Source organism: Duganella sp. FT27W (assembly GCF_009295655.1).
Taxonomy (GTDB): Bacteria; Pseudomonadota; Gammaproteobacteria; order Burkholderiales; family Burkholderiaceae_D; genus Rugamonas; species Rugamonas zoogloeoides.
Map to the genome: position 1 here is coordinate 506474 of NZ_WHIV01000002.1, position 57671 is coordinate 564144.

A 57671-nucleotide genomic window follows, 5' to 3' on the forward strand; every position below is an offset into this window, starting at 1 on the left:
CGAGATGGGCGCGCTGGCGCCAGGCCACGCCGCCGGTCTCCGAGCTGCCATACACTTCCACCGGCACCTTGCCCAGCAAGGCGCCAGTGGCCAGCGCGGTGTCCGGCGCCAGCGGACCGCCGGACGAGAACACGGCGCGCAGGTTGCGCGCGGCGCCCGACCAGTCCAGGTGTTCGGGCAGACGCTTCAGGTGCGCCGGGCTGGCCACCAGCACGCAGGCGCCAAACGCCAGCGCCGGCGCCAGCTCTTCGTGGAAACCCAGGCTCAGCGCATGCACCATGCGGCCCGTGGTCAACGGCCAGAGCACCTTGAACAGCAGGCCGTAGATATGCTGGTGCGACACCGTCGCCACGACCGCCGCGTCGCCGGCGGTGGCGCCGAACAGCTCGTCGAGCGTGGCCACTTCGCTGGCAATCTGCGACAGTTTTTTGGGGATGGCCTGCGGTTCGCCGGTGCTGCCCGAGGTGAACACCACCAGCGCCGGCGCATCCACATCGAGCGCGCCGGCTGGCAGCGCGCCCTCGTGTGCGTGGTTAGACTGATCCGGCTGCAACGGCGCCAGCGCCGCCGGATACTGACCCAGGAAGCCATCGACGGAACCCCGCAACGCCGCGCACGTGGCGTCGAGCGTATCGGCGCCGAGCCAGATGGTTTTGCCGGCATGCCAGGCGCCCAGCAGCGCCGCGCCGAAATCGATGCTGTCTTCGAGGTACAAGGCAAAGTTGGCGCCCGCTTGCGCGCGCAGCAGCGCATGCCAGGCGCCGGCACGGGCCAGAAAATCGGCAGTGGTCACCAGCGCGCCGGCGCGCCAGCCCACCGAAGCGGCAGCGGGCCGCGCCGCCAGGGCTGCGGCCAGGTTGTCGAGCGGCGTAGAAAACAGGTCAGACATGGTGCAAGCGCTTGAACCTCAGGCGCACCAGGTATTCGGCGCCGAACAGGACCGCCATCAGCGCGTACGACACCACGCCCGTGTACAGCGACCACACAGCCTCGCTGGCCCACAGCGCGGTACCGAGCGCGATGGCGCCGTTAATGATGAAAAAGCCGCACCATACCTTGGTGACGGTGCGCATATACGCTTGCGCCGGCGGCGGGAAATCTTCGCCGCGCAGGCGCGCCATGCGCTCGACCGCCGACATCGGCGTGGTGAGGCTGTAGGCAAAGCCGCCCAGCATGGCGGCGCTTACCAGCACCGGGTAGAGTTTGAGCGGCAGCAGCAGGTTGCTCCAGATGGCGCAGGCCACCAGCGCCAGCGCGCCGGCCACCGACCAGCGCGCGGCGCCCGACAGCCGCAGCGACGGCAGGCGCGTGACGGCGGCGGCCAGCAGCAGCATGGCCAGCCAGCGCGGCTCCACCTTGCCATGTCCGAGCCAGATCGCCAGCGGATACAGCAGCGTCAACGCCACTGTCAGTGCAGTCATCAACATCGGGTTACGCAGGCTCCGTCATCCCGGCCAGCGCATCGACGACGTCGCCGATGGTGCGGATGGTCTTGAAGACTTCGGGTTGCAGGCGCTTGCCGGTCAGCTGCTTGAGCTTGACGGCCAGGTCCACCGCGTCGATGCTGTCGATATCGAGATCGGAATACAGGTTGGAATCGGCGGTAAGCTGCGCCTTGTCCAACTCGAACATCTCGGCCAGCAGATCGATGACCCACTGCTGCAACTGCTCTTTGCTCATCGCGTTCAAATCAATCATGTCGTGCTCCCTTATTTCTTGCGGTGGGTCGCGATCATCGCCGCCAGCGCCTGCACCGAGGCGAAGTGGCGGCGGGTGTCCTCCGAATCGGCGGACAGGGAAATGCCGTACTGCTTTTGCAGCGCCACGCCCAGTTCCAGCGCGTCGATCGAATCGAGGCCGAGGCCTTCGACGAACAGCGGCGCAGCGCTGTCGATGTCGTCGGGGGTGATGTCTTCCAGTTGCAGGACATCGATGATCAGTTGTTTCACTTCCAGTTCAAGCATGGCTTCGGTACTTCCCCGTAAAATAATTTTGTAAAAATTCTGTCACCTGGCGCGCCGCCAGCACTTCGCTCGCGCCCTCGCCGATAAAGCCGGCAATCGCCACATCATCCTGCACGTCGATGCGCAGCAGTACCCGGCGCGGCGGCACTTGCCACCATTTTTCGCCTTTGCCCAGCGTGGGCGGATCGCAGCGGATCAGCACCGGCGTGATATCGCGCGCACCGCGCACGGCGATATTGGCGGCGCCGCGCTTCAAGGCGATCACGCCATCGGCGCCGGTGCGCGTCCCCTCGGGGAACACGATCAGGTTGTTGCCACGCCTGAGCGAGGCGATACAATCGTCCACCAGTTCGGCGCCGCCGGCATTGCTGATGTAACCGGCCGCCCGCACCGGCCCGCCCGTAAACGGGTTGTTCCACAACGCGCCCTTGACGATGCAGTCGGCGTTTTTCACGAACGCCATCAGGAACACCGTGTCGATCAAAGTCGGATGGTTGGCCAGGATCAGCAAACCGCCCCGCTCCAGCTTTTCCAGCCCGGTGATCTCGTAGCGCAGCACACCGAGCGCGCGCATCATGTCCACGTAAGCGCGGAAAGCGCGCCGGATGATTTCGCGCGCCGCGCGCACCCGCCGCTCCGGTTGACGCACCAGCACATTCAACAGCGGGAACACCAGCACCCGCATCAGCACCCCGCCGATGCCGAACACCGCGAAGCTCAATCCGGTCGCCAGCACCCGCCAGCAGCGCGACAAGCCGGCCAGCATCGCCTCAGGCTCCGGCTGCGTGGACACCGGCGTCGCCATTACCGCGCGCCCAGTGCCAGCGCAGGCGGCCGTCGCAGCGTTCCATGGCCGCCGCGCCACCGAGGTGGAAGCGCGCCACCGCCAGCCCGCCCGGCAAATCGACGTTCGCCGCATCGGCACTGGCGGACCAGCGCAGCGTGACGGAAACGCAGGCCGCCGGTGCGCAAGCTACCGAAGCATCGGCCGCCGATGCGCCGGCCGCCGGGTCGCCGGCCGCAGGATCGCCTGCCGCAGGCTCCACCACCGGCGCGGTCAGCAACCACGCCCACGCGTGCGCCTGCTCGACACCGTCGCGAAACGGCATGAACAGTTCCGGCAGCGGCGCGTCGCACGCGACCAGCAGCACCGAGGCGGCGCCGTCGGCCAGCAAGCCGCACGCCTCGATCACCGCGTGTTCGATGGTGGCGCCGCCGGCCGCCAGCGCAATATGGTTGGCGCGGTCCTTGCGGGCGATCGTCAGCAGGCCGACATGGGCGTTATGGACCGACATGCTGAACGCAGTGGGCGACAGCGGTTCGCCGCGCGCCAGGTCGGACAGCAATTCCACCGCCCGGGCCACCTCGCCATGGCGCGAACAAAACACGACGGGAACATCGGTGCGGCCATCCAGGCATTCGTATGCCACTTCCAGCGCCATCTTGCCGAAGAAGCCGGCGCGGCGGCGCAACATGGGCGGCATCGCTTTTACTCCCGGCTCTTCGCCGAGGATGATCGGCGCGGCCACCGGCGCCTGTGCCCATTGCGTCCACGCAGCCAGCGTGGTCAGTCCCGGCGCCCAGTAAGCGTGGCGGGCAATGGAAAAAGTGACGCCATCGTTGCGCATGTTGACAATAAATCCAGAGCGTTGAGATTGGGGAGGGTACGAACTCGCGCTCACATGCCTGCAAAAATGCCCGCCGAGGTACGGGTGAAATTATAAACGACTGCCCTCTGCCCATAGTATAGTAAATATCTACGAGGCAACTTAATTGGGGTTTTCTTGTTCTTTTTTGTGCAACCTCAAGCGCAAATTCTCACCGAATGTCACAAATCAAGGAAAAATGACGAAAAAAAATGGCGGTTCGCGCAATTGCGGCACCGCCAGTTAAGCCAGGAATAAGAAACCCTGTATCAATTCGACATCAGAATACCCACAGCTTGTCGGCCGGCATTTGCAACCAGTAACGCCCCGGTTCGAGCTTGTATTTCGAGTAGGCGCGCAGTCCCGCCGCGCTGCTGTCGGGCGACTTGAACAGGCACTCGAAGCGGTCGCCCAGGTACATGCAGGTCAGCAGCGGCATTTCGATGGCGTTGTCTACCGCCGTGGCGCTGATTTTCACCTCTTCCACGCGGATGATGGTGGTGGGCTCCGCGCCAGCCTGGCCGGCGCCGCGCGCGGTGCCCGTCAACCGGGAACCGTTCACGTCGAGCTGCACGTGGCTGCCGTCGCGCCCCACCACTTTGGCCGGCAGCTTGTTGTTACTGCCCATGAACTCGGCGGTGAACAGCGTTTCCGGCGTTTCGTACATGCTTTGCGGCGTGCCTTGCTGCTCGATCTTGCCGTTATTGAGCAGCAGGATGCGGTCCGAGATCGCCATCGCCTCGGCCTGGTCGTGGGTGACCATCAGCGCCGAGAGCCCCAGGCGCACGATCAGTTCGCGCAGGAAAGCGCGCGCCTCTTCGCGCAGCTTGGCGTCGAGGTTGGACAGCGGCTCGTCGAGCAGGATCACCGGTGGGTTGTACACCAGCGCGCGGGCGATCGCCACACGCTGCTGCTGGCCGCCCGACAGCTGGTGCGGATAGCGTTCGGCCAGGTGGCCCAGGCCCAGGTTCTTCAGCACATCGGCCACCTTGTCCTTGATCTCGGCCGCGCCCATCTTGCGCAACTTGAGGCCATAGGCGACGTTGTCGAACACGGTCTTGTGCGGCCACAGCGCATAGGACTGGAACACCAGGCCCAGGTTGCGGTGCTCGGCCGCCAGCTCGAAGTTCCTGGCGCCGTCGTACACGGCGCGGTCGCCGATGGCGATGGTGCCCTGCTTGGGGCTTTCCAGCCCCGCCACCGCGCGCAGCAAGGTGGTCTTGCCGCTGCCCGAAGGGCCGAGCAGCGCCACCACTTCGCCTTTTTGCAGGTGCATCGATACGCCCTTCAGGATCGGGTTGGCGGTGGCGCCGGTGCCGTAGTCGAGGTGCAGGTCGTTGACAGTGAGTTCATTCATGGTCAGGTCTCGTTTCATGTTGGTGTAGTCCTACGTTAGTTGTGCAGCTCAGTTATGTAACTTCACGCCGAAGCGCAGCGCCACACCGAGGCCGATGGCCACCAGCGAAATATTGATGAACGATAGCGCCGCCACCAGGTCGGTGGAACCGGACGCCCACAGCGACACCAGCATCGCGCCGATCACTTCCGTGCCCGGCGACAGCAGGTACACGCCAGTCGAATATTCGCGCTCGAAGATCAGGAACACCATCAGCCACGCGCCCAGCAGGCCGTACTTGATCAGCGGCAGGGTGACGTCGCGCGAGACCTGGCCACGGCTGGCGCCCACCGCGCGTGCCGCCTCTTCCAGCTCCGGGCCCACTTGCAGCAGCGCGGTGGAAATCAGGCGCATGCCGTAGGCCAGCCACACCACCGAATACGCCAGCCACAGGGCGAAAATGGTCGAACGCAGGGAACGCAGCACGGGAATCGCGTTTTCGCTCAGCCACACGGCCACGCCGTTGTCCATGCCCTGCAGGATGCCATCGAGCCAGTTCGGCACGAACAGGAACACCCACAGGAACGACAGGCCGGCCAGCAGGCCCGGCACGGCGCGCGGCACCAGCACGCTGTAATCGAGGAAGCGGCTGATCATGTCCGGCTTGCGGTGCATGGCCAGCGCGATGGCGCAGTAGCAGATCACGGCCAGCGCGCCGCCGACCACGCCGATCAGGATGGTGTTGACGATGCCGCGCACCAGCGACGGCTGGTCGAGGATTTCGCGGAAGTGCTGCAAGGTCAATACGTCGACCAGGCGCACGCCCTCGCCCCAGTACTCGACGAACGAGCGCAGCACGATGCCCGACAGCGGCATGATGATGGTAAACATCAGCCAGCCGAAGATCAGCGCAAACGCCAGCCATTTCCACTGACCCAGCGGCATGACCTTCGAGCGGGCGCCCTTGCCCTTGATCGAGACGAACTTGTTGGCCGACTTGAGCAGGTAGCGCTGCACCATCACCAGCGGGAACGTCACCATCACCAGGCACACGGCCACTGCCGCCATCAGGTGGTACGACGGGATGCCCAGCTTGTTGGTCAGCTTGTACAGGTAGGTGGCCAGCACCATGTGGCCTTCCGGGTCGCCCAGCACCAGCACCAGGCCGAATACTTCGAAGCCGAGGAACATCACCAGCACGCCGGCATAGGCCAGCGCCGGGGTAATCATCGGCAGCGACACGCCGAACATCACCTGCAACGGCGAGGCGCCGGCCACGCGGGCCGCTTCCTCGACGTCCGAGCCCAGACTCTTGAGCGCGGACGAGGCGTACAGGTACACGTGCGGCACGTGGGTCAGGCCGGCGATGATGACGATGCTGGTAAACGAATAGATATTCCACGGGATGAAGCCCAATAAATCCTTGGCCCATACCGAATAGAAGCCCACCGGCCCCATCGCCACCACGTAGCCGAAGCCCATCACCATCGGCGACACGAAAATCGGCACCAGCAGCGCCGGCGCGATAAAGCCCTTGCCTGGCAGGTCGGTGCGGATCATCAGGAAGGCCAGCATGCCGCCCAGCGGCACGGCAATTGCCGTCAGGCCCAGCGCCAGGTACAGCGCATTTTTGGCGGCGGACGAAAAATCGGGATCATCGAAAATGAAACGGTAAGCGTCGAGCCCGAACTGCTTGGCCGGCATGAAGAACGGCGCGGTCAAAAAGCTTTGATAAAAGATCAGGAACAGCGGCAAGAAGATGGCGGTGGCAGCCAGCACCACCACCAGGCCGCGCAGCCAGTTGATGCCCGGGCCGCGCCGGCCGCTGCCGGGGAGAGTGAGAGTTTGCATAGGATTTCCGTTTGTGGACAAACGAGGCGAAAAGGGGCCCTCGCCCGCGCCATGGTGGACGCGGGTTCGGACGCTTGCTTAAGGGACTAAGGGGCTAAGGAACTACAGCCAGACGCTTACTTCTTGCCGGCGGTTTCCTTCCACTGCTTGAGGAAGGCCATGCGCTTGGCCGGGGCCAGGTATTCCATCAGGCTCGGATGCACGGGCACCGGCTTGACGTTGTCCTTGCCGACCTGCTTGATCAATTCGGCGGACGTGGCCTCGCCGGTCACATCTTCGCGAATGGCAAACAGTTTCGATTCGTTGGCGATGATGTTCTGGGCGCGGTGCGACAGCATGTAGTCGAGCCACAGCTTGGCGGCGTTGGGGTTCTTGGCGCCCTTGTTGATGAACAGCACGCGCGAGAGCACCAGCGTGTAATCCTTCGGCATCACCACGCCGATCGACGGATCGGTCTTGGCGCGCACCAGCGCGTACGAACCCACCACGTTGTAGCCGATCAGGTTTTCACCGGACGAAATCCGCTCCATCATGGTGCCGGTGGACGACTGCACCCGCACCTTGGCCGCACCGAAAGCGCCGAGGAGATCGGTGAATTTCGGATTGACGCGCGCATCCTGCGCCATCAGCATGAAGCCCACGCCCGATTTTTCGATGTCGTAGGTGGTGACCTTGTCCTTGAACTTCGGCTGCTGGATCAGCTTGACGAAGTCGGCGTGCGTTTGCGGCACTTCCTTCGGATCGAGCAGGCGCTTGTTGTAGACGATGGCAGCCGGCTCGAACGTGGTGCCATAGGCCTGGTCTTCCCAGATCGACCATGCCGGCAGCTTGGCGCTTTCCACCGACTTGTACTTGAGCGCATAACCTTCCGACGCCAGGCGCATTTGCAGGTCCATGGCCGACGACCAGACGGCGTCTGCGGTGGTGCCGCCGGCGGCCACTTCGGAGATGAAGCGGTTATACACCTCGGTGGAATTCATGTCGTTGTATTCGACCGAGATGCCCGGATACAGCGCGCTGAAGTCCTTGACCAGCGGCTGGGTGGCCTTGCTGTCGGTGGCGCCGTACACCACCAGCTTCTTCTCCTTTTTGGCGCCGTCGATGATCTTCTGGTAGTCGGCAGGATAGCCGGCCGGCACCTGCGCCAGCGCGCCGGTGGCGATCAGCAAGGTGGCGCAGGCAGCGATGGTGGTCTTGAGTTTCATGGTTTTAGTCTCCGTTATTTATATATATGTAATTTTTAGCGCACCAGGCCGAACTCGGTGGCGCGTTTGCCGTATTCGTCCACGGCCTTGCTGACGTACTCTTTCAATGCATCCCCGGTCAGCGCGAACGGGTACAGCCCTGCGTCGGATCGCAATTGCGCAAACTGCGGGCTGGCCAGCATGCGGTCGAACGCGGCCACCCACTTGCGGTACTCGGCGTCGGGCACCTGGGGGCCCATCCACACGCCGCGTATCAGCGGCCACACCACGTCCACGCCCTGCTCGCGCGCGGTGGGCGAGGACGCCAGCACGCCGGGCAAGCGCTGCGGCGAAAGCACCGCCAGCACCCGGGTATTGCCGCCGGCGGCGTACAGCACCGCCTCGCTGGCGTCGCCCGATACCACCTGCACGTGGTTGGCATGCATGGCGGTAAACGCTTCGCCGCCGCCTTCCAGCGCCACGAACCGCAGCACCTTGGGATCGATGCCTGCGCTCCTGACCAGCAGCGCCATCTTGAACCAGTCCTGGCTGCCGGCGGTGCCGGACAGCCCGATCAGCACACTCCTGGGATTGCGCTTGATCGCCGCCAGCAGGTCGCCCAGGTTCTTGTACGGCGAATCGGCGCGCACCGCGATCATGCCGTAGTCGGTACCCAGCGCCGCCACCCAGCGCACATCGCCCACCTTGGCCTTGCCGAATTTTCCTTCGGCCAGGTAGAGCAGCGAACCGCCCGAGAAAGCCACCAGCGTATTGGGCTTGGCGCGCGGCTGCGCCACCAGCGAGTTCCACGCCACCGCGCCGATGCCGCCCGGCAGATACCGGATGGTCATGTCGGACAGGGTCGGGGTGGTGTCGCCGGCTTCGTCGAGTCCCTTCAAACCTTTTTTGGCCAGCTTGCAAGTCAGGTCCATGGCGCCACCCGGCTTGGACGGCACGATGCATTCCAGGTTGGCGGCGTGGACCGCGCTACCGAACAGCAGTGCCGTACAAAGCGTGGCACACAGCGCCAGCATGGCATGGATGGACTTGGAGGTTTTCATGGGTAGTGCTTTCCGGGTGCGGTCACCAGGTACTAGAAGCGGTGCTGCATGCCGACGGTGACGCCGCGCTGGGTGCTGGCATAGCCGGCGTCGTCGCGCGAAAGTCCGGTCAACTGGCCGTTCTTCGCCTTGGCGTAGGCGGCCGATACATGTAGGTCGGTGCGCTTGGACAGCGCATAACGGTACCGCGCCACGTACATGGTGGGGTCGGCGTCGCGGCCGGCGGCCACGTTCTTGACGTCGATATGGTACACGGCGCCGGTAATGGTGGTCACCTCGTTCGGCTTGTACGCCACGCCGCCCCAGGTGGTGGTCGCTTCCACGTCGGCGGTCAGGGCGCGGCCGGCGCGCAGGTTGTAGTCGCGGCGTACGGCCCAGAACTTGAGCGGACCGGTTTCGTAGTTGGCGCCCACGTGCCAGACCGTGTTTTCATCGCGGTTGCCGGTGGCGACCACGGTGTTGCCGTTGTTGCGCTCCCAGGTGGCCATGAAGTTGGCGGTACCGGAACCGATGGCCAGCTTGTAGGCGCCGGTCACGCCGGCCTTGGCGCTGTCCTCGGTATTGCCGGCCTGCTCGCCGAAAGCGTAGTTGGCGCCGAAGCGGAAATTGCCGAACGTGCCCGCATACTTGATCAGGTTGTCGTAGCCGGTGGTGAACCCGTATTTGCTCGGCCCTGTGGCTGGCCCCGAGGTGGCCCACGAGTAGAACGGCGCAAAGCCCATCGGATCGTAGGCGATCACGGTGTCGTACACGCTGGTAAACGAGCGGCCGATGATCACGCGGCCGAAAGCGCCGTCCAGGCCCACGTAAGCCTGGCGGCGGAACAGCGCGCCGTCCTGGCCGCCGCTGTCCATCAGGATGCCGCCTTCGAGGTTGAACACGGCCTTCAGGCCGTTGCCCAGGTCTTCGCTGCCGCGAAAGCCCCAGCGCGACGTGTTCATGCCGCCGGAAATGGTCTTGGCGACGCTGCCGCCGTTGGCGTCGGCATGGTTCAGGCTTTCGACGCCGACATCGAGCAGGCCGTAGAATTGCACGTTCGACTGGGCATGGGCGGAACCGGTGGCAGCAGCGGCTGCGATCAGGGCGGAAATGGCAAGGCGTATCGCGGCGCGCGATGAGGCGTGGTGCATGGTTTGTCTCCGTGGATATAATTATTAGTGATGTCTGTTATAAACATCTGGCATCCACTATAAGATTTGCTTCCTTTCAAATAGCTTTCATAGCGGTAGCGCGTTCACAAATAGCAACAGCCCTATCTTTTTGCCACGCGCCCGACGATGATGTCGGCCACAACATCAGTCATAACCTCAGTCACAACACATCATGCGCATACTGTTAGTGGAAGACCATACCGAACTGTCGCACTGGCTGGCCAAGGCCCTGCGCGACGCCAACCTCACCGTGGAATGCGCAGACAACGGCGCCGATGCCGACGCCCTGCTCCATACCCAGGACTACGCGCTGGTTATCCTCGACCTGACTCTGCCGCGCATGGACGGCCTGGATGTGCTGCGGCGCCTGCGCGCGCGGCCGGCGCCGCGCGGCCAGACGCCGGTGATGATCCTCACCGCGCGCGGCGGCCTGGACGACAAGGTGCAGGGCCTGAACCTGGGCGCCGACGACTACCTGCCCAAGCCGTTCGAACTGGCCGAACTGGAAGCGCGCGTGAAAGCGCTGCTGCGCCGCCGGATCGGCAGCGAGGCGCTGGTGTATTCGTGCGGCGCGCTGGCGTTCGACACCGTCACCCGCCTGTTCAGCTACGGCGGCGCGCCGCTGGCGCTCACCCCGCGCGAGCACGCGGTGCTCGAAACCCTGATCACCCGCACCGGCCGCGCCGTCTCGAAAGAAAAACTGTTCGACGAAGTGTTCGCGCTGGCCGACGACGCCAATATCGACGCTATCGAACTGTATATCCACCGGGTGCGCAAGAAGCTCGACATCGCCGTGCCCGACGCCGCCGTCATCACCACGCTGCGCGGCATCGGCTACCTGCTGCAACCCAAGCCGGCAGCCTGATCCCCCATGCCAGCGAGCGCCCCCGCCCCGTCGAAAACGCCCGGCAGCCTGCGCGGCCAGTTGCTGCGCTGGCTGCTGGGGCCCTTGCTGGCGCTGGTGGCGCTCAACACCGTCTTCGTGTATCGCAACGCCCTCGATGCCGCCGACGTGGCCTACGACCGCTCGCTGCTGGCTTCCACCCGGGCGCTGGCCGAGCGGGTGTCCATCGTCGGCGGCAAGGTGGTGGCGGACGTGCCGTACGTGGCGCTCGACAGCTTCGAGACCGACACCATGGGCCGCATCTATTACAAGGTGTCGGGCATCCGTGGCGAGACCGTGTCCGGCTACGGCGACCTGCCGCCGGTGCCGGCCAACGTGCCGCGCTCGGAGACCTATCCGGCGCTGGTGCGCTTCTACCACGCCAACTACAACGGCCAGCCGGTGCGCATCGCCGCGCTGCTGCAACCGGTGTACGACGATTCGATGCGCGGCATCGCCCTAATCCAGGTGGGCGAAACGCTGGAAGCGCGGCGCCTGCTGTCGAACCAGATCCTGTTCGACACCCTCACCTGGCAAGCCTTGCTGCTGCTGGCGCTGGCGCTGCTGGTGTGGTTTGCCGTGCGGCTGGTGCTGCAACCGCTGATGCGTCTGAAAAGTGCGGTGGAAGCGGGATCGATCAACGACAGCACCGACGTCGATCCGGCGCTGGTGCACAAGGAGGTGCGTCCGCTGGTGGCGGCGATGAACCATTCGCGCGCGCGGCTGCAGCACTTGATCGCGAGCCAGCGCCGCTTCATCGCCGATGCTTCGCACCAGTTGCGCACCCCGCTCACGGTGCTCAAGACCCAGGCCGAACTGGCCCTGCGCGAGTGCGACCGCGCCGGCAGCGATCCCGAACAGACCCGCGCGGCCCTGCGCCAGATCGTGCAAAGCATGGCCGCCACCACCGACTCCACGGTCAACCTGGCCAACCGCCTGCTCACGCTGGCGCGCATCGAACATGGCGGCGACGCCGAAGGCGCGGCAACGCTGGCCGCGCCGGTATCGCTGCGCGACATCGCGCGCCAGGTGGGGCTGGAGCTGGCCATGGCGGCCGTGGCCAAGCAGATCGACATGTCGCTCGATGCCAATGGTCCGGGCATGGTCGAGGGCCAGGCCCTGCTGCTGCACGAGATGATCGCCAACCTGGCCGACAACGCCCTGCGCTATACGCCGCTGGGCGGCAGCCTGGCGCTGACGGTGCACGAGGATGACAGCGGCGTGGTGCTGGAGGTGTCCGACAGCGGCCCCGGCATTGCGGCGGCCGAGCGCGAACGGGTGTTCGCGCCGTTTTACCGCGCGGCTGCCACGCTCGAACGCAATCCCGGCGGCGCCGGTTTGGGCCTGGCCATCGTACAGGACATCGCCACCCTGCACGGCGCCACCATCACCCTGGGCGACACGCCGGGGGGCGGCTTGCTGGTGGCGGTACGCTTCGCCCCCGGCACTGCGGTTAAAATGCCGGATTAACCTTAGGAGCTGTACATGATCACCAAACAGGATATGGTCGACCTTTTCGCCGACATGAAACAAAACGCCCCGTGGGACAGCAACAAGCCACTGCTGTGGGGCTATTTCTTCTCCGACCAGGACCAGGCCAAGCTCGAACGCGCAGCGCCGCTGCTGCAAGCGAAGGGCTACCAGGTGGTGGGCATCTTCGACTCCAAGCCCGAGTCCGACACCCCGGCGCTGTGGTGGCTGCACGTGGAAAAAGTGGAAAAGCACACGGTCGAGTCGCTGGACGTGCGCAACCAGGAATTCTACAAATTTGCCGACGAACAGCAGATCGAAACCTACGACGGCATGGACGTGGCGCCCGCGCCCTGAATCGGTCAAGGCAACATTGGCAATCAAACAGGCCCCCGGACCGGTTTCGCCCTATGATGCGGGGTTGACCGTTCCATAACCGACCACCATGCTCTCGAAACTGTCGTTTCGCCAGCTGCTGTTGGGCGTTTTCCTGTTGATCGCTGTGTTGCTCAGCGCAGCGTCCCTGCATGCGCTGTGGACGCTCGACCGCCTGACCGCCCACAGCCGCGACAGCGGACACCACGCGCTGGCGCTCACCCGCCATACCCAGCAACTTGCCGAGCGCAGCGTTGCCATGACGCGCAGCGCGCGCCAGTTCCTTGTTTTGGACGACCCCGCCTTCCGCGAACGCTATGCCGATGCCTGGCGTGAAGCACGCGCGTCGCTCGATTCCTTGCAGCAAGGCTTGCCGCGCGCATCCACCCAGCAGTTTCAGCGCTGGCGCGAAGCGGGCGAACAAGCGTGGGACTTGCTGCAAGCCCCGGCCCGGCCGCGCAGCACCGCCCGCCAGCAGGACCTGGAACGGGCGCTGGCGCCGCTGCCGGAAGTCGATGACTATCTTGCTGCAGAAGTAAAACAGGAAGTGGATCGCCGCAATGCCGCCCTGCTCGACGAGCTCGACCAACGGCGCGCGGTGCTTGGCGCGCAAGTGGTCGCGTCCATCGTGCTGGCCGCGCTGCTGGCTGGCGGCTTCGGCCTGTGGCTGTCGCGCCCGCTGGCGCAGATCGAAGCCAGTATCGACTTGCTGGGCGAAAACCGGCTCGACAAACCAATCACCGTGCGCGGCCCCGCCGACCTGCAACGGGTGGGCCAGCAACTGGACTGGCTGCGCCAGCACCTGGCCCAGCTGGAAGAAGACAAGGCGCGCTTCATGCGCCATATCTCGCATGAACTCAAAACGCCGCTGGCAGCGCTGCGCGAAGGCGTGGCCCTGCTGGAAGACGGCGTGGCGGGCGAGCTCACCGCCAACCAGCGCGAGATCGCCGGCATCCTCAACCAGAACACGGCAGCGCTGCAAAACCAGATCGAAGCGCTGCTGCGCTACAACGAAGCCAGTTTTGACGCCGACCACCTGCATCGCGCACCAACCGACATGGCGGTGCTGGTGGCATGCGTGATCGACAGCCAGCGCCTGCAATGGCAGGCGGCGGGCCTGACGGTGAACTGCCAGGGGTTGGCGCGGCCCATCGCGGTGGACGCTGATAAAATGGCGGTTGCCGTCAGCAACCTGCTGTCCAATGCGGTACGCTTCAGTCCGCATGGCGGCCTGGTGTATTTCCGTCTTGGCGAGCGCGACGGCAAGCTGCTGCTCGACTGTAACGACCAGGGGCCGGGCGTGGCGCCGGACGACGCCGCCCGCATCTTCGAGCCGTTTTACCAGGGCGAGCGCCAGCCGCCGGGCGCACGACACGGCAACGGCATCGGCCTGTCCATCGTCCACGAATATATCGCCGCCCACGGCGGCAAGCTGCAACTGCTGCCCACGCGGCGCGGCGCGCTGTTCCGTATTGAACTACCTTATCCAACCTGATGACTTCCGGAAGACTCGCTCAAAAAATGCCAGCCTCGACCATGTCCGATGTTTCCGTCCACCACCGCGCCGTGCGCTGGCAGCCCTTGTTGTGCCTGTTGCTATGCGCGGGCCTGGCCGCCTGCACCACCCGCCCCCGGGTACCGGCGCTGTCGGTCACACCCGCGCCCGCGCTGGAGGCGCCGCAGCCGCTCGACGACATCGGCCCGCTGCTCAATTATCACCAGGCGCTGCGACGCATGAGCCAGGGCGAGCTGTTGAAGGAACTGAGCGGACTGATGCAACAAAAACGCACGCCGCGCGTGGCGCTGCAAACCGGCATGGTGCTGATGCTCACGCGCGGCAGCGGCGACTTGAACCGCGCCCAGGGCCTGCTTGACAACGTCGCCAATTCCACCGAGGCCGCCGCTGCGCCGTACAAGCCGCTGGCGCTGATGCTGGCCAGCTATTGCGGCGAAGCACGGCGCCTGGCCGAACACGTGGACAAGCTCACTGCTCAACTTAGCGCGCAGCAAAAGGACAGCCAGCGCCGCATCGACCAGCTCAATGACATGGTCGAGGGGCTGAAAAATATCGAACGCACGCTGCCGCTGCGGCCGTCCGCCAGCACGGCGCCGGGAGTGGTCAAATGAATGGTGAAGTGAAAAACGCTCCGGGCCACGGCGCCCACCTGCTGGTGGTCGATGACGACGCAGACCTGCTGCGCCTGCTGTCGATGCGGCTGACCGCCAACGGCTACCGGGTGACCGGCGTGGGCAGCGCCGAGGCGGCGCTGGCGCGGCTGTCGATCGAACTGCCACGCCTGGTCATCAGCGACATCCGCCTGCCCGACCGCGACGGCATGTCGCTGTTCCAGGAAATCCGCAGCAGCCACCCGGCGCTGCCGGTGATCCTGCTCACCGCCCACGGCACCATTCCGGACGCGGTGGAAGCGACTACGCTGGGCGCGTACGCCTACCTGACCAAGCCGTTCGACGCCAAGCTGTTATTGGAACGCATTGCCCAGGCACTGAGCCTGTCCGCGCCGGCTGCCAACGTTGCCGACAGCGACAACGCCTGGCGCGCCGGCCTGATCAGCCGCAGCCAATGCATGGACGAGCTGCTGGCCGAAGCGCGGCTGGTGGCCGCGTCCGACGCCAGCATCCTGATCCGGGGAGAGAGCGGCACTGGCAAGGAATTGCTGGCCAACGCCATCCACCACGCCAGCCGCCGCGCCAAGGCGCCGTTTATCGCTGTCAACTGCGGCGCGATCCCCGAGGCGCTGCTCGAGTCCGAACTGTTCGGCCACGTGAAAGGCGCCTACACGGGCGCCATCGGCAGCCGCGAAGGCCTGGTGCAGGCAGCCGACGGCGGCACCCTGTTTTTGGACGAGATCGGCGACATGCCGCTTTTATTACAGGTAAAGCTGCTGCGGGTATTGCAGGAGCGCGTGGTGCGCCAGCTGGGTTCGGACGTCGGCCGGCCGGTCGATGTACGCATCCTGTCCGCCACCCACCGCGACCTCGACGCGGCCATGGCCGAGGGCCAGTTCCGCGAAGACCTGTATTACCGCCTGAATGTAATCACGCTCACCCTGCCGCCGCTGGCGCAGCGGCGCGAGGATGTCACGCCGATGGCCACCGAGTTCCTGCACAGCCTGGCAGCCAAATACGGCAAGACCGTGCACGGCTTCGCCCCGGATGCGCTCGAAGCGCTGACCACGGCCTCCTGGCCCGGCAATGTGCGCCAGCTCTATAACGTGGTCGAACACGTGTGCGCACTGGCCACGGCGCCGCTGATCCCTTTGTCGCTGGTGCAGCGCGCGCTGCGGGTGCCATCGCTGGAAGTGCTCAGCTACACGGAAGCGAAGCAGCGCTTCGAGCGCAACTACCTTGTCCAGTTGCTGAAACTGACCGACGGCAACGTCGCCGACGCCGCCCGCCTTGCCGAACGCAACCGCACGGAGTTTTACCGGCTGCTGCAAAAATACGACCTCGACGCCGCCACTTTCCGGTCCGGCGCAAGCCTTGTCGCTCCCGAACGACAAGATTAAATCCTTACAAATCAATTACTTGAGAAATGGCGGCCGATAGTTGTCGCCATTTCCCGACAAAATCCCCGCCTTCTGGCTGCAAAATCCGCCGCCCAGTCGTTTCCACACAGAATTTTCTCGTCAACTCTTTGATTTTAAATCACTTTATCGAGCTGGCACGGCGCTTGCTAAGTGTTGGATAACGTCACAGACGTCTTATCCCCAAACTCGATAAAGGAAGATCATCATGATGACCAATAAACTGCTCGCCCGCCTGATGGTAGCCGCTACCCTGACCGCCGCTGCTGCGACCGGTACCGCTTTCGCCGCAGGCCAACAGGAAGGTGCACTGGCTGGCGCCGCCAAGTCCGGCACCGCAGCCACTGATGAAGCCATCACCAGCAAGATCAAATCTTCGCTGGCCGATCAGAAAGAAGTTGGCGTGACCACCACCGACGGTGTGGTCGTGCTGAGCGGCGCGGTGCAAAGCACCGAAGCCGGCACCAAGGCCATCCAGGTCGCCTCGGCCGTGCCAGGCGTGAAGGAAGTCAAGAGCGAACTGACCGTGGCCACCAAGTAAGCGCCACGCTCACCGAATCCGGGGATAGCGATATCCCCGCCCGTCATTACCCCGTAATGGCAATGCAGTACCCTGTAAGTCGTTTATGACCCTGTTGTAGTACCCCTTTGTATCACCCTAGTAACTGACCCTTTGCCGGATAGCGTGCGTAGCGCTATCTGGCTTTTTTTTTGCAGGATGTGTTCTTCACCACGGAAGGCATGTTGTTAAGCTATTTTAATACCATTCCCAGACTGTCAAGTGCTTCCTTTACCGGGATGAACATACCGATGCCAGATGCGCCAGATATCCCTGATTGCGCCACCGCGATCACTTCACCATTTGCATCGAGCAAGGGGCCACCGCTATTGCCCTGATTAATGGCGGCGTCGCTCTGAATATAGTTTTTTTCGTTGATGACGCGTTCGGCGCTGACGATGCCTCGGGTCACTGTGCCGCTCAATTGCTCGCCAAACGGCGAACCAATTGCAAATACAACTTCGCCGACCTTGACTGGTGTTTTACGGATCGATAATTGCACCGCCGTAGCGGAAGCAGTTTTGATGAGAGCGACGTCGCGCATGGGGTCGGTGCGCACGACTTCGCCACTGATGGAGAACCCGCCAGGAAACTTGATACGTACTGATTTAGCTTCGCCGACGACGTGCTGGTTGGTTACTATATAGCCATCAAACCCGACATAAAAGCCAGAACCGGAGCCAAGCGGCCCCTCGACGGTGACAACTGAGCCCAGTAAAGCTTTGGAATTCTTGTCTATGCTTTCGCTCAAGCGTTTTCCATTGACGATATCAATTTTTTCCGTTGCCTCAACGGTTCGGACGATGTCCCGATACTGATCTATATATGCCTTATCCGAGAACGCGACATCGAGTGCGGAGTTGAACAGCGCATCGTCAAAATCTTGAGATTTGATTTTCTCTTTGGACGAAAATTTACCTTCCAAGTTATTCGTATAGACGATGCGTTTGAGTTTGTTCGAATATAACTCCAGGCGCAGTTTTACGCTGGCGGTGCCCGAGAACTCTTTGGCATTAGGTGTGCCGCAAATATCGTAGTGCAGCGCCAATAAGGTAAAGCCCACCTTGAAGTCCGCTTCCACGCCCAGCTTTTCTGCGAAAGCCGATTCTTCACCTTCAAACTTTGGATAGCCCAGCGCCACGCTACGATCCAGGAAATTTTTCCCTACGCGGATCACGTTATATTCGTCGAGGCCTTTCGTATAGATTATGTCCTGGCCATCGGAGCAAAATATTCCCAGGCCTACCTGGCCAACTGGCTGAGTCTTGTCCAGAGCACTTTTCCATAACTTGAATTCAGCCGTTTTGCGCAAATTTTCTGAGCTGACATTGATGGCTTTAGACGTTGGCGCAGCAGCAGGAACTGCCTGGACAGTGGCGCTAACCAGTAAGGCAGCACAGAGGGATAACACACGCAATTAATTACTCCTTGGAAATATTCAATAAATTGGAATTGTGCCGCATGATCGTTTCTAGCCAATCAACTGCGAATAAAAATGGCAGAAATTTCCAGGCAATTTCATCGTGCGTCAGGCTAGTTTGGTGTGAAGTGGATCTCGCAACCAAGCATAGCAAGTTTTCCCATTGGAAATCTCACGAATTATCACACTCAGCCGCCTATCCGCAGATTTGCGGCTATGTCAAAATTTTCCCATCCTGAAAAATCGACAGGATCGAGGGCACAACCTGCTCAAGTTGCTCGACCAGATCCGCATCCATGTACTTGTAGTCGTCAGGAATATCAAGCACATGCACCGGCTTGAATTCCAGCAGCCGCGTATATTCAGCTCTGAGCCGTGACTTGTGTTTTTCTTCCATGACCAGAATGACGTCGGCCCAGCGGATGTCGTCTTCGGAGACGTGGTGCCTGGCGTTGGGGCTGGTGCCGCCGGAGCGCACGTTCAAGGCCGGATGGCGGCGCCACAGGGTTTCTGCTGTCGGGCTGCGCCACTGGTTTTTGCTGCAGACGAACAGGACGTTGGTTTTTTTGTCCTGCTGGTGTTGTGGTTTCATACGGTTCCCAAATGAACAAGGGCGGCCCCCGCGTGGAGGCCGCCCCTTGGCGGTCAAACAGCAACGCTGCGAATCAGCGTCAGCTCAGGTTTTCCAGGCGAATCTTGGTGACCGTGCCATGCACCGTGGTCAGCGCCTCCATCTTGGCGATTGCCGCCGTTACATTCTTTTCCTGGGTCTGGTGCGTGAGGAAAATGATGTCGGTGCGGGTTTCGCCTTCGGCCGGTTCCTTCTGCATCATGGCGTCGATCGAGATGGTGCCGTCGGCCAGGATGCGGGTCAGGTCGGCCAGCACGCCCGGCTGGTCTTCCACGTTCATGCGCAGGTAGTAGCTGGTGGTCACTTCCGACATCGGCAGGATTTCGATGTTGGTCATGGCGTTGGGCTGGAACGCCAGGTGCGGCACGCGGTGTTCGGGATCGGCCGTGGCCAGGCGGGTGATATCGACCAGGTCGGCGATGACGGCCGAGGCGGTCGGCTCGGAGCCGGCGCCCTTGCCCGAGTACAGCGTGGCGCCGACGGCGTCGCCCTGTACCAGCACGGCGTTCATTGCGCCTTCCACGTTCGCGATCAAACGCTTGTTCGGGATCAGGGTGGGATGGACGCGCAGCTCCACGCCTTCTTTGCCATTGACGGTCGCTCGCTTGGCGATGCCCAGCAACTTGATGCGGTAGCCGAGTTGTTCGGCGTAGCGGATATCGACGGCGTTCAGTTTAGAAATGCCTTCCACGTGGGCCTTGTCGAACTGCACCGGGATGCCGAAGGCAATCGCCGACATGATGGTGGCCTTGTGGGCGGCATCGACGCCTTCGATGTCGAAGGTCGGGTCGGCTTCGGCGTAGCCCAGTTCCTGCGCTTGCTTGAGCACGGTGGCGAAGTCGAGGCCCTTGTCACGCATCTCGGACAGGATGAAATTGGTGGTGCCGTTGATGATGCCGGCCAGCCACTCGATGCGGTTGGCGGTGAGACCCTCGCGCAGCGCCTTGATGATCGGGATGCCACCGGCCACGGCCGCTTCGAACGCGACCATCACGCCCTTGGCTTGCGCAGCAGCGAAAATTTCATTGCCATGCACGGCCAGCAGCGCCTTGTTGGCGGTGACCACGTGCTTGCCATTGGCGATCGCTTGCAGCACCAAGGCCTTGGCTTCGTCGTAACCGCCGATCAGCTCGACGACGATATCGATCTCGGGATCGTTGACGATATCGAACGGGTCGGCCACGACCAAGACTCGCCCGCCGGTGCGCTCCTTGGCGCGCTCGAGGTTGCGGGCCGAAACGGCCACCACTTCGATACCACGGCCGGCGCGGCGGCGGATTTCTTCCTGATTGCGTTCAAGCACATTGAACGTACCGGAGCCGACATTGCCGACGCCTAATAAACCTACTTTGATCGGTTTCATATAAATCGTTTCTATTGATTGCGAGGTTATACGGAGGCGCCGTGGCGTTTTCTGTAGCTTTCCATGAATTTCGCCATGCGGCCAAACGCTTCCGTCATATCGTCCGAGTTGGGCAGGAACACGACGCGGAAATGGTCCGGCGCGATCCAGTTGAAGCCCGAGCCCTGGACGATCAGCACTTTTGTTTCAGCCAGCAACTCGTAAGCGAATTGCTGGTCGTCCGCAATCGGATAGATTTTCGGATCGAGTCGCGGGAACATGTACAGCGCGGCTTTCGGCTTGACACAAGTGACGCCCGGAATATCGGTCAGCAGCTTGTGGGCCAGGTCGCGTTGCTTCAACAGGCGCCCGCCCGGTCCTACCAGGTCCTGGATCGACTGGTAGCCGCCGAGCGCAGTCTGGATCGCAAACTGCCCCGGTGCGTTCGCGCACAAGCGCATCGAGGCCAGCATATTGAGGCCCTCGATGTAGTCCTTGGCATGGGATTTTTCGCCCGACACCACCATCCAGCCCGCGCGGTAGCCGCAGGCGCGGTAGTTCTTCGACAAGCCGTTGAAGGTGACGAACAGCACGTCGTCCGCCAGCGAGGCGATCGAAACGTGCTCGGCGCCGTCATATAACACCTTGTCGTAGATTTCGTCGGCGTAGATGATCAACTGGTGCTGGCGCGCCAGTTCGATAATCTCCAGCAGCAGCGACACCGGGTACAGCGCGCCGGTGGGATTATTCGGGTTGATGACGACGATGGCGCGCGTATTGGACGTGATCTTGCGGCGCATGTCTTCGATGTCCGGGTACCACTCCTGCTGCTCGTCGCACACGTAGTGCACCGGCTTGCCGCCGGACAGGCTCACAGCCGCGGTCCACAGCGGGTAGTCGGGCGCCGGCACCAGCACTTCGTCGCCGTTGTTGAGCAGCGCGTTCATCGACATCACGATCAGCTCGGACGCGCCGTTGCCCAGGTAAATGTCGTCGATGGTGACGCCGGCGATATTCTTGCCCTGGGTGTAGTGCATGATCGCCTTGCGCGGCGCAAACATGCCCTTGGAATCGGTGTAGCCGGCCGCGTTGGACAGGTTGATCTTCATGTCCTGCACGATTTCATCGGGCGGGTCGAAGCCGAACACGGCCAGGTTGCCGATGTTGAGTTTGACGATCTTGTGACCTTCCTCCTCCATCTGGCGCGCTTTTTCCGGCACCGGGCCGCGGATCTCGTAGCAGACTTCCGCCAGTTTGTTCGATTTTTGAATCGGTCGCAAAATAAAATCCTGTTCAGGTGAGGCAAAAACGCTGCGGCCTGCCAAATCGGCGCTACCGCCTTGCTGCAATGCGAAAATAACGATTGTGCCGAAAGCATCCCATTTAATCAACCTTTGAGGGGTGTCAAAGAGGTGAAAGACGGTAGAATGGCAGTCTTCCGCAGCATTCTTGCAGACATCACCATGAAGCTTCATCAAAGCGATACCCAAAAGTACCAAACCATCACCGGCTACGACCAGACCGGCGTGGAAATCAACGCCGAGCGTTATAACTACAGCCTGGTGGTGTTGCCCGAGATGGCGCCGCGCGCCTGGGACGCGCCCACCTTCGAATCTCTTACCGTAGAGCATTTCGATGTGATCGGCGCCGACGATCCCGACGTGGTCATCCTCGGCACCGGTGCGCGCCAGCGTTTCATCCACCCGCGCCTGACGGCCGCGCTCACCTTGCGCCGGATCGGCGTCGAGTGCATGGACAGCCAGGCCGCCTGCCGCACCTACAATATCCTGATGGGCGAAGGCCGCAAGGTGGCGCTGGCGCTGATCATCGACACCGCCGAGCAAGGCAACGGTTGATCTTGCTCTTGCAATTGCACCGCCCGGCCCCACATTACAGCAACATTCCAGCGCGCCGCCTTGGCGCCACGCTTACCCCAGGAGAACGTCTTTGGCTGATAGCCCATCCCCCGTGACCGATTTTTCCGCCGCCATGACGGGCGCGCAGACCTTCCAGCTGGCAGGCCGTCCGGCGCGCCACACGGTACTGTTTTTCTATCCCAAGGACAACACGCCTGGCTGCACCACCGAGAACATCGCCTTCCGCGACCTGCACGAGCAATTCCAGGCGGCCGGCACCGAAATCTACGGCGTCAGCCGCGATTCGCTGCGCTCGCACGAAAGCTTCAAAACCAAGCTGGGTCTGCCTTTCGAGCTGATCTCCGATCCCGAAGAAGCGCTGTGCGAACAGTTCGGTGTCATGAAGATGAAGCAAATGTATGGCAAGACCGTGCGCGGTATTGAGCGCAGTACGTTTGTGATTGACGCTAACGGCCAATTGGTGAAAGAATGGAGAGGCGTGAAGGTTGCAGGTCACGTTGATGAAGTGCTGGAATTCGTCGCGCGCCAGGCTTGATGCTGTAGTTGCCCAGGCCAGTGCGCAGCGGTCCGGAATTGCCTAACCGTTGCAGTACCATGCGTATTCACCAATCTTGAGTTCACACTGTCAATCAACCACCCCTCACTGGTGGCCAACCGGCCACCATGCAGTCCTACCACCGGGCGAGATGTATGCCCATCGGCAGTCTTGTTACCTGCTTTACCCAGCATCCACCCCATCCGGTCCCAACGCTTCCCGATTACGCACGGGCAAGCGCGCTGCGCCTATGGGCGGATTCCTCCAGATATTTTTCGATTGAGATCCTGATGCCACTGCCAAAATTACCTAGTAAGCCTGCGACTATACTGCCGGCAAAAGATTATCCCCAAGCCACTGCTCAGCGCCCTGTTTCCGCCATCGCGGCGGCAGCGGCTGCGGTCGTGGAAGATGTACCCGTAGCCGTTGCCGCGCGCGCGCCGAAGAAAGCGGCGCCTGTCGTCAAAGCTGTTCCAACACCCAAAGTGGCGCCGGTCGCGCCCGTTGCTGCACCGGTGGCCAAGGCGCCGGCCAAAACCACCAAGTCGAAAGCGGTGGCTGCCGTGCTGAAGGCGGCACCGGCCGTGCTGAAAGCTGCCGCCGAAGCAGTGCCCACACCAGCTCCGGTCGCCAAACTGGCGCCGGTGCCAACGCCGGCTGCAGCACCAGCGGTGGCCAAGCCGGTTGCCAAGACCAAGTCTGCGCCATCGCGCTCCAAGGTCACGCCGATTACCGCCGAAGCGCCGCATCCAACCAAGCACAAGGCCAACGAATCGGGCATCAAGTCGTCTACCAGCCGCAATGCGGACCAGGCCGGCACCACCAAGCTGTTCGTGCTCGACACCAACGTGCTGATGCACGATCCGTCGTCGCTGTTCCGCTTCGAGGAGCACGACGTCTACCTGCCGATGATGACGCTGGAAGAACTGGACAACCACAAGAAGGGCATGACGGAAGTGGCGCGCAATGCCCGCCAGGTCTCGCGCACGCTCGACGCGCTGGTCTCCAACACCGACGACGACGCCATCGAAAACGGCATCGAATTGTCCAAGCTGGGCAACAAGGACGCCAAGGGCCGCCTGTACTTCCAGACCCGCATGCAAACCGCCGACCTGCCGCTGGGTCTGCCGGTGGGCAAGGCCGACAACCAGATCCTGGCCGTGGTGCGCTCGCTCGAAGCCGATCAGCCGGGCCGCGCCATCGTGCTGGTGTCGAAAGACATCAACATGCGCATCAAGGCGCGTGCGCTGGGCTTGCCGGCCGAGGATTATTTCAACGACCACGTGATGGAAGATACCGACCTGCTGTACTCGGGCATCGTCCAGCTGCCGGACGATTTCTGGAACAAGCACGGCAAGGACCTCGAATCGTGGCAGGAGAACAAGAGCGGCCAGAGCGCCACGTTCTACCGCGTGACCGGCCCGTTCATCCCGTCGCTGCTGGTCAACCAGTTCGTGTTCCTGGAACCGAAAAACGGCGAAGCGCCGTTCTATGGTCAGGTCAAGCAACTCAATGGCAAGACTGCCGTGCTGCAAACCTTGCGCGACTTCAGCCACAACAAGAACAATGTGTGGGGCGTGACCGCGCGTAACCGCGAGCAGAACTTCGCCTTGAACTTGCTGATGAACCCGGAGTGCGACTTCGTCACCCTGCTGGGTCAGGCCGGTACCGGCAAGACCCTGCTGGCCCTGGCCGCCGGCCTGGCGCAAGTGCTGGAAACCAAGCTCTACAACGAAATCATCGTCACCCGCGTGACGGTGCCGGTCGGTGAAGACATCGGTTTCCTGCCGGGTACCGAAGAAGAAAAAATGTCGCCATGGATGGGCGCTTTCGACGACAACCTCGAAGTGCTCAACAAGTCCGATTCGGATGGCGGCGAGTGGGGCCGTGCGGCAACGCAAGACCTGATCCGTTCGCGCATCAAGATCAAGTCGCTCAACTTCATGCGCGGCCGCACCTTCGTCAACAAGTTCCTCATCATCGACGAAGCGCAGAACTTGACGCCCAAGCAGATGAAAACCCTGGTCACGCGCGCCGGTCCCGGCACCAAGATCCTGTGCCTCGGCAACATCGCCCAGATCGACACGCCGTACCTGACCGAAGGCTCGAGCGGCCTGACCTACGTGGTCGACCGCTTCAAGGGCTGGAGCCACAGCGGCCACGTCACCCTGGCGCGCGGCGAACGCTCGCGCCTGGCCGATCACGCCAGCGAAGTGCTGTAAGTTTTAAAGTACCAAGCAAAAAGCCCCTCCGGCAGCGATGCCGGCGGGGCTTTTTCATGCCTGCTGGTATTACCCGGCGATCAAGGTTGTCCCGCCGCTTTCGTGGTGGTGGCAGTGGCGCCGTCACCAATGTAGCGGTTGACGAAGCGGTACACGGTTTCGCCCCACTTGATGTTGTTGCTTTCCTTGGCCCAGCCGTGGCCCTCGCCCGTCATCACCATCCACTCCACGGTGTTGCCCTGCTTGAGCAACACGTCGCGCATTTTCTCGCCGTGGATCAGCGGCACGCGGCGGTCTTCGCTGCCGTACGCCATCAGGACCGGGGCCTTGATTTTATTGGCATTGCCGATGGCCGATACCTTGGTGAAGTAGGCCTCGTCGGTTTTCGGATCGCCGTGCATTTTCGCGCCGATGTTGTCCATCACCGGTCCCGACATGTCGGACCAGTTCACCGTGAACAGCATCTTGACGTCGGTAACGCCTACCCAGTTGATGCCGCACTTGTACAGGTCGGGGTTTTTCACCAGGCCGTACATGGTGGCATAGCCGCCGTAGCTGGCGCCGATGATGCACACGCGGTTACGATCGACCACGCCCTGCTTGACCAGGGTCTCGATGCCGTCGGTGATATCGTCCTGCATCGTCAGGCCCCATTGCTTCCAGCCGGAGACGTGGTGTTTCCAGCCGAAACCGGTGGACATGCGGAACTGCGGCTGCAGCACGGCAAACCCGCGCGAGGCCAGCATTTGCGTGATCGGATCGTAGCCGAAACCGTCGCGCGCGTGCGGGCCGCCGTGGATGTACGCCACCAGCGGCAGCGCCTTGGCCGGACGGCCTTCCGGCAGGGTCAGGTAAGCGGGAATGGTCAGGCCGTCGCGGGCCTGGTAGCGGATCACGGCCTGCTCCGACAGCTTCTTGCCGTCCAGCTCAGGCTTGACGCTGTAGAGCGGTTCGAGCGTTTTCTTGACGGTGTCGAAGTGGTACAGCTTGCTGACATTATTGGTGCTGGAGGTGGCCACTACCGCATGGTTGCCATTCCACTGGAACTGCACGCGTTCGCCCGGCAGGCTGGCGTCGAGCGTGGCCTGCAGGCGGGCGTAGTCTTCGTCGAAATAATACATTTCCGGCTTCATGCCATCCACCGATACGCCCACCACTTTCTTGCGGATTTCGTCGAAGATCAGGCCGTCCGGGATATCGGCCTCGGCGTGCTCGGCAATCAGTTCGCCGGCGGTATTGTTGGCCGAGTTCCAGATGTGCACGCCGGCCTTGTCGCGGCCATTGAAGCGCCCGGCCACGAACAAGGTCTTGTTGTCGAAGTCGAAGCCCAGCGGATTCATTTCCTTGCCTTCATCGAGGTAGGCCTTGTAGATGGCTTTCCACGGCGCTTTCTCGTCATCGCGCAGGTACACGGTCTGGATGATGCGCTTGCTGCTGTCTTCCACCGTCATCGACGATGCCACGCGGATTACCTTGTTATGGTCGAGCACCCAGCCGCTGACCGCGCCCGGATTGTTAAGGTGAGCAGCGCCATGCGGCCGTTGGTGGTGTCCAGGCGGAACACGTCGCTGGCGCCCAGGTCGGCATCGCGGCCACGTTCGTTGTTCACCACGATCAGGTCGTTACTGTCGCCGCCCACGCGCGTCAGCACCGAGACCGGCTTGTACGGCAGGTTCGAGCTCATCGCCTCCTTGATGCTGATGACCAGCTTGCGAAAACCGCTGCCGTCGCTGTTGACGGCAAACAGGCCGCCACCGGTCTGCTTTTCCTGCACTTCGTCACCGCCCTTGTTGATGCTGAACACCAGCCGGCGATTGTTGACCCAGATCGGGTTGGCCACGTTCCATTCCGGATCGGAGGCCACCACGGTCGAAGCGCGCGTGTCGAGATTGATTACCGCCAGCACGAAACGGCCGTTGCGCGGCGTGAGCACAGCCATGCTCAGGCCATCGGGCGACAGCACGGGACGGCCGCTGAATTCCGCCTTTTTAAAGAAATCGGCGATGGGGATGGATGCGTCGGCCTGCGCCACGGGGCTGTAAGCGCCACCGCCGAGCAACAAGGCGCCCAGCACGACGGGAAGGATGCGTCGGTTCAAAACTGTCTCCTCGATTCGAGAACAAAAACACTCATAAGGTCAAAGGCGCCGTCACCTCGCGGTCACGGCGCCTTTCATCCTGCCGCGATTACTTGAAGCTGTAATCGGCGGTCAACTGGAAGTAACGTCCCATCGCGCTATGCAGCGGCGCGTAGTAGTTGGCGCCGTCGTTCGGGTGGAACGGCGGTTTGCGGTCGAAGGCATTCTGGATCGCAAAGCTCAGCTTGGTGTTCTTGAAGCCGCTGTAGCTGCCGCCCAGGTTGACCACGGTGAACGAAGGAATGCCCGTGCACAGTTGCGGATAACCTTCGGTCGCCATCACGCACTCGGTGGTACGGTCCGCCACCGAAGCCATCTTGCCGACGAATACGGTGTCGGCCGACAGCGCATACGCCGCCTTCTTCCACGCCAGGCCCAGGTTGGCCTGCACCGACGGCGTGCCACGGGTGCCGGCGTACTCGATCAGGTCCGACGTTGGCGACGGCGCGTTCTTGTACGACTGCGTGTAGCTCACGTTCAGCGTTGGCGTCAGCACACCGTACTCGCCCATGTTCAGGCGGCCCGTCAGTTTCAGGTCGGCGCCGCGGATCTTGGACACGGCCACGTTGGTCAGCAACATGCGGATGTTGGTGATCTCGCCGGCGGTGGCGCCGGCGGCACGGTCGGCGGCGGTCAGCGCCGCGCGGGTGATGACGGCAGCCGGATCGTTGGCGTAGCGGTCGGGATCGGCCAGCACCTTCGACAGTTCGTACGTGCCGATTTCATCGACGCGCTTGATCTGGAAGAAGTCCAGCGTTGCCATGAACGACGGGCTTGGTTCCCACGCCACGCCCAGCGTGTAGCTCTTTGCCGTTTCCGGCTGCAGCGCCGGGTTGGCGCCGCTCTGGTACGCGCTCGAGCCGCTGCAACCGAGGATGAAGCTGGCGTTGCAGCGGGCCGGATCGCGGAACGTCAGGAACGCATTGCGCACATCGGTCGAGTTTTCCACCAGGGTCGGCGCACGGAAGCCTTCGGCATACGTGCCGCGCACCACGAACGACGACGTGGCATTCCACTTCACGCCCACTTTCGGCGTAGTCGAGTTGCCGTAGTCCGAGTAATGGTCATAGCGCACCGCCAACTGGGCTTCAACCGACGGCAACACGGGAACGGTCGACTCGGCATAGACCGACGAAATACGGCGGCTGTTCGAGAAGCCGGGCGGCAATTGCGCCTGGTGATACAGCTCGCCTTCGACTGCCAGCGGATCGGGATTGGTGGACAGCGTTTCGCGACGGAACTCGGCGCCCACCGCCAGGCCGACTGCACCGGCCGGCAGGTTGAACAGCTCGCCGGACAATTTGCCGTCGATCTGGGTCAGGCCGGACTTGAAGCCGTTCTTCGGGCTGGCCGTGATCGAATTGTAGAGCGCCTGGTTGGCCGCGCCGCCACCGAAGATGAAGGTGCCGTTGGTGTACGCATCGATGAACGGGGTGGCCAGGATGGCGCTGGTATTGCGCGAGGAAACCTTGCTGTCGGTGCGCAGCAAGGCGGTTTCCCAGTCCCAGTTCTTGAAGTCGCCCTTGGCGCCCACCAGGTAGCGGCCGAAATCGGTCGTGTTGTTCTGCCCCTGGCCCGGGAAGTCGCGCAGCGAAGCGCGCACGCGCACGGTACCATTGCCGCCGGCCAGGGTTTTACCGTCCGGTCCGATCAGTTCTTGCGGATACTGTGGGTGGGTGATCGGCAGCGCCGGGACGATCTGGCCGTTCTGGCCGGCCACCCAGTGCAGCAGGCCGGTCACGGTGGCCTTGTTGCGGTTGAACATCAGCTCGCTGAACAGGGTGGTGTTCGCGGTCGGTTGCCAAGTCAGGCGGCTGGTGATGCCGAAGCGGTCGGTCTTGCCGGCGGAATTGATCGAGCTGTCCTTGTAGTCATCGAACACGCAAGCCTGGCCCACCGACGTGGCGCCCAGTACGCTCGATGCAGGCACCAGGCGGTCGGCCGGGCAGTTCTTGTCGAGCGTGCGCGAGGTGAGCACATTGGTCGCCTTGTCGGTCCAGTAGATATTGCCCGGATACGTGTACAGCGAACGCTGGTCCTTGTAGCCGTAGGCGCGCAGGTCCTGGGTGCCCAGGTAGCCGTCGCGGTTGTACATATACATCGGGTCGCGCTGGCGTACGTCGAGGGTGACGTACGCATTGAAGTGGTCTTCGACCAGGCTGCCCTTGCCGTAGCTGACGGTGGCGCGTTTTTGCTTGCCGTCGCTGCGGCTGGACTCGCCCAGCGAGCCGCCCAGTTCCAGGCCCTCGAAGCTGTCGCGCAGGATGATGTTGACCACGCCGGCCATCGCTTCCGAACCGTAAATGGCCGAGGCGCCATCCTTAAGGATTTCGACGCGTTCGACGGCGCCGACGGGAATCGAGTTCAGGTCGACAAAGGTGGTCTGGAATTCCGGCTGCGCATACGGCGCCAGGCGGCGGCCATTGATCAGCATCAGGGTGGCCTGGCTGCCGAAACCGCGCAGGTTGAGGCCGGCGGCGCCGGCGCTGAAGCCGTTGGTGCGGTTTTCATCGATACCGCCGACGTTGGCGGAGATGGTACGCAGGACTTCGTTGAGCGACGTGGCGCCGCCACGGGTGAGTTCGTCGCGGGTGATGATTTGCACCGGCGACGCCGTTTCCACCGAAATGCGGCGCACGTTGGAGCCGGTCACATACACTTTTTGAACTGCAGGATTGCTGTCGTCGGCCGCCTTGACTTCGGCCACCGGCTGGGCTGCCAGGTTGGCGTCCTGTGCATGGGCGAATTGTGCAAGCATCGCGGTACCGGCAAAAGTGCCGATCGCCAGCCGCACCAAGATGACACTAGTTTTTTCTTTCAATAACATTGCTCTTCCCTTTTATGTGCTTTATGCAATCAATTTTTATAATGTGAACTCAACTCCAGCAATCACGACCATTACTGATAAAGTTTTGCTTACCAATAATAATTCTGCAAAAGCAAGAATATTTATTATGCAGCTGAACCAGTTGCATTTAGTTACAAATATAATTTAATGTTGCTTTTTTGCGACTATCACATATTTTTCATGGCTTATATTATTTTTTTACGAATTTAATTTTTTTAAAATATAAATAGTCAGAATTAAATTAAAAAGGTGATTTGCACCATCATGAAACGAATTCACCAATAGGGTGCACGAAGCGGTGCCTGCAGTAACTTTGGGGAGGGAGCGGAACAGCGGAAGGGAAGGCGGAAGCAGGAAGATGTAACCGAGGGAAGCGCAATCACCGCCGGCGGTCGCGGCGGTGAGGGGAAATACAGTATCAGGCTTGTTTCTGACGGCGGCGGCGTGCCAGCGCGCCTACCAGGCCCAGGCCGCCGAGCATCATGGCATAGGTTTCCGGCTCCGGTACCGGCGCCAGGGTTTGCGTGGTAAAGCTCTGGAAGGCGGCGCCATTGGCCGAGAACTGTACTTGCTGGCCGCCGTCGCAGCAGTTTTCCAGGCCGTAGAGGGTCAGCGTATGGTTGCCGGCCAGCAGCGACAGATTGCTGACTTCGAAGATCGAATTGGTGTTCACGTAGCTGTGGGCCCACCACATGTCGTTGCCGTTGAACGCCACTGCCTGGCCGTCGAGGAACAGCGCCCCGCCCTTGCCGAAATCGACGCCGGCACGGAACGAATACGTGCCGTTTGCCGTCAGGCCGAACGTGATGTCCGACTTGTAGGCCAGGTTGCTGTTGCCGGTGCCGAACAGGCCCTGGTTGGAGACGATGTCGTAACTGGTCAACACGGTCGAGCTCAGTGGCGAACCGGCAACAGCGGCTTCCACGGCGTCGCGATAGCCTTCGGCGGTGGTTTGTGCGGCAGCGGTGGACTGACCGGTCTGGAACGTGATGACGGCGGCGTTGGCGCTGCCAATGGCGGCAAATGCCACAGCAAGTGCGGCGAGCTTGAAGTTTTTCATGATTTTCCCCGTAGATTGGATGGTGTGAGCGAATTGCCTGACCAGGTACGGGGATGGGGGACCTGATGTTTAAACCGTTGAAAAAGGATAGCGCGAAGAGTTATTCATGTCAACATTTGTTACCAATATGAAAAGTGCAGTCGTAAAACTGTCACGAAAGTGCTTGAAACGGGGCCGTGACTGTACGACACTGAGACCTCCAAGTCATTGATTCTCCTGATTTTTGGACCCGGCCGAGGTGACACGATGGATATTCCAATTCTGATCCAAAAGCATGGCGGCAGCAGGTACGGCGTGACCGTACCAGACATTCCCGGTTGCACCACCAGCGGCGAAACAGTGGACCGCGCCATGAGCAACGCCACCAAGGCCATCTATGGCCACGTGGGGCAGCTGGTCGAACAGGGCAAGGCGTTCGAAATCAAGGCCTCGGAGGTGGAATACCTGTCGCGCGAGCCCAGCTACGCCGACGGCATCTGGGCCCTGGTCAGCCTCGACCTGGCGCGGCTGGACGATCCGCCGCTGGGGTGAAGGCAGCATCCGCTTGACCTTCCCACCGCTGGAAGCCTTACAGTATCATGACCCCAACCTGTAAGGAGAAACACCATGTATCAGCTACAAGTGGAAGACATGACCTGCGGCCATTGCGTCAGCGCCGTCACGCGCGCGGTGCAGGCGGTCGATGCGGCAGCCAAGGTCGAAGTCGATTTGGCCAGCAAAACGGTGCGGATCGACAGCGCCACCGAGCTGGCGCCGCTCAAGGCGGCGATTGTCGATGCCGGGTTCCCCGTCGCGAGCGCCAACTGACCATTATTTATCGAGTTTAGGGTAGTGGCGGAAGATGCCGTCTTCATTGAACGGTATCCGCCGCTTCGAGCGTAAATATGCGGCGATATTGGGCCGCGCGGCCACCGCGTCGTGCAAGGCGGCCAGCCGGGGCCACGCGTGCTCCTGGCGCGCCATCGCGTTGGGAAACGCATAGCGCAGGCCGGCCATCAGCTGGAACAGCGACAAGTCCACGTACGATAGCCGCGCCCCCACGGCAAACGCGCCGCGCCCCGGGTTGTTGGCCAGCACCTGCTCGAAGTAGCCGAGAAATTTCGGGATGCGCTCGGCGATGAAGTCTTTGGATCGCACCTTGGCCGCCTTCTTCTGGTCTTCGTAGTACAGATTGGTCGAGAGCGGGTGATGGGTATCGTGCACCTCGTTGACGATGTCGGCAATCGTCAGTTGCAGCTGGTTGGCCCACAGCCGCCCTGCTTCCGCGCGCGGCGCCAGGCCGTGGCGGGTGCCGAGAAACAGCAGGATGTTGGCAGTCTGCCCGATCAGCAGCTCGCCCGCGCGCAGCACCGGCGGCGCGAACGACGGATGCTCGCTGTGCGCAAAATCGAGGCTCGCTTGCAGCACCGGCATGCCCTTCTTCCGCCGCGCCACATCCTCGTAGGGAACGCCCGCCTCTTCCAGGGCCAGCCGCACGAATTCGCCGCGCCCTTGCAGGCCGGGCCAGTAATAGAGTTGATAGGGTGTCGTCATGCCCCGATGCTAGCACCGCGCGCAAAACCGCCGCGCCAGCTTCACGGGCATCAGTCGGAATGCCCCAGGCTTTGCAGGATCGGGCAATCGGGACGGTCGTTGCCCTGGCAGCAGCCGGCCAGCGTTTGCAGCGTATCGCGCATCTCGGTCAGCTCGGCGATGCGCTGGTTGAGTTCGGCCACGTGACCCAGCGCGATGGCTTTGACGTCCGCGCTGGCGCGCGCTTTGTTCTGCCACAGCGACAGCAGTTCGCGGATCTGTTCCAGCGAAAAGCCGAGCGTCCTGGCGCGCTTGACGAAGCGCAGTACGTGCAAATCATCGTCGCTGTACACCCGGTAGCCGGCGTCGGACCGCCGTCCTGGCGGCACCAGCGCGATGCTCTCGTAGTAGCGGATCATCTTGGCGGTGATGCCCGAGGCGGCAGCGGCTTGTCCGATATTCATGTGGCACTCCGGGGTGTGTTGGCGGGCTTCCAGCGGCGCAGCAGCAGCGCGTTACTGATCACGCTGACGGAACTGAGTGCCATGGCAGCACCGGCCACCACGGGATTGAGCAGCCCCAGCATCGCCAGCGGAATGCCCACCAGGTTGTAGATGAAGGCCCAGAACAGGTTCTGGCGGATCTTGCTGTAGCTGCGGCGCGAAATATCGATGGCGTCCGCCACCAGCGCCGGGTCGCCGCGCATCAGGGTAATGCCCGCCGCCTGCATGGCAACGTCGGTACCGGTGGACATGGCAATGCCAACATCGGCCGCCGCCAGCGCCGGCGCGTCGTTGATGCCGTCGCCCACCATCGCTACCCTGGCGCCAGCCGCCTTCAGCTGCACGATTCTAGCCACTTTATCGGCCGGCAGCAAATTGGCCACCACCGTATCGATGCCCAGCAGCTTGCCGACGGTCTGTGCGCTGCCCTGGTTGTCGCCCGTCAGCATGACGGTGGCAATGCCCAAAGCTTGCAGCCGGGCAATCGCCGCGCGGGCGCCAGGCTTGACCGGGTCGCTGAAGGCGAACAGGCCCAGCAACTGCGGTCCGCACGACAGCCAGGAGATGGTATTGCCGGCAGCTTCCAGCGCCTGCGCCTGTTCTTGCAGCGGCGCCAGGTCCACGCCCTCTTCCTGCATCAGGCGCGTGCTGCCCAGCTTCAAAGCCAGCCCATCGACCTGGGCCGCCAGCCCCCTGCCCGGCAAGGCCGCTACGCCGCCGGCCGTCAGGGGCGCCAGCTGGCGCGCCGCAGCCGCTGCCAGCACGGCCCTGGCAAGACTATGTTCGCTGCCGGCCTGGATGGCAGCCGCCAGTTGCAGCAAGCGTTCTTCGGCGATGTCATGCGCGTGGAGCGCCGCCAGCACGGGCATGCCGACCGTCAAGGTGCCGGTTTTATCGAACACCACCGTGGTGACCGCGTGCGCCACCTCCAGCGCCTCGGCGTCCTTGATCAGGATGCCGTAGCGTGCCGCCACGCCGGTGCCGGCCATGATCGCCGCCGGCGTGGCCAGGCCCAGGGCGCACGGGCAGGCAATCACCAGTACGGCCACGGCGTTGATAATCGCCGTTTCCAGGTCGCCGCTGGCAATCCACCAGCCCAGCAGCGTCAACAGCGCCAGTCCCAGCACCACTGGCACGAAGATGGCGCTCACCTTGTCCACCAGATGCTGGATCGGCGCCTTGGCCGCCTGCGCGTCTTCTACCAGCCTGATAATGCGCGCCAAGGTGGACTCCAGCCCCACGGCACTGGTACGCACCAGCAGCACGCCGGCGCCATTCATGGCGCCGCCCGTCACCTGCTCGCCCGCGTGCTTGCTCACGGGCAGGCTCTCGCCGGTGATCAGCGATTCATCGACATCGCTCGCGCCTTCGAGCACGACGCCATCAACCGGTATGCGCGTGCCCGGACGCACTACGACCAGGTCGCCCAGCCGCACCTGGGCCACCGGAACATCGTGCTCCTGGCCGTCGCGGCGCACCCGGGCCGACTCGGGGCGCAGCACTTGCAGCGCCCGGATAGCCGCAGCGGTCTGGCGCTTGGCGCGCGCTTCGAGCCACTTGCCCAGCAAGACCAGGGTGATCACGACGGCCGATGCCTCGAAATACAGGTGCGCCATGCCGCCGTGGCCGGCCAGCAGCAGGTACACGCTCAAGCCATAGGCGGCGCTAGTGCCGACGGCGACCAGCAAGTCCATATTGCCGGCGCCGGCCCGCACCGCTTTCCAGCCGGCGCGGTAAAAGCGCCAGCCGAGCAGGAATTGCACCGGCGTTGCCAGCGCCCATTGCAGCATGCCCGGCAGCGTCCAGTGCAAACCGGCCCACTCGAGCAGCATCGGCAGCATCAGGGGCAGCGACAAGGCGGCGGCCAGCAGCACTTTCCAGCCATCGCGCGCCGGGGTTGCGGCTACGGCGGCCGTGGCAGTGCTGTCATGGCTGGCGACGCTGGCCGGATAGCCGGCCTTGTCGAGGACGGCGACCAGGGCGGCGGCTTCCACACCGCTGACCTTGATGCGCGCGCTTTCGGTGGCCAGGTTGACGCTGGCGGCATGCACGCCGGGCACCTTGAGCAGCGCCTTTTCAACGCGCCCCACGCACGAGGCGCAGGTCATGCCTTCAATGTTCAGGTCGATCTCGCTGGTGACCAGTGCATAGCCGGCCTGCTCCACCGCCGCCTGCAGCGACGCCAGCGCAATCGGCGTGCTGCTGGTGACGCGCGCCGTGTCGGTGGCCAGATTGATGCTGGCGTCCACCACGCCGGGCACGCCGGCCAGCGCCTTCTCGACCCGGCCGGCACACGAAGCGCAACTCATGCCGTCGATGCCGAACGACAAGGTGTGTTGAGCGGGGTTTTGCATGTTAAAAATCCTGTATGCATGGAGAATGCATACAGGATCAACTATCCAACGATGGGAAGGTCAAGCGAAATCTAGCGCACCTCGCAATCGACGCCGCCAGACTTGTCCGGCGTGGCGGAATGGCCGCTGGCAACGGGCCCTATCGTGATGAAACTGGGCGGCGGCGTAAACTGCAAGCCCGGATTCTGCGGTATCAGGATCGGCGGCTGGCTGGCGCTTGGCGTATAGCCGAACTGGCCGGCGGCAAAATTAAGCGTGCCGCTCGGATTCCTCACCTGGATCTGTCCGTCGATCACAGACGTGTAGAGTCCTGGCGGAAGGCTAGGCACCGCCGTTTTGGGCAACGTCGCGGCCGACGGTATGGCGCCGCCGGCGCCGATATATTCGACCGTGAAATACGTGCCGCGTATGCCGATGGTGGCCACCGGTGTTTTCAGGCTGAACTTTTCCTTGTTGCGTTTGCCCAGCAAGCCCGACAGCGAGCGCAGGCCGCCCTTGACCAGGTTGAAACTGGCCCGGTCGCCGTCGGGCTGCTCGGACTGGTAGGCAAACTGCTCCACGACAAAGGTGGTGCCTGGCTTCAGGGTGATTTCGCTGTTGTCGATGAATTTCACCAAGGCATAGGTGTTCTTCTCGGTCGTTAACGTGTCGCCCGATTCCACGTCGGATTTCAGCGACAGTATCTTGACCTTGCCGTCGGCCTTTTTCGCCATCATCGGGCCGCTCAACTGCGTCACCGTGCCGGCCACCTGCGCCAGCGCGTGCAGGCTGATGCCCATCAGCACCAGCCACAGCATGGCGCCTGCCAGCATCGACCTAGTTACAGTAGGTCTTCTTGATACCGTTTTTGGATTCATTTGTAGCTTTCTTGGTCGAGTCTTCCAGGGCCAGGTTTGCCAGCAGCGGGCTGCTCACACTGTTGGGCGTACTGATCTGGTTAAGCGGGTTATACGTGCTGGTCAGCGAGGCCACGGCATTGCCAGGGACGGTGACTGCCGATGGCGGCACCACCGGCGTGGTCACCGGCACGGTCACCATTACGGAAGCTGGCACGATCAACCTGCCATTTGGCGCCAGCAAGGTAACGGGCGCGCCGCGGCTGTTGATGCGCACGGTATCGGCAGCGATCAGATCGCCGTTTCTGGCCAGCACATTGATGCCGCCCGTCGCCAGCACATCGAGGGTGGCCGCACCGGCAAACGTGACGCCGGTACCGGCCGTCACCGCGACGGTGCGCGCCGCATTGACGCGCGCACCGTCGCCGAAGCTCACGCCCGTGCTGGCGTCGATGGTGATATCGTTGGCGCTGATGGCGCCCTGCACGTTGACCGGACTGTGTGCGATCAGGGTCACGTTGCCGCTGCCGCTGGCAATGGCATGGCTTTCAACGCCACCGGTGCTTTCGATACGCACATCGCCAGTCCCCGTAGCGAGGCTGCCCAGCACCAGCACATCGGGCGCGCTGGTCGTGGTCAAGGCTATGCCGCCGGCGCCGCTATTGCTGGCGCTAAAGCTTTTAAGGCGATTGCCCGCATCGTTCAGCACCGTTCCGCTTTGCGATTGCGTTGCCAGGCTGTTGGCCACCACGGCGCCGCTCTGGCTGATGGCACCCGTGCTGGCGGTCAAGCTGATGGCATTGGCCGCCAGCGCGGCAAACCGCAGATCGCCACTGGCCTGGCTGATGGCCAGGTTGCCGCCCACGTTGATGGCGCCGGCGCTCTGGCTGAAGCTGTTGCTGATCGTGACATTGCCCGAACCGCCGAGCAAACCACCGCTTTGCGCGTAGTTGGCAGCGCTGAAGGCGCCATTGACCAGCAGGCTACCGCCGGTCAGGTTCAGGCCGCCGCGCGAGGTAAAACTGTTGAGTACGGTGTCGCCAGCGGCGGCCGTGTACACCACGGTGCCGGTGCTGGCCGCAAAATCAGCTGCCAGCACGTTGCTGCCGCTTGGCGCCACGCCACCTTCCCAGTTGGCGGCATCGCTCCACAAGCCGCCGCTCGCGCCGATCCAGGTTGACAAGGCGCGTTGCGCAATGCTGGCCTGCGCCACGCCGCTATTGGTCGTCAAGGTGTAATTGCCGGCATCACTGCCAGCCAGTTGGAAGCCGCTCACGGCCACGGCTTTGCCGGTACCAAAATTGCGGTCGGCAAAGACGCCGCTACCGCCGGCCAGACTGACCGCATCCTGGCCGATCACGCCGGCCACGGTGCCGCTGACACTGGCCGCTTGCGTGCCGTCATACACTTTGTCGCTGGCGCTGATGCTGCTCAGAGTCAGTGCCGCGCGGGCAATGCTGGCGGTGGTCGCGCCACCGGATGCTGCCAGCGTGTAGTTACCGGCATCGGTGCCGGACAAGCTGGCATTGCTTACCGTAACAGTCTTACCGCTGCCGGCATTCTTGTCGGCAAACGCGGCGCTGGCCGAGATATTGAGAATATCGCCCGCGAGTCGGTTATCGGCAATCGCGACCGTGGCCGCGCTGCCGCCGTCATACACCTTGTCGTTACCGGTAAAGCCCAGGGTCAGGGCGCGTTGCGCGATGGTGGCGCTGGTCGCGCCGGTGGTCGAGTCCAGCACGTAGTTGGCGGCATCGGTGCCGGACAGGCTGGCGTTTTGCACTGCCACCACTTTATTTGCACCGGCGTTCTTGTCGGCGAAGGCGCCAGTGGCCGTTGCTGTCAGTACGTCGCCAGCCACACGGTTGTCGGTCACTGCGACGGCGGCGGCGGTGTTGCCGTCGTAGGTCTTGCCCGCTGCCGTGAAGCCGAGCGACAGTGCGCGCTGCGTGATGGTCGCGCTGGTCGCGCCGGTGGTTGAGGTCAGCACGTAGTTGGCTGCATCGGTGCCGGACAGGCTGGCGTTCTGCACTGTCACCACTTTGTTGGCACCGGCGTTCTTGTCGGCAAAGGCGCCAGTGGCCGTTGCCGTCAGTACGTCGCCAGCCACACGGTTGTCGGTCACTGCGACGGCGACGGCGATGTTGCCGTCGTAGGTCTTGCCCGCTGCCGTAAAGCCGAGCGCCAGCGCGCGCTGCGTGATGGTGGCGCTGGTCGCGCCGCTGGTTGAGTCCAGCACGTAGTTGGCGGCATCGGTACCGGACAGGCTGGCGTTCTGCACCGTCACAACTTTGTTGGTGCCTGCGTTTTTGTCAGCAAAGGCGCCAGTAGCCGTTGCCGTCAGTACGTCCCCAGTCACTCGGTTGTCGGTCACTGAAACCGTGGCGGCAGTGTTGCCGTCGTAGGTTTTTCCAGCAGCCGTAAAGCCCAGCGCCAGCGCGCGCTGCGTGATGGTCGCACTGGTAGCGCCGGTGGTCGAAGTCAGCACATAGTTGGCGGCATCGGTGCCCGACAGGCTGGCGTTCTGCACTGTCACCACTTTATTTGCACCGGCATTTTTATCGGCAAAAGCGCCAGTAGCCACTGCCGTCAGCACGTCACCAGCAACACGGTCATCGGTCACGGCGACGGCGGCGGCGGTGTTGCCATCATAGGTCTTGCCGGCTGCCGTGAAGCCGAGCGCCAAGGCGCGCTGCGCAATGGTGGCGCTGGTGGCGCCGGTGGTCGAGTCCAGCACATAGTTGGCAGCATCGGTGCCGGACAGGCTGGCGTTCTGCACTGTCACGACCTTGTTGGCACCGGCGTTCTTGTCGGCAAAGGAACCCGTAGCCGTTGCCGTCAATACATCACCACTCACGCGGTTGTCGGTCACGGCAACCGTGGCAGCAGTGTTGCCGTCATAGGTCTTGCCAGCGGCCGTAAAGCCGAGCGACAGTGCGCGTTGCGTGATGGTGGCACTGGTGGCGCCGGTGGTCGAGTCCAGCACATAGTTGGCTGCATCGGTGCCGGACAGGCTGGCATTTTGCACTGCCACTACTTTATTGGCACCGGCGTTCTTGTCGGCGAAGGCGCCAGTGGCCGTTGCCGTCAGTACGTCACCAGCAACACGGTCATCGGTCACGGCGACGGCGGCGGCGGTGTTGCCATCATAGGTCTTGCCGGCTGCCGTGAAGCCGAGCGCCAAGGCGCGCTGCGTGATGGTGGCGCTGGTCGCGCCGGTGGTCGAGGCCAGCACGTAGTTGGCGGCATCGGTGCCGGACAGACTGGCGTTCTCCACCGCCACGACCTTGTTGATGCCTGCGTTTTTATCAGCAAAAGAGCCACTAGCCGTTGCCGTCAGTACGTCACCAGTCACACGGTTGTCGGTCACTGCAACCGTGGCGGCAGTGTTGCCGTCATAGGTCTTGCCGGCTGCCGTGAAGCCGAGCGCCAAGGCGCGCTGCGTGATGGTGGCGCTGGTCGCGCCGGTGGTCGAGTCCAGCACGTAGTTGGCGGCATCGGTGCCGGACAGGCTGGCGTTTTGCACTGCCACCACTTTATTTGCACCGGCGTTCTTGTCGGCGAAGGCGCCAGTGGCCGTTGCTGTCAGTACGTCGCCAGCCACACGGTTGTCGGTCACTGCGACGGCGGCGGCGGTGTTGCCGTCGTAGGTCTTGCCCGCTGCCGTGAAGCCGAGCGACAGTGCGCGCTGCGTGATGGTCGCGCTGGTCGCGCCGCTGGTTGAGTCCAGCACGTAGTTGGCGGCATCGGTACCCGACAGACTGGCGTTCTCCACCGTTACGACCTTGTTGGTGCCTGCGTTTTTGTCAGAGAAGGCGCCAGTGGCCGTTGCCGTCAGTACGTCACCAGCGACACGATTATCGGACACAGCAACGGTGGCGGCGGTGTTGCCGTCATAGGTCTTGCCGACGGCCGTAAAGCCCAGCGCCAGTGCGCGTTGCGTGATGGTGGCGCTGGTGGCGCCGGTGGTTGAATCCAGCACATAGTTGGCCACATCGGTGCCGGACAGGCTGGCGTTCTCCACCGTCACGACCTTGTTGATGCCCGCGTTTTTGTCGGCAAAGGAACCAGTAGCCGTTGCCGTCAGTACGTCACCAGTCACTCGGTCGTCGGTCACTGAAACCGTGGCGGCGGTGTTGCCGTCGTAGGTCTTGCCGACGGCCGTAAAGCCCAGCGCCAGTGCGCGTTGCGTGATGGTGGCGCTGGTGGCGCCGGTGGTTGAATCCAGCACATAGTTGGCCGCATCGGTGCCGGACAGGCTGGCGTTCTCCACCGTCACGACCTTGTTGATGCCCGCGTTTTTGTCGGCAAAGGAACCAGTAGCCGTTGCCGTCAGTACGTCACCAGTCACTCGGTTGTCAGTCACTGCAACCGTGGCGGCGGTGTTGCCATCATAGGTCTTGCCGGCTGCCGTGAAGCCGAGCGCCAAGGCGCGCTGCGTGATGGTGGCGCTGGTGGCGCCGGTGGTCGAGGCCAGCACGTAGTTGGCGGCATCGGTGCCGGACAGACTGGCGTTCTCCACCGCCACGACCTTGTTGATGCCTGCGTTTTTATCAGCAAAAGAGCCACTAGCCGTTGCCGTCAGTACGTCACCAGTCACACGGTTGTCGGTCACTGCAACCGTGGCGGCAGTGTTGCCGTCATAGGTCTTGCCGGCGGCCGTAAAGCCGAGCGACAACGCGCGTTGCGTGATGGTGGCGCTGGTGGCGCCGGTGGTTAAATCCAGCACATAGTTGGCAGCATCGGTGCCGGACAGACTGGCGTTATCCACCGTCACGACCTTGTTGATGCCTGCGTTTTTGTCGGCAAATGAACCAGTAGCCGTTGCCGTCAGTACGTCACCAGTCACGCGGTTGTCGGTCACCGAGACCGTGGCGTCGGTTTTGCCGTCGTACGTTTTACCCGCTGCCGCAAATCCCAGCGTCAGCGCGCGCTGCGTGATGGTGGCGCTGGTCGCGCCGGTGGTCGAGGCCAGCACGTAGTTGCCAGCATCCGTGCCGGACAGGCTGGCATTCTCCACCGTGATCGCTTTGTTCGTAGCCGCATTCTTGTCGGCAAAGGCGCCGCTGGCCGTTGCTGTCAGCACGTCGTTCGCGACACGATCGTCAGTAATCGTCAAGGTCGCCGCCGCGTTGCCATCATAGGTTTTATTGACGCCGGCGAAGCCGAGATTGAGCGTGCGCGCCGTGATGGTGGCACTGGTGCTGCCTCCGTTGGCCAATACATAGTTGCCGGCATCGTTGCCACTGAGATTGCTCTCGGTCACGCTGTAACTGACATCCTTGGTGGCGCCCACGTTCTTGTTGTTGAAACTGCCCAAGAGGCCCGTTAGCTGGACCTGGTCGCTGCCGATCACGCCAGTCAGGTTGCCGCTGATGCTGGCGGTGGTGTTGCCATCGTAGATTTTATTGGCCGCGCTGACATTGCCCAGGGCGAGAGTGGCGCGGGTGATATCGGCCGTGCCAGTGGCGGTATCTGCCAGGCTGTAATTGCCCAGTTCATTACCGGTCAAAATGGTCAGGCCGCTGACCGTGACCGGCTTGTTGGTGCCAGCGTTCTTGTCGAGAAATTGCGCAGCGGTGCCAGCCACGCTCACGGAGTCTCCGCTGACGACGTTGTCCAGGCTTAACGATACATTGGCAAAGCCGAGCTCACTGTCGTACACCTTGCTGCCGCTCAGGATGACGCTCAACGCACGCGGCGTGATGGACACGCTGGTGGCGCCGGCATAGCTGATGTCATACTGGGTGGACCACAGGCCGCCCAATGCATAGGTGCCGACATTGCGCGCGTCGCCATACGTGGCCGTGCCGCTGGCGCCCAGGTCGCCATTGAGCAGCCCGACATAGCTGAGCGGACCGACACTGGCCACCTGGCCGTCGTAGACGCGGCTGGAGGCACCGCCGGCGGTGACCTGCAACGGCGTCAGGAACGCCTTCAACAGCGGCGTGGTATGGCCCTCGTAGATGCGCCAGACGGCATTGTCGCCGAAATTGAAGCCGCCGAAACTGCTTTGCTTGCTCATGTCGGCCGTACTGCGCCCGGTGGAGCCGCCCTGGTCAAAATAAGTGCCGGAGGTTTCGTAGTTGAAGAGCGCCGGCCCCACGCCCGCGCCAGGATCGGCGCGCCCGACCACGGCGCCCACGGTCCCGGAGGTGGCGTTATTGCTCGATACAGTGCCAGAAAAATACAGGCGGCTGGCGCTGCTGCCCGACACGCTCCAGCCGATGACGCCGCCAAGGTTGTTTGGATAGATGTCGTAGACCCTGACCATGCGAATGGCGCCGGTCGCGTAGGCGTCGCCGATGGTGCCGCCATTGCGTCCGACCAGTCCGCCTACATCAGCCCCGCCATCGACGCTGCCGATGGCATACGCTTGCGCGATGGCGCCGTTGTTATTGCCGACCAGGCCGCCCACTTGTCCACCGGGCGCATTGACCGCGCCCGTGGCGCGGGCCACTGTGATCGTGCCGCCGCTGTTATTGGCGCCGACCAGGCCGCCCACGGTAGAAACGCCCGCATTATTGCGAGAGTCGAGCCCCGTCACGCTGCCAGTGGCGGTGACATTGCTGATCGTGCCGGTATTGGCGCCCACCAGGCCGCCGACATTGGTATTGCCGCTGATGGACATGCTGCTGGTGACGTTGCTGATCGTGCCGCCACCATTGTTGCCCGCTACCGCGCCCACATTGTTACCGCCGACAACGCTGCCGCCTACCATCGCTAGGTTGCGGATGGTGCCCCCCTGCAGCCGCGCGAACAGGCCGCTGCCGAAATACGGTGGGTTGACGCCGCCGTTGATGGTCAAGCCGCTGATGCTGTGATTGCCGCCATCGAAGATGCCCGCGTAAGCCATATCGTCGCCAGTGAACATGGGCGCAAACCCCGTGCGCCCATCGCCCCGGTTCCAGTTGGCCGTGCCGCTGGCGTCGATGTTGGCCACCAGGCTGTAATGCTTGTTGTAGCTTTGCGTGCCGATCCCTTGCAGGCCGTACACATCGGCGATCTGGTACGGCGTTGCCGCGTCGCCATTTCCGCCCCTGACGCGCAAGAAGCTGCCGTTGTTGATATTGAAGCTATAGGCGGAAAATGCGGGCAAACTGGCATTATTCTGCACCCAGTTACCGCCATCGAGTATGAAAGCGCCGCCGACGCTGACGATGCCATTGGCGCTGATCACCCTGTCCGAGCCGAAGGAACCGGCCGCGACAGTCAGCCCATTCGCGACGGCCACGGCGCCGTTCAGGTTGATATTGCCACCGGTGCGCAATTGCAGCAGGTTGAGGTTATTCGAGTTGCTCAGGTCGAGCGCGCCCTGCAGATTCAGCGCGCCGGCGTAGTTATCGTTGCCGATCGCGATGGTCGATGCGGCGACGGATTTCAGCTCGCTTTCGGTCAGGCCCAGGCTGTCGATGCTGTCCGCGCCGGCGCTGCCGATCTCAATGCTGCCGCTGTTGCTGCGACGATTCAGGCTAACGGTGCCGGTGCCGGTCCCGGCGCGGATCGATTGGGACGAGCCACCCAGGCTCATGTTGTCAGCCGTCAGGCTGACGGTGGCGCCCGCCGACAGGCCACCGCCGTTACCGACCGTCAGGCTGGCGGCCGTCACGTTGAGTTCGCTGTCGGCCTGGTGCATGGCCAGCTTGTTCGTGGCGACCAGGGCGCCGCCGGTTTCCAGGTTCAGGTATTTGATGCCGTTTGTCGCTTGCTGGTCAACCAGGTTGACCGGGGCGCTGATGGCAATACCGCCAGAGCTGGCATCGCCGATATTGACGGTATTGACGGCAACGCGGTTCAGCTCGGCGCTTGTCAGGCCCAGCGCATTATCCGGTTTGCTGCCCAGGTCGATTCGGCGACCGTTGCTCAATTGCTTGATGGTCAGCGCGGCCAGGCCACCGGCGCCGCCGAAATTGAGGCCTCCGGTAAAGCTGATATTGTCGGCCTGCAAGCGCACGGTCTGCCCTTCCGCACCGCTGCCCACCAATTGATCGCCGGTGCCGCTCAGCGCAATGCTGCCGTCCGCCAGATTGCTTTTCAAGCTCAGGCTGCCATTGCCGACGTTGACCGTGCCGGCACCCAGGATGCTGGCGCCGGACAGCGTAACGTCGCCATAATCGGTGCTGATGGCCGCGTTCAGGTTGACGCTGCCGCTGGCGCCATAAGCCATGCCGCCGGCCGCATCGTTGGCCGACAGGTTGACCGCGCCGCCAATGGTGGTGATCGCTGCATTGACATTGATCGCCTCGCCTGCCTGAGCAGTGAGCCCCGCGCCGCTGTTGACCATATTGATGGCGCTGTTGAAAGTGATGCGGTGCGTCGCCTGCAAGATGACGTTGCTGCCGGCATTCGAAATCGTGTCGGCGCCGACGGTGGCGTTGAGCGGCTCGTCGGCAAACTGATCGACACTCTGCAATTGGCCGTTGTAGCCGGCCACGACTTCGATATCGTAGGGATCGAGCAGCCAGTTGCCGCGCTTGCCGCGCCGCGCGCTGGTATCGACGCGGATGCCATCGACCGCCAGATAACGGCCGGACGTTTCCACCATGCCGCCATTGCCCGACGCCGCGCCGCCGCGTGCCGAAATGCTGCCGAATACGCGCGCCGTCTCGTTGCCCCAGACGATGACCTTGCCGCCGTCGCCGTTCTCTAACGCGTCGGCGGCGATGTTGGCATCCTTGCCGACCGCTACCTGGCGTGCGTTGGCAATCGCCGCATTTTTACCCTGGTAGTCGCCGCCCAGCAGCACGGTACCGCCGCCGGTGGCGCCGCTGGCGTCCACGCTGGCATTGCCCTGCATGCCAACCTGGTTGCCCAGCACGGTAATCTCGCCACCCTTGCCCACCGCACTGGTGGCGCTGGTGACGCTGCCATTTTCCAGCAGCGTCTTGCCGCTGGCTTTCAACACGATCTTGCCGTTTTCTCCGACCACCGCGCTATTGGCGTTGAGTACGCCACGCTGGTTCAGCAGCGCGCCGGCCATGCCGATACGTCCGCCCTGCGCCACCACCTGGCCGATGTTGATGGCCTGGTCGGCCGGTGCCGACAGCACCACGCGCAAGTCCGGGTTGGCGGCGTCGGCCAGTTGCACGCTGTGGCCGGCGGCCAGCAGCACGTCGCCGTTCGGCGCCGTGATGATGCCGCTGTTTTCCACGTTTGGCGCGATCAGCAGGATTTGCCCACCGCTGCCGGCGTTGATGGCGCCCTGGTTGATGACAGCGCCGGCCGTGTCGCCGGCCTTGAAGCTCATCTTACCGGCCAGAAAATCCTGGTTCGACAGCGCCAGGCTCGAGGCCACCAGCCCCGCCACATCAACGCGGGCGTCGCGGCCGAACAGCACGCCGTTCGGATTGATCAGGAACACCTTGCCGTTCGACTGCAGGGAACCGAGGATCTTGCTGGGGTCTTGCCCGGTGATGCGGTTCAATACGCTGCTGCCGGCGTTTTGCTGGACAAAACGCGTGATCTCACCGGCATTCACGGAAAAACTTTGCCAGTTGATGATGGTATTAGGCGTATTGGTGATGGTAAACAGGTTGCCCTGCTGGTTGAACGTGGCCTGGCCATGCACCACTTGCGGCGCGACCGGATTGGCATGGGCGGCATTGAAACAGGCGGCGATCAGCAGCGCCAGCGCGGTCCGGCGCAGCGGCGGCTCGAAGGGGTGGCTGGCGGGCACGGTGCGCAATGGTTTTGGTTTGGTCATGATGTTTTATCCTTGGTACCTCAGTACCTGAGTACCTTAATACGAGAGCGCAACCCGGAAATGCAGGCGATTGGCGTCGCGGCGCCCGGTCTGGCCCGGGTTGACGACATGGGCATAATCGAGCTGCGCATTGGCGTAGCGGCTGAGCAGCATGCGCAGGCCCAGGCCGGCCGAGCCGATCGCCATGCTGTCGATTTCGCCAGGCAGGACGTGATTGCGGCGCACCCAGCCGGTGTCGTAGAAGGCCAGCGCGCGGCACTGGTAGCCGCCATTGCCGCACCAGTTGGGCGTGTACAGTTCCAGGTTCAGGTTGGCGCCGCTGTCATTGGCCACTTCGCGTTCGAGAAAACCGCGCACCGAGGCGCCGCCACCCACGCCGAACTGCTCGCCCGGCACCAGCGCATCGGGCGTGTACTGGCCGTTGAACAGCGCGCGCCATTGCCAGTCGTTGCCCAGCACCTGGCTGTAGCTGCCGCTCAGGCGCAAGGCGCTGTAGCCGGCCTTGGCGCCCACCCGCGCCAGGGTAAAGTCGCGCTGGCTGCCGTTCTTGCCGCCGGCAATATTGCGCGCCAGGGTCACGCCCACGCTGGCCTCGCCGTCCGGCAAACGCCAGGCGCCGATGTAGGCGATGCTGACGGGACGTACCGTCACATCCGTGCCCAGCTCGGTGCCGAAGAATTGCAGGCTGTTGCGGTAAGCCTTGAAGTCCAGCCCATAGACCAGCTTGGGTTCATAGTTGTCGCGTTTGCCGAAATTCTGGTTGTAGCGCGCGCCGGCGGTGGTGCCGCGGCCACTGACGGCCAGGTCAACGATGCCGGCCGACACCGTGCCCGAATCGACATTCGAGTAACTGGCGAAAAAGTCCAGCGAGTCGCCCAGCGCGTACAACGGCACGTGGTAACCGACACCATAGACGCCGATCTGGCTGCCGTGTTCGAGCGAGGTGGTGTACTGCACGCTGGCCACGTGGTCGCGGCCCCACAGGTTGGCATGTTGCAGCACCACGCCGGCATGGGTCTTGCCGGAAGCGTCGCTGCCGGTATTGTCGAGGTTGAGCGTGGCTTTCCAGGGGCGTTCATCCACCACCGTGATACCGGCATCGACCTTGCCTTCGGCTTCGCCACCGGCCAGCCGCACTTCCAGCTTGCGGGCCGGGTTTTCATTGGCCAGCTTCAGGCTCAGGCCCAGCGCCGGCATGTTCGGCGTCTGCCCTTCGACCAGGGCTGGCAGTGCGCGCCGCACATTGGCGTCGTCCACGTACTGGTTGCCGGAAATGGTTACCTTGCCTACCTGCGTCTGCAGCACGTTCAGGCGCACGGCGCCGTGGGCGAGCTCCTGCTCCGGCAACATGACCAGCACCAGCGTGTAGCCGCGCGCGCGGTAGGCGTTTTCCAGCGCTTCGACCGCCCGCTGGATATCGCCAAAATCGCGCTGCTGGCCGGCAAACGGCGCCACCAGCGCTTGCACAAGTTGCTCACCGAGCAAGGTATCGCCGTTGACCTCGTAACGGGCGATATCGAAACGGGGCGTGTCGGTGGGGGTATCGGCCTTGGAATATGACGCGCACAGCAACAGCGCGGAACCTGCAAGCAGGCGCACCAGACGATCGTTCATGTGTGAGAGTTCTTGTGAGTGCATGGCCAGCCAGGCGCGGCTGGGCATCAATTGAGTGAAAGCAAATTTTAGACGGAATATGGTTTCCAGTCAGCAATTTCCCTGCCGCCGGTGCTTATTTCGTCTCGAATGTGGTTACGCCGTCCCAATCCGCGCCGGGCGGCGTGGCGCGATACTGCTGCAGTCGCGCGGCGTACAGCCGGCGCAGCCCATCGTCCGGTAATGCCAGCAGGATGGCCTCGGCGCCATCCCAGTCACGTGCACGTAACAGTCCCAGCACGCGCGACCAGCTGGCCAGCAGCGCCAGTTCGGCCGCATCGGCGTCGGCAAGCAGGCCGCGCGGCTCGAAAATGGCCACCGGTTCGGTCTTGCCCTTGACCCGTACGCGGTCCAGCTCCCGATACGCGAACTGCGGCGCTTGCGCCCGCGTAAATTCGCTCACGGCAATGCCCACCCCATATACCTTGGTGATGCCTTCCAGCCGCGCCCCCAGGTTGACGGCGTCGCCCATCACGGTATAGGCGCGGCGGATGCGCGAGCCCATGTCGCCCACGTGCATCAAGCCGCTGTTGAGGCCGATGCCGATCTGCAGCGGCGGCCAGCCGCGCGCCTGGAATTGCTGGTTCAGGCGCGCCGCGCTTTGCTGCATCAGCAAGGCGCTGGACACGGCCCGGCCCGCATGATCGGCAAACGCCACCGGTGCGCCCCAGAACGCCATCACGGCGTCGCCGATATATTTGTCGAGGGTGCCGCCATGGCTGTCGCGGATGTCTTCCGACATGGCGGTCAGGTACAGGTTGATGTATTCGCGCAGCTCCTGCGGTGTCATCTGCTCCGAAATGGCCGTGAAGCCGCGCACGTCGGCAAACAGCACCGTCAGTTCGCGGCTTTCGCCATCCATGCTGTAGCGGTCGGGATTGTCGGCCATCTGCGCCACCAGTTCCGGCGCCACGTACTGGCCAAAGCGCGACACCAGCGCCCGGCCCTTGCGCACCTCGAAGAAATAGCCCCAGGCCAGGTTGGCGACGAACAGCGCGGCGATCAGCAGCAGCAGCACGGCGCTGTCGAGGACGGCGTCGGCACTGTGATACAGCCACCAGTTGACGCCCAAGGCGCAGGCCAGCGCACCGACGGCCAGCAGCACCGCCATCGCCGGGGTGGCCAGCGCCAGCGCGCCGCCCAGCAGCAGGCCCACCAGCACCACCTGGCCAAATTCGATGGCCAGGGCGTAATCGGGACGCGACTTGAAATGGCCGTCGAGAATGGACTTGATCAGGTTGGCGTGCACTTCCACACCGGGAAACTCGGCATTGACGGGGGTGGCGCGGATATCGTTGAGGCCGGCGGCAGTGGTCCCCACCAGCACGATGGCGCCGCGCAGCACGTCCGCCGGCACTGCGCCCATCAGGACATCGGCGGCCGACACGTAACGGAAGGCGCCGCCGTCGGGGCCGCCCTTGCCGCGAAATTCGATGGTGGTGGTCAAGGCTTCGCCGACCGGTATCGTCAGTTGTCCGCGCGGCGTAAACATGGCGATGCGGTCGAGGCCACCATGCTCGCGCTCGGCCTCCGACATCTGGTCCAGGGTCTGGGTGAACACCGGCGCAATCGCGCGCGCCTTCAGGTACACGCTGGCGGTGGCCAGCGACAGCGACGGATAATAGCCGTCGCCGATGCGCTGCAGCAGGGTCGATGAGCGCAGCACGCCGTCGCTATCGGTCAGGGCCGTGAAAATGCCGGCGCCCTGCGCCGCGTGCTGCAACTGGGCCAGGTTGGCCTCGTAGCCGGGCGCGGCAAACGCGGTCACGGTGCGGCCGTTCAGGTCGGCCAGCGTGAAGGCCGGCTGGGGCAACACGCCCTTCTTTTGCCGGTCCGACACGCTGTAGCCGAGCACCACCGGCTGGCCGCGCATTGCCTCGGCAAACAGCGCGTCGTAGTCCATCTGCGGTTTTAAACGTTCGAGCTGGCTGCGCAGGCCCGGCACGCCGGCCAGTTCGCCCCGGGCCAGGCTGGCCAGCACGCCGTAGCCGGAACTGGTGTCGGCTTCGGGAAACGAGATATCGAAGCCCACGGCGCCCACGCCGTAATGGCCCGTCAGCTGGGTGACCAGGCGCGCCTGCACGTCGCGGCCCCAGGGAAAGCGGCCGATCTGGTTCAGGCTTTTTTCATCGATATCGACGATCACGATGCGCGGGTCGAGCTGCGGCGTTTCAACGCGCATGCGCATGTCGCCCAGCATGGCGTCGAGCCGGCCGATGGTGTCGCTGCCGAAGATGCCGATGCTGGCGCACGCGGCCACCAGCGTCAACAACGCGCCCAGCAACAGCCGCGCGCCATGCCGGGACCAGCCGGAACGCCAGCGCATCAGGGCACGTAGCCGGGAATGCGCGACTCGTCGATGACGTCGATCTGGCGCGGGTCCATGTGCTGCTGGGCGAACTCGCTGTACACCTTGCTGCGGATGAAGATGTCGAACAGTTGCGGATCGATGTGGCCGTTAAGCGCGAACTTGCCGAGGATGTCGAGCGACTCCGACAGCATCTTGCCCTTCTTGTAGGGCCGGTCGCAGGCAGTCAACGCCTCGAAGATGTCGGCGATCGCCATCAGCCGTGCCTGCACCGACATCTGCTCGCCGCGCAAACCACGCGGGTAACCCTTGCCGTCCATCCGTTCGTGGTGGCCGCCCGCGTACTCGGGCACGTTGCGCAGGTGGCGCGGCCACGGCAGCGATTCGAGCATGCGCACCGTGACCGAGATGTGGTTGTTGATGATCTTGCGCTCGTCGGCCGTCAGCGTGCCGTACTGGATCGACAGGTTGAGCACCTCGTCGGCGTCGAGAAACTGGCGCGCCGCGCCGTCCATGTCGGTCCACACGCGCGCGCCGATGTCGCGCACGCGCTGCTGGTCGGCCGGGGCCATGCCCTCGCCACCCACGTTGGCTGTGCGCAGGAACGCGCGTTCAGCACGCAGCGCTTGCTGCTGCGCCGCCAGCGCCGCGTCGATGTCGGCCAGCGCCGTCGGGGTGGCGGCGCCATCGGTCGCCATTGCCAGCTTCTGTTCCAGCGCGGCGATTTTGGCATCGCGCTCGAGCACCTCGTAGCGCGTATCGACCAGCGCGATGCGGTCGAAAATGGTTTCCAGCTTGGTGGCCTTGTCCACCACGTGGACCGGCGTGGTGATCTTGCCGCAGTCGTGCAGCAGGCCGGCCATCCACAGCTCCTTGCGGTCGGCGTCGGTCATGCGGAAGTGGGCCAGCGGGCCCGTCTCGGTGGCGTGCACCGCCTCGGCCAGGCGCATGGTCAGCTCGGGTACGAACTGGCAGTGGCGGCCCGTGTACGGCGATTTTTCATCGATGCCGATGTTGATCAGGTTGACCAGCGACTCGAGCAGTTCTTCGAGCTGGGCGATCAGGCGCTGGTGGGTCAGCGCCGCCGCCGCCTGGGCCGCCAGCGCCTCGATGAAGCGCTGGTCGGTCTGGTTGAAGGCGATGATGGTGGGGCCCGGATCCGCCTCGGATTGCGGCGCGCGCGCATTAACCAGTTGCAGCACGCCCGTCAGTTCACCCTCGTGATCGCGCATCGGCACCGTCAGGATCGACTTCGAATGGTACTGGCGTTGGCGGTCGAAATCGAGCATGCCCGAGAAATTGAAACCCTCGGCCTGCGGCTGGTACACATCGGCCACATTGACGGACTCGCCCGAGTGCGCCGCATACGCGGCCACGGCCGACAGGTTGGGCGCGCCATTGGCGTCGAACAGCGGGATCGCCGGTGCGCGGATCGGTTCGCCGCCAGGGCCGCCCTGGTGGATGGCCAGGGTGTCATTGATCAGGATGTGAAAATCGAGCGCGCGGCGGTCGGCACTGGGACGATACAGGGTGCCCCCATCGGCATTGGTCATGCGCTTGGCGACCAGCAGGATGTGCTCGAGCAGGATGTCGGTATCGTGCGACTTGCCGAGCGCAACGCTCAGTTCGGTCAACAGGTCGAGGCGCTGGGAGATTTGGGAAGGGGTTAACTCTTGCATGGCGAAAGTGTATCCTCAGTGCAAGTTCGTGTACATGACAGATTTCCCGCTTACATAATTTGAACACAGCTTGTTGTGTTTTTACCCTGCCTGGCGGAAATAAAGCTATCATCGCCCAGAAAAACGACTTTAAAAATGGCACAGCACCAGGGGTACGCATGAAATTCACATTCTGGGGAGTGCGTGGTTCGATTCCCTCACCAGGCCCGCGCACCATGCGCTACGGCGGCAACACCACCTGCATCGAAGTTCGCACCGACAACGACACCCTGCTGATCCTCGACGCCGGCACCGGCCTGTTCCCGCTGGCGCAATCGCTGCTGCAACACCAGACTGGCGACATCCACGCCAACATCTTCATCACCCACAGCCACTGGGACCACATCCACGGCCTGCCCTTTTTTACGCCGCTGTTCGTGCGCGGCAGCCGCGTGCGCCTGCACGGCGTGACCGATCCCGACACCGGCCACGGCATCGAGCACGTGATGAACGTGCAGCTGCAAAACAGCTACTTCCCGGTCAGCGAAACGCAAATGAGCGCCACCATCGAGTACCAGTCGCTGGTGGCGGGCGCGCCCATCACGGTGGGCGATGCCACCATCTCCAACGTGGTCATGAACCACCCGGTGATCAACCTCGGCTACCGCATCGACTGCCACGGCAAGTCGGTGTTCTTCACCGGCGACCACGAACCGTTTTACAACCCCCATCCCGCAGACCATCCCGAGCATGCGGCAGCCGAGCAGCAAGTGCGCGCGCGCACCGCTGCCATCGACCGCCTGGTCGCTGGCGTCGATGCCTTGATCGTCGATTGTTCCTACACGAGGCAAGAGTACCCGGCCAAGCAGGGCTGGGGCCACGGCACGTTCGATGAGGCGATGGAATTAGCGCTGCGCTGCGGCGCGAAGGCGCTGTACTGCACCCACCACGAGCCGACCCGCAGCGATGACGAACTGGAAGCGGTGTTTGCGGAAGTGATGGCGCGCCACGCGGGGCGCCTGGGGGGATTGACGGTAAAGCTGGCTTACGAGGGGCTGCAGGTGGTGCTGGACTGAGCCGGCACCGCTGCTCAATACGACCTAAATACGACCGGACCAGTGCCGGGCCGCCCCGGCCCTAAGATTACTGGGATGACGGCAACTACCCGGCGCCAGGATTGCGGGGACGAAATCAGGCAGCAGCAGCGAGCGCCGCGCCACGTGGCAGCGAGCGACGGTCGGCCAGCGCACGCAGGCGCGCCACGGCAGCCTGCAAGTTGAACGATTTACCTGCACGCAGGGCCGACACCATCTGGGTGGCGATGCGCAGCGCCGGCGCGGCGGCGTTCTTGGCGGTGGCGCCGTAAGGCAGCACCAGGCGGTAGCGGCCACGGGTGCGCGGCACCACGCCGACAAAACCGACCGACACTTCGTTGAGCGCCAGGCGGCGCAATTCCATCGCGACCTGCTGCACCACGCGCACAATTTGCGGCACGCCTTCGGCACGCAGGCCGACCATCGCGGCCTGGTTGCGCACGCCCGGCAGCAGTGCCAGCAAACGCTGGTCGAGCGAAGCCATGGCGACCGGGTTGGCCGGTGCGTCGTCAACTTCAAGAATGCTGAGAAGGCATGGCTGGGTGGAATAGCGATTGTCGCTGTCCATGTAACGCTGATCGATGATTTTCATGTTCTGCTTTGCTGTTTGAATCCAGCCCGTATTGTGCCCGCCGGGGGGCATTTCGGTAAGCAGCCAAAGGAGTATTCTTACGTAGGAGCTATCCCACATTTAAGCCCTGCGTAATCGTGCGGTGGTAACTCGGAATCGCTCGCTTCAGGTCATGGCGCGTTGCAGCATATTGTACCCGACCCGGGCGACAAGGCATGCACGCATTGGGGTATGCTGACAGCAAGCCCTGCCCACTTTCCCCCTTTACCGAGAGCCTTCGATGAATACCGAAACCTTTATCCCGGGTAAAGACCTTGCCCTCGAGACGACCATCGCCAACCTGCAGACCAGGCTGGCCGCGCGCGGCTTCCTGCTCGACGAAATGGCTGCGCATCAGTCCGTCAACGGCGTGTGGTCGCTGCGCCTGCAGGACCGCGACTGCCCGCTGCTGTACGCCAACGGCAAGGGCGCCACCGAACTGGCTGCACGCGCCAGCGCCTGGGGCGAATTCGCCGAGCGCCTGAGCACGCATTATTTCTGGACCCACTATCACCTGGGCACAGCCCGCGCCAGTGCACCGGTGGTGCACCATCCGCGCGAAAAATGGTTCGCACCGGCCACCGATGGCAGCTGGCCGGCAGACGTGCTCAACCCGGAGCTGCATGCGCTCTACAACCCGCAAGGCGACATTCCCGCCAGCGCGCTCATCGACATCAATTCCGGCAACAGCGCGCGCGGCATCTGCGCCCTGCCCTACACGCGCCTGCGCGATGGCGCCACCACCTACATCCCGGTCAACATCATCGGCAACCTGTACGTGAGTAACGGCATGGCGTCCGGTAACACCCTCAACGAAGCGCGCGCCCAGGCCCTGGCCGAAATTTTCGAGCACGCCACCCAGTACCGCATCATCGCCGAAGGCCTGTGCCTGCCGGACGTGCCGGACGACGTGATCGCCCGCTTCCCGCGCCTGCGCGCCAGCATCGAAGCGCTGCGCGCGGCCGGCTTCGGCGTGCTGGTCAAGGATGCTTCGCTGGGCGGTAAATACCCGGTCATGAACGTCACCCTGGTCAATTCCACCGACCAGGGCGTGCTGTCGTCCTACGGCGCCCATCCGCGCCTGGAGATCGCCCTCGAACGCGCACTCACCGAGCTGCTGCAAGGGCGCCCGCTCGAAGCGCTGGCGGGCTTGCCCGAACCGGGTTTCGACATGACCGAAATAAACGCGGTGACCAACCTCGAGATCCACTTCGTCGATTCGAGCGGCGTGATCAGCTGGGACTTCTTCAGCGACACGTCCGACTACCCGTTCGTCGACTGGAACTTCAGCACCACCACCACCGGCGACTACCAGTGGCTGGTCGATGCGCTTCACGCCGAAGGCAAGGATATTTACGTGGCCGATTTCGACGAGCAAGGCATCTACAGCTGCCGCATCCTGGTGCCGGGATTTTCCGAAATCTATCCGCTCGACGACCTGGAATGGGAGAACAACAGCGCCGGCAACGCGCTGCGTCCGCTGCTGGCGCGCCTGCACGATCTCTCGGTGCAGGAATGCACGTCATTGCTGGCCGAGCTGCAAACATCGCACCTCAACGACGAGCGGCCGGTGTGGGAAATCCTGGGCCTGGCAGTGCCAGCCGGTACGCCCTGGAAGCAGCTGCGCCTCGGCGAACTGAAAACCCTGCTGGCGCTGGTGGTGGGCGACGAAGAAGCGGTGCTGGAAGGCTGCGACTGGATCCGCCACTACCACGACCTGCCCGCGCCGCGCCTGCTAGTGTACCGCTGCATCGAAACCATCCTCAAGCTCGACGAACCGGACAACTACCGCCAGGCGCTCCAACTGCTGTACGGCGCCCCCACGCTGGAACTGGCCGAAGCGCTGCTCGACGGCTCCGAACGCTTCTTCGGCCTCGACGCCCTGGGCCCCAACTTCGAAGGCAGCGCGCTGCACCGAAGTTTGCTGGCGGCGTATGACAAGCTTACAACGGGGCATCCACCAACAACTCCGGCTGTAACGCCCTGATCCGCAACTCCGTAAAATACCCGCCCGCCTCGTTGTAGCGCAGGTAGTGCCGGCCGCAGTCGCGGCAGCGGGCTACCTGGCTGATGTTGCAGGGATAGTAGCGCGGGGCGATCGGGGCGTCCGGGCTGTCGTAGCGGGTGCCGTGCGGGTGGTATTCGGCGAAGGTGGGCTCATCGTACGGATCGTCCACCAGCGTGCCCACTTCGTCGAAGCGGTCCAGCTCGAGGGTCATCGGCAGCGCTTGCCAGGCTGCCAGCGGCACCTGGTTGCAGGTGCAGTCGCCGGTGACCGCTTCGGAGACCAACGCCAGGTCCAGCAACTGCTTGAATTCAATTTTTTGCATGGGATAAAAAAAGGGAGCCGCAGCTCCCTTTGTAGTTTTACAGAATGTGACGTCCAGCCCACCAGGCAATCGCCGCCACGAACGCCGACGCCGGAATGGTGAAGATCCAGGCCCAGACGATGTTGCCGGCCACGCCCCAGCGCACGGCAGACATCTTCTGCGAAGCGCCCACGCCGACGATGGCGCCGGTGATGGTGTGGGTGGTGGAGACCGGCACACCCAGTGCCGTGGCCACGAACAGCGTGATGGCGCCGCCGGTTTCGGCGCAGAAGCCGCCCACCGGTTTGAGCTTGGTGATCTTCTGGCCCATGGTCTTGACAATGCGCCAGCCGCCGAACAGCGTGCCGAACGAGATCGCCGTGTAGCACGAGATGATCACCCACAGCGGCGGCTCGGCATCGCCGGCCTGCGAGTAGCCGGCAGCGATCAGGAGCATCCAGATGATGCCGATGGTTTTTTGCGCATCGTTGCCGCCGTGGCCCAGGCTGTACGACGCGGCGGACACCAGTTGCAGGCGGCGGAACCATTTATCGACCCGGCGCGGCGTGGACCGCACGAAAATCCACGACACGATCAGCATCATGATCGAACCGAAGATAAAGCCCATCAGGGGCGCCAGCACGATGAACACGACAATGTTGATCAGGCCGGCCGACAGCAGTGCGCCGGTGCCGCTCTTGGCCACGGCCGCGCCCACCAGGCCGCCGATCAGCGCGTGCGACGACGACGACGGAATGCCGTAGTACCAGGTGACGATATTCCAGATAATGGCGCCGACCAGCGCGCCGAAGATCACGTATTGATCGACCACGGAGGGATCGATGGTGCCCTTGCCCACCGTGGCCGCCACCGTCAGCTGGTGGAACACGAAGATGGCGACAAAGTTGAAGAAGGCAGCCATGGCGACGGCCGTTTGCGGTTTCAGCACGCCGGTGGAAACCACCGTGGCGATCGCATTGGCGGCGTCGTGGAAGCCGTTCATGAAGTCAAACACGAGGGCCAGGGCGATCAAAATGCCCAGCACCCAGATGCTGATTTGGATGGAATTCATCTGTTGTTCTTTTTCTGTTGAGCTTACGCGTTTTCGACGATGATGCCTTCGATGATGTTGGCCACATCTTCGCAACGGTCGGTCACAGTTTCCAGGATCTCGTAGATGGCCTTCATCTTGATCAGGTTGCGCACATCGGGTTCGTCGCGGAACAGCTTGGACATGGCGGCGCGCATCACGTGGTCGGCGTCCGATTCCAGGCGGTCGATTTCTTCGCAGATGGCAACGATCTCGCGCGAGTTGTCCATGTTATGCAGCAGGGCCACGGCAGCCTGTACTTTCTCGGTGCAGGCCAGGACCAGTTCGGCCAGGCGCTGGGCTTCCGGGGTGACCGAGTGCAGGTCGTACAGCGAGACGGTCTGGGCAGCATCTTCCAGCAGGTCGAGGATGTCGTCCTGGCGGGTGATCAGCTTGTGGATATCGTCGCGGTCGATCGGGGTGATGAAGGTTTTGTGCAGCAGATCCACGGTCTGGTAAGTGATCTTGTCGGCCTGCTTTTCGATGCTTTCGATCGCGTGCACGCGATTTTCCAGGTCGTCGAAGTTGGACATCAGGCCCAGCATTTCTTTTGCACCCTTGACGCACAGGTCGGCGTGTTGGTTAAACAGGTCAAAAAATTTGCCCTCGGTGGGCATCAAGCGTCCAAACATGTCTTTCTCCGATCAATGATTCGTCATTACTACAGGTTGCCGGCCCGGGGTACGGGTCGGCGTAAAGAAGCGTCGCTCTGGGTCTTCCCGGGCTTAATCGCCCTGGTAGAGCGCCAGGTTACCGACGTAATTGCCAAACTTGGTATATTGGCCGATCCAGGTAAGCCGTACCGAGCCGATCGGCCCGTTACGCTGCTTACCGATAATGATTTCGGCCGTTCCTTTATCCGGCGAGTCGGGGTTGTAGACCTCGTCGCGGTACAGGAAAATGATCACGTCCGCATCCTGCTCGATAGCGCCCGATTCGCGCAA

General features: G+C 63.1%; 46 protein-coding genes (2 of these 46 running past the window's edge). 14 read left to right on the top strand and 32 right to left on the bottom strand.

The genetic code is table 11. From position 1 onward, the window contains the following. From F8197_RS08470 to F8197_RS08520, 11 genes are all read right to left on the bottom strand, one after another. Window positions 1-889: the 5' end (the start) of an AMP-binding protein gene (locus F8197_RS08470; RefSeq protein ID WP_152881515.1), read on the bottom strand. 1004 nt of this gene lie to the left of the window's left edge; 889 of the gene's 1893 nt are visible here — the first part of the coding sequence; it begins with the start codon at window positions 887-889; its stop codon lies beyond the left edge, outside the window. Further along, a complete protein-coding gene (locus F8197_RS08475) occupies window positions 882-1427 on the bottom strand; it encodes a hypothetical protein (protein WP_019922591.1) in 546 nt (181 codons plus the stop codon). Before F8197_RS08475 ends, F8197_RS08470 begins: the two co-directional genes overlap by 8 nt. Before the next feature lie 4 nt (window positions 1428-1431). After that, the gene (locus F8197_RS08480) at window positions 1432-1698 is read right to left on the bottom strand and encodes an acyl carrier protein (RefSeq protein WP_152881516.1); all 267 of its coding nucleotides are present in this window, start codon (window positions 1696-1698) and stop codon (window positions 1432-1434) included. Window positions 1699-1709: 11 nt separating this feature from the next. Then, window positions 1710-1964, bottom strand: a complete 255-nt coding sequence (locus F8197_RS08485; RefSeq protein ID WP_019922593.1) for a phosphopantetheine-binding protein — start codon at window positions 1962-1964, stop codon at window positions 1710-1712. After that, a complete protein-coding gene (locus tag F8197_RS08490) occupies window positions 1957-2730 on the bottom strand; it encodes a 1-acyl-sn-glycerol-3-phosphate acyltransferase (RefSeq protein ID WP_152882003.1) in 774 nt (257 codons plus the stop codon). Before F8197_RS08490 ends, F8197_RS08485 begins: the two co-directional genes overlap by 8 nt. Window positions 2731-2734: 4 nt before the next feature. Next, window positions 2735-3592 (bottom strand): beta-ketoacyl synthase chain length factor, encoded by an 858-nt coding sequence (locus F8197_RS08495; RefSeq protein WP_152881517.1) that lies wholly within the window; start codon window positions 3590-3592, stop codon window positions 2735-2737. A 298-nt stretch (window positions 3593-3890) separates the two neighbouring features. Then, window positions 3891-4967 (bottom strand): ABC transporter ATP-binding protein, encoded by a 1077-nt coding sequence (locus F8197_RS08500; RefSeq protein ID WP_152881518.1) that lies wholly within the window; start codon window positions 4965-4967, stop codon window positions 3891-3893. A gap of 48 nt (window positions 4968-5015) precedes the next feature. Continuing rightward, window positions 5016-6797 carry an iron ABC transporter permease gene (locus tag F8197_RS08505; protein ID WP_019922597.1) on the bottom strand — a complete coding sequence of 594 codons (1782 nt, stop codon included), beginning with the start codon at window positions 6795-6797 and terminating at the stop codon, window positions 5016-5018. A gap of 116 nt (window positions 6798-6913) precedes the next feature. Further along, the gene (locus tag F8197_RS08510; RefSeq protein WP_152881519.1) at window positions 6914-8002 is read right to left on the bottom strand and encodes an ABC transporter substrate-binding protein; all 1089 of its coding nucleotides are present in this window, start codon (window positions 8000-8002) and stop codon (window positions 6914-6916) included. Between the two features lie 35 nt (window positions 8003-8037). Then, window positions 8038-9042, bottom strand: coding sequence for a tripartite tricarboxylate transporter substrate binding protein (locus tag F8197_RS08515; RefSeq protein WP_227012163.1), 1005 nt, complete (start codon window positions 9040-9042; stop codon window positions 8038-8040). A 32-nt stretch (window positions 9043-9074) separates the two neighbouring features. Beyond that, window positions 9075-10172, bottom strand: coding sequence for a porin (locus tag F8197_RS08520; protein WP_152881520.1), 1098 nt, complete (start codon window positions 10170-10172; stop codon window positions 9075-9077). 193 nt (window positions 10173-10365) lie between these two features. Between F8197_RS08520 and F8197_RS08525 the strand changes: the two genes are divergently transcribed. The 7 genes from F8197_RS08525 to F8197_RS08555 all read left to right on the top strand — a co-directional run bounded on the left by F8197_RS08525 (window position 10366) and on the right by F8197_RS08555 (window position 17007). Next, window positions 10366-11058, top strand: a complete 693-nt coding sequence (locus F8197_RS08525; protein WP_056139213.1) for a response regulator — start codon at window positions 10366-10368, stop codon at window positions 11056-11058. Between the two features lie 6 nt (window positions 11059-11064). Continuing rightward, on the top strand, window positions 11065-12546 hold the full coding sequence (locus tag F8197_RS08530) for a sensor histidine kinase (protein ID WP_152881521.1): 1482 nt from the start codon (window positions 11065-11067) through the stop codon (window positions 12544-12546). A gap of 15 nt (window positions 12547-12561) precedes the next feature. Further along, entirely contained in the window at window positions 12562-12903 is a 342-nt protein-coding gene (locus tag F8197_RS08535; protein ID WP_152881522.1) for a ribonuclease E inhibitor RraB, read from the top strand. Between the two features lie 88 nt (window positions 12904-12991). After that, window positions 12992-14416, top strand: coding sequence for a HAMP domain-containing sensor histidine kinase (locus tag F8197_RS08540; RefSeq protein WP_056139209.1), 1425 nt, complete (start codon window positions 12992-12994; stop codon window positions 14414-14416). 41 nt (window positions 14417-14457) lie between these two features. After that, window positions 14458-15048, top strand: coding sequence for a hypothetical protein (locus F8197_RS08545; RefSeq protein WP_227012164.1), 591 nt, complete (start codon window positions 14458-14460; stop codon window positions 15046-15048). After that, window positions 15045-16448, top strand: coding sequence for a sigma 54-interacting transcriptional regulator (locus F8197_RS08550; protein WP_152881524.1), 1404 nt, complete (start codon window positions 15045-15047; stop codon window positions 16446-16448). The genes F8197_RS08545 and F8197_RS08550 overlap by 4 nt, the downstream gene beginning before the upstream one ends. Before the next feature lie 226 nt (window positions 16449-16674). Continuing rightward, window positions 16675-17007 (top strand): BON domain-containing protein, encoded by a 333-nt coding sequence (locus F8197_RS08555; protein WP_019922607.1) that lies wholly within the window; start codon window positions 16675-16677, stop codon window positions 17005-17007. Window positions 17008-17218: 211 nt separating this feature from the next. Here the strand turns inward: F8197_RS08555 and F8197_RS08560 are convergent, their stop codons facing one another. The 4 genes from F8197_RS08560 to F8197_RS08575 all read right to left on the bottom strand — a co-directional run bounded on the left by F8197_RS08560 (window position 17219) and on the right by F8197_RS08575 (window position 21698). Further along, window positions 17219-18436 carry a S1C family serine protease gene (locus F8197_RS08560; RefSeq protein WP_373996850.1) on the bottom strand — a complete coding sequence of 406 codons (1218 nt, stop codon included), beginning with the start codon at window positions 18434-18436 and terminating at the stop codon, window positions 17219-17221. 223 nt (window positions 18437-18659) lie between these two features. Beyond that, window positions 18660-19037, bottom strand: a complete 378-nt coding sequence (locus F8197_RS08565) for a low molecular weight protein tyrosine phosphatase family protein (RefSeq protein WP_152881526.1) — start codon at window positions 19035-19037, stop codon at window positions 18660-18662. 79 nt (window positions 19038-19116) lie between these two features. Then, window positions 19117-20439: a homoserine dehydrogenase gene (locus tag F8197_RS08570; RefSeq protein ID WP_152881527.1), complete on the bottom strand. Its 1323-nt coding sequence runs from the start codon at window positions 20437-20439 to the stop codon at window positions 19117-19119. A gap of 26 nt (window positions 20440-20465) precedes the next feature. Further along, a complete protein-coding gene (locus F8197_RS08575; RefSeq protein WP_152881528.1) occupies window positions 20466-21698 on the bottom strand; it encodes a pyridoxal phosphate-dependent aminotransferase in 1233 nt (410 codons plus the stop codon). Window positions 21699-21881: 183 nt separating this feature from the next. Between F8197_RS08575 and F8197_RS08580 the strand changes: the two genes are divergently transcribed. From F8197_RS08580 to F8197_RS08590, 3 genes are all read left to right on the top strand, one after another. Beyond that, complete coding sequence (locus tag F8197_RS08580) at window positions 21882-22274, top strand: Mth938-like domain-containing protein (RefSeq protein ID WP_152881529.1); 393 nt, start codon at window positions 21882-21884, stop codon at window positions 22272-22274. 91 nt (window positions 22275-22365) lie between these two features. Further along, a complete protein-coding gene (locus tag F8197_RS08585) occupies window positions 22366-22830 on the top strand; it encodes a peroxiredoxin (protein WP_152881530.1) in 465 nt (154 codons plus the stop codon). A gap of 290 nt (window positions 22831-23120) precedes the next feature. Beyond that, window positions 23121-25052 (top strand): PhoH family protein, encoded by a 1932-nt coding sequence (locus F8197_RS08590; protein ID WP_152881531.1) that lies wholly within the window; start codon window positions 23121-23123, stop codon window positions 25050-25052. Between the two features lie 80 nt (window positions 25053-25132). Here the strand turns inward: F8197_RS08590 and F8197_RS29150 are convergent, their stop codons facing one another. From F8197_RS29150 to F8197_RS08610, 4 genes are all read right to left on the bottom strand, one after another. Next, entirely contained in the window at window positions 25133-26542 is a 1410-nt protein-coding gene (locus F8197_RS29150; RefSeq protein ID WP_152881532.1) for a prolyl oligopeptidase family serine peptidase, read from the bottom strand. Beyond that, the gene (locus tag F8197_RS08600; protein ID WP_152881533.1) at window positions 26521-27150 is read right to left on the bottom strand and encodes a hypothetical protein; all 630 of its coding nucleotides are present in this window, start codon (window positions 27148-27150) and stop codon (window positions 26521-26523) included. Before F8197_RS08600 ends, F8197_RS29150 begins: the two co-directional genes overlap by 22 nt. A gap of 88 nt (window positions 27151-27238) precedes the next feature. Further along, window positions 27239-30016 carry a TonB-dependent receptor gene (locus tag F8197_RS08605; protein WP_152881534.1) on the bottom strand — a complete coding sequence of 926 codons (2778 nt, stop codon included), beginning with the start codon at window positions 30014-30016 and terminating at the stop codon, window positions 27239-27241. A 439-nt stretch (window positions 30017-30455) separates the two neighbouring features. Next, window positions 30456-31097 (bottom strand): CCXG family PEP-CTERM protein, encoded by a 642-nt coding sequence (locus tag F8197_RS08610; protein ID WP_152881535.1) that lies wholly within the window; start codon window positions 31095-31097, stop codon window positions 30456-30458. Between the two features lie 246 nt (window positions 31098-31343). Between F8197_RS08610 and F8197_RS08615 the strand changes: the two genes are divergently transcribed. Both F8197_RS08615 and F8197_RS08620 read left to right on the top strand, forming a co-directional pair. Next, window positions 31344-31628 (top strand): type II toxin-antitoxin system HicB family antitoxin, encoded by a 285-nt coding sequence (locus F8197_RS08615; RefSeq protein WP_056140282.1) that lies wholly within the window; start codon window positions 31344-31346, stop codon window positions 31626-31628. Between the two features lie 75 nt (window positions 31629-31703). Further along, window positions 31704-31904 (top strand): heavy-metal-associated domain-containing protein, encoded by a 201-nt coding sequence (locus F8197_RS08620; RefSeq protein WP_152881536.1) that lies wholly within the window; start codon window positions 31704-31706, stop codon window positions 31902-31904. A gap of 3 nt (window positions 31905-31907) precedes the next feature. On the opposite strand, the gene F8197_RS08625 is transcribed toward F8197_RS08620, so the two are convergent. From F8197_RS08625 to F8197_RS08660, 8 genes are all read right to left on the bottom strand, one after another. Further along, window positions 31908-32630, bottom strand: a complete 723-nt coding sequence (locus tag F8197_RS08625; protein ID WP_152881537.1) for a glutathione S-transferase — start codon at window positions 32628-32630, stop codon at window positions 31908-31910. Between the two features lie 50 nt (window positions 32631-32680). Further along, entirely contained in the window at window positions 32681-33073 is a 393-nt protein-coding gene (gene cueR / locus F8197_RS08630) for a Cu(I)-responsive transcriptional regulator (protein ID WP_152881538.1), read from the bottom strand. Next, the gene (locus F8197_RS08635; protein ID WP_152881539.1) at window positions 33070-35466 is read right to left on the bottom strand and encodes a heavy metal translocating P-type ATPase; all 2397 of its coding nucleotides are present in this window, start codon (window positions 35464-35466) and stop codon (window positions 33070-33072) included. The genes cueR and F8197_RS08635 overlap by 4 nt, the downstream gene beginning before the upstream one ends. A gap of 71 nt (window positions 35467-35537) precedes the next feature. Then, a complete protein-coding gene (locus F8197_RS08640; RefSeq protein WP_152881540.1) occupies window positions 35538-36278 on the bottom strand; it encodes a FecR domain-containing protein in 741 nt (246 codons plus the stop codon). 4 nt (window positions 36279-36282) lie between these two features. Continuing rightward, on the bottom strand, window positions 36283-46005 hold the full coding sequence (locus F8197_RS08645) for a YDG domain-containing protein (protein ID WP_152881541.1): 9723 nt from the start codon (window positions 46003-46005) through the stop codon (window positions 36283-36285). Window positions 46006-46041: 36 nt separating this feature from the next. Beyond that, complete coding sequence (locus F8197_RS08650; protein WP_193333376.1) at window positions 46042-47619, bottom strand: ShlB/FhaC/HecB family hemolysin secretion/activation protein; 1578 nt, start codon at window positions 47617-47619, stop codon at window positions 46042-46044. A 115-nt stretch (window positions 47620-47734) separates the two neighbouring features. Further along, window positions 47735-49984: a CHASE2 domain-containing protein gene (locus F8197_RS08655; RefSeq protein ID WP_152881543.1), complete on the bottom strand. Its 2250-nt coding sequence runs from the start codon at window positions 49982-49984 to the stop codon at window positions 47735-47737. Next, the gene (locus tag F8197_RS08660) at window positions 49984-51645 is read right to left on the bottom strand and encodes an HD domain-containing phosphohydrolase (protein WP_152881544.1); all 1662 of its coding nucleotides are present in this window, start codon (window positions 51643-51645) and stop codon (window positions 49984-49986) included. Before F8197_RS08660 ends, F8197_RS08655 begins: the two co-directional genes overlap by 1 nt. A 158-nt stretch (window positions 51646-51803) precedes the next feature. On the opposite strand from F8197_RS08660, the gene F8197_RS08665 reads away from it, so the two are divergent. Then, window positions 51804-52700, top strand: coding sequence for an MBL fold metallo-hydrolase (locus F8197_RS08665; protein WP_152881545.1), 897 nt, complete (start codon window positions 51804-51806; stop codon window positions 52698-52700). A 115-nt stretch (window positions 52701-52815) separates the two neighbouring features. Here F8197_RS08665 and F8197_RS08670 read toward each other — a convergent pair whose 3' ends face one another. Continuing rightward, window positions 52816-53310: a hypothetical protein gene (locus tag F8197_RS08670; protein WP_019922630.1), complete on the bottom strand. Its 495-nt coding sequence runs from the start codon at window positions 53308-53310 to the stop codon at window positions 52816-52818. Between the two features lie 259 nt (window positions 53311-53569). Here F8197_RS08670 and ycaO point away from each other — a divergent pair, with 259 nt between their 5' ends. Next, window positions 53570-55315, top strand: a complete 1746-nt coding sequence (gene ycaO / locus F8197_RS08675; protein WP_152881546.1) for a 30S ribosomal protein S12 methylthiotransferase accessory factor YcaO — start codon at window positions 53570-53572, stop codon at window positions 55313-55315. On the opposite strand, the gene F8197_RS08680 is transcribed toward ycaO, so the two are convergent. The 4 genes from F8197_RS08680 to F8197_RS08695 all read right to left on the bottom strand — a co-directional run. After that, the gene (locus F8197_RS08680; RefSeq protein ID WP_152881547.1) at window positions 55272-55658 is read right to left on the bottom strand and encodes a hypothetical protein; all 387 of its coding nucleotides are present in this window, start codon (window positions 55656-55658) and stop codon (window positions 55272-55274) included. The genes ycaO and F8197_RS08680 overlap by 44 nt on opposite strands. A 37-nt stretch (window positions 55659-55695) precedes the next feature. Further along, window positions 55696-56709, bottom strand: a complete 1014-nt coding sequence (locus F8197_RS08685; protein WP_152881548.1) for an inorganic phosphate transporter — start codon at window positions 56707-56709, stop codon at window positions 55696-55698. A gap of 23 nt (window positions 56710-56732) precedes the next feature. Then, window positions 56733-57359 (bottom strand): DUF47 domain-containing protein, encoded by a 627-nt coding sequence (locus F8197_RS08690; protein WP_019922636.1) that lies wholly within the window; start codon window positions 57357-57359, stop codon window positions 56733-56735. 93 nt (window positions 57360-57452) lie between these two features. Beyond that, window positions 57453-57671, bottom strand: the 3' portion of a protein-coding gene (locus tag F8197_RS08695) for a replicative DNA helicase (RefSeq protein WP_019922637.1). Its footprint extends 1167 nt past the window's final position; 219 of the gene's 1386 nt are visible here — the last part of the coding sequence; the start codon falls outside the window, past its right edge; its stop codon occupies window positions 57453-57455.

Excerpts from the sequence above, each read along its gene's own strand:
- F8197_RS08475 (WP_019922591.1), bottom strand. The coding sequence starts at position 1,427 with ATGTTGATGACTGCACTGACAGTGGCGTTGACGCTGCTGTATCCGCTG.
- F8197_RS08480 (WP_152881516.1), bottom strand. The coding sequence starts at position 1,698 with ATGATTGATTTGAACGCGATGAGCAAAGAGCAGTTGCAGCAGTGGGTC.
- F8197_RS08485 (WP_019922593.1), bottom strand. The coding sequence starts at position 1,964 with ATGCTTGAACTGGAAGTGAAACAACTGATCATCGATGTCCTGCAACTG.
- F8197_RS08490 (WP_152882003.1), bottom strand. The coding sequence starts at position 2,730 with ATGCTGGCCGGCTTGTCGCGCTGCTGGCGGGTGCTGGCGACCGGATTG.
- F8197_RS08495 (WP_152881517.1), bottom strand. The coding sequence starts at position 3,592 with ATGCGCAACGATGGCGTCACTTTTTCCATTGCCCGCCACGCTTACTGG.
- F8197_RS08500 (WP_152881518.1), bottom strand. The coding sequence starts at position 4,967 with ATGAATGAACTCACTGTCAACGACCTGCACCTCGACTACGGCACCGGC.
- F8197_RS08505 (WP_019922597.1), bottom strand. The coding sequence starts at position 6,797 with ATGCAAACTCTCACTCTCCCCGGCAGCGGCCGGCGCGGCCCGGGCATC.
- F8197_RS08510 (WP_152881519.1), bottom strand. The coding sequence starts at position 8,002 with ATGAAACTCAAGACCACCATCGCTGCCTGCGCCACCTTGCTGATCGCC.
- F8197_RS08515 (WP_227012163.1), bottom strand. The coding sequence starts at position 9,042 with ATGAAAACCTCCAAGTCCATCCATGCCATGCTGGCGCTGTGTGCCACG.
- F8197_RS08520 (WP_152881520.1), bottom strand. The coding sequence starts at position 10,172 with ATGCACCACGCCTCATCGCGCGCCGCGATACGCCTTGCCATTTCCGCC.
- F8197_RS08525 (WP_056139213.1), top strand. The coding sequence starts at position 10,366 with ATGCGCATACTGTTAGTGGAAGACCATACCGAACTGTCGCACTGGCTG.
- F8197_RS08530 (WP_152881521.1), top strand. The coding sequence starts at position 11,065 with ATGCCAGCGAGCGCCCCCGCCCCGTCGAAAACGCCCGGCAGCCTGCGC.
- F8197_RS08535 (WP_152881522.1), top strand. The coding sequence starts at position 12,562 with ATGATCACCAAACAGGATATGGTCGACCTTTTCGCCGACATGAAACAA.
- F8197_RS08540 (WP_056139209.1), top strand. The coding sequence starts at position 12,992 with ATGCTCTCGAAACTGTCGTTTCGCCAGCTGCTGTTGGGCGTTTTCCTG.
- F8197_RS08545 (WP_227012164.1), top strand. The coding sequence starts at position 14,458 with ATGTCCGATGTTTCCGTCCACCACCGCGCCGTGCGCTGGCAGCCCTTG.
- F8197_RS08550 (WP_152881524.1), top strand. The coding sequence starts at position 15,045 with ATGAATGGTGAAGTGAAAAACGCTCCGGGCCACGGCGCCCACCTGCTG.
- F8197_RS08555 (WP_019922607.1), top strand. The coding sequence starts at position 16,675 with ATGATGACCAATAAACTGCTCGCCCGCCTGATGGTAGCCGCTACCCTG.
- F8197_RS08565 (WP_152881526.1), bottom strand. The coding sequence starts at position 19,037 with ATGAAACCACAACACCAGCAGGACAAAAAAACCAACGTCCTGTTCGTC.
- F8197_RS08570 (WP_152881527.1), bottom strand. The coding sequence starts at position 20,439 with ATGAAACCGATCAAAGTAGGTTTATTAGGCGTCGGCAATGTCGGCTCC.
- F8197_RS08580 (WP_152881529.1), top strand. The coding sequence starts at position 21,882 with ATGAAGCTTCATCAAAGCGATACCCAAAAGTACCAAACCATCACCGGC.
- F8197_RS08590 (WP_152881531.1), top strand. The coding sequence starts at position 23,121 with ATGCCACTGCCAAAATTACCTAGTAAGCCTGCGACTATACTGCCGGCA.
- F8197_RS08605 (WP_152881534.1), bottom strand. The coding sequence starts at position 30,016 with ATGTTATTGAAAGAAAAAACTAGTGTCATCTTGGTGCGGCTGGCGATC.
- F8197_RS08610 (WP_152881535.1), bottom strand. The coding sequence starts at position 31,097 with ATGAAAAACTTCAAGCTCGCCGCACTTGCTGTGGCATTTGCCGCCATT.
- F8197_RS08615 (WP_056140282.1), top strand. The coding sequence starts at position 31,344 with ATGGATATTCCAATTCTGATCCAAAAGCATGGCGGCAGCAGGTACGGC.
- F8197_RS08620 (WP_152881536.1), top strand. The coding sequence starts at position 31,704 with ATGTATCAGCTACAAGTGGAAGACATGACCTGCGGCCATTGCGTCAGC.
- F8197_RS08625 (WP_152881537.1), bottom strand. The coding sequence starts at position 32,630 with ATGACGACACCCTATCAACTCTATTACTGGCCCGGCCTGCAAGGGCGC.
- cueR (WP_152881538.1), bottom strand. The coding sequence starts at position 33,073 with ATGAATATCGGACAAGCCGCTGCCGCCTCGGGCATCACCGCCAAGATG.
- F8197_RS08635 (WP_152881539.1), bottom strand. The coding sequence starts at position 35,466 with ATGCAAAACCCCGCTCAACACACCTTGTCGTTCGGCATCGACGGCATG.
- F8197_RS08640 (WP_152881540.1), bottom strand. The coding sequence starts at position 36,278 with ATGCTGGCAGGCGCCATGCTGTGGCTGGTGCTGATGGGCATCAGCCTG.
- F8197_RS08645 (WP_152881541.1), bottom strand. The coding sequence starts at position 46,005 with ATGACCAAACCAAAACCATTGCGCACCGTGCCCGCCAGCCACCCCTTC.
- F8197_RS08650 (WP_193333376.1), bottom strand. The coding sequence starts at position 47,619 with ATGAACGATCGTCTGGTGCGCCTGCTTGCAGGTTCCGCGCTGTTGCTG.
- F8197_RS08655 (WP_152881543.1), bottom strand. The coding sequence starts at position 49,984 with ATGCGCTGGCGTTCCGGCTGGTCCCGGCATGGCGCGCGGCTGTTGCTG.
- F8197_RS08660 (WP_152881544.1), bottom strand. The coding sequence starts at position 51,645 with ATGCAAGAGTTAACCCCTTCCCAAATCTCCCAGCGCCTCGACCTGTTG.
- F8197_RS08665 (WP_152881545.1), top strand. The coding sequence starts at position 51,804 with ATGAAATTCACATTCTGGGGAGTGCGTGGTTCGATTCCCTCACCAGGC.
- F8197_RS08670 (WP_019922630.1), bottom strand. The coding sequence starts at position 53,310 with ATGAAAATCATCGATCAGCGTTACATGGACAGCGACAATCGCTATTCC.
- ycaO (WP_152881546.1), top strand. The coding sequence starts at position 53,570 with ATGAATACCGAAACCTTTATCCCGGGTAAAGACCTTGCCCTCGAGACG.
- F8197_RS08680 (WP_152881547.1), bottom strand. The coding sequence starts at position 55,658 with ATGCAAAAAATTGAATTCAAGCAGTTGCTGGACCTGGCGTTGGTCTCC.
- F8197_RS08685 (WP_152881548.1), bottom strand. The coding sequence starts at position 56,709 with ATGAATTCCATCCAAATCAGCATCTGGGTGCTGGGCATTTTGATCGCC.
- F8197_RS08690 (WP_019922636.1), bottom strand. The coding sequence starts at position 57,359 with ATGTTTGGACGCTTGATGCCCACCGAGGGCAAATTTTTTGACCTGTTT.